Origin of the sequence: Bacillus sp. FSL R5-0603, from assembly GCF_038050295.1 — a bacterium.
GTDB lineage: Bacteria > Bacillota > Bacilli > Bacillales > Bacillaceae > Bacillus > Bacillus subtilis.
Genome location: NZ_JBBOYP010000002.1, coordinates 1 through 55,136 on the forward strand (window position 1 = coordinate 1; position 55,136 = coordinate 55,136).

The following is a 55,136-nucleotide window of genomic DNA, read 5'->3' on the forward strand; positions in this document are numbered from 1 at the left end:
TGAATTAACAGGTACGTTTTGTCTTGTTTAGTTTTCAAAGATCATTACCGCCGCTTAACGAAGCAGCTTTATTACTATAACATTTAGCTTCTTTTAAGTCAATAATTTTTTTCAAAGTACTTAATGAAGCTTTTAGTTGATGTCAGCTGTTTATCAGCGACGAATAATAATATATCACGGATATTATCAAAAGGTCAACACCTAATTTAGGCTATGTGAAGAGACATTTTATCGGTTATATTCAATTGTCCATGCTCATAAGATGTAAAACAAGAATGATGGACAAGATAAGGAGGCATCATCAGTGAATCACTTCTATGTGTGGCACATTAAACGGGTAAAACAATTAATTATTATACTTATCGCCGCATTTGCAGCTGCCAGCTTTTTTTATATCCAAAGAGCTGTCCCGCTTCCCGTGTTTTCAACTGACACCGGACCTAAAGCCATTTATAAAGGAGAAACAGACTCTAAAGATATTTCACTTACTTTCGATATCAGCTGGGGTGATGAGAGAGCAGAACCGATACTTAATACTCTGAAAGCAAACGGGATTAAAAACGCAACGTTTTTCCTGTCCGCTTCTTGGGCAGAACGCCATCCCGACACAGTGGCCCGTATCGTAAAGGATGGACATCAAATTGGGAGCATGGGCTACGCTTATAAAAACTATGCCAATTTAGAGAGCAGCGAAATAAAAAAGGACATAAACCGTGCGCAAACAGCCTTTGAAAAGTTAGGGGTCAAAGACATACAGCTATTAAGACCCCCTACCGGCCAATTCAATAAGAATGTTCTAAAGGTCGCAAAGCAATACAATTATACAGTCGTTCATTACAGTGTGAACTCTCAAGACTGGACAAATCCCGGAGTTGAAAAAATCATCGACAATGTGACCAAGCAAGTTTCCGGTGGAGACATTATTCTTTTACATGCCTCCGATTCGGCAAAACAAACAGAAGAAGCATTGCCTGATATCATCCATCAGCTGAAAGAAAAAGGATTAAAAAATGTAACCGTGGGTGATCTCATCGCAAATTCTGATGCCAAATCCGCAGAGGTAAAGTAATTACTTTGCTGCAAACTTCGGCAACATCAGCAATTGGAAGGCATTACATGCCATTAACGGAAAAAGCATTAAATAAAGCCAGTCCTCATCATTTACTCTTAATGCAGGGAACCATTCTAATGCGGTAATCACAACCATCAAAAACAACGATGACACAAATGTTTTCTTAGAGGACTGCTTTTGCTTTATATAAGCTGTAATCACTCCAAAGATCAATAAAAACACCGGTAACCACGCATAGCCAGCCAGCGATTCTCCGCTCTCTCCAAAAAATAAAAAACGCACGTACATTAAATCAAAAGCAACAAACAGGATGAAAAACAACTGCAGCAAATTCCACAAAGAGGAGGACCTTAATATCTCAAGCGCAAACCGATGAACTGTTAAAAACACGAAAAAACCCATTTGGCTGATCACACTGAAAATCATGCCTACACCGATAAACCAAAATAAAACAGAGAAAATCTGCCCCGCTTCAAATGTAAGAAACAGCCCTCTATATTCTCCCCATTTTAAAGCAAAACCCACAATACTCGTGATAAGCGCTCCGACAGCTAAAATAGAAAAGAAAAAACGAACTAAACCACGGCTTTTCATTTCTTTATTCATCCCCTCAAAAATCGCGAACAGCGATATTTTGTTATGTATAATTCCAAACAGATGAATCATATTAAAAGTAAGACAAGTATGTGAAAGGAGCTTAAGCATGTCAAAAGCCAAAACGCTATTGATGAGCTGTTTTTTGTTATTATCTGTAACAGCTTGCGCTCCAAAAGACCAAGCAGCGGATATGGACTATGATCAGACCAAAAAAATGGTTGTTGATATATTAAAAACTGATGATGGAAAGAAAGCTATTAAGGAATTATTAAATGATGATGCCATGAATGAAGCGCTGGTGATTGACCAAGATGCAATTAAAGGAACAATAGAAAAAACACTCACTTCTAAAAAAGGTGAAGAATTTTGGAAAAACATCTTTGAAGACACTGATTTTGCTGAGGGCTTTGCCAAAACTCTTCAGACAGAGCATGAAAAAGTGATTAAAAAGCTGATGAAGGATCCAGATTACCAGAAGATGCTGATGAGCGTGATGCAGGATCCCGGCATGGATAAAAAGTACAGCCAGCTGGCAAAAAGCCAAGAATTCCGCAGTTATTTAGAAGAGGTTATTAACGAAACACTTTCTAGTCCGCTTTACAAAAAGCAGTTCGAAGATGAGCTGAAAAAAGCAGCAAAAGACACAGCAAAAGAAAGTGAATAAAGGGAAAGCCGGGATCTGGAATCCCGGTTCACCTTTTATACCTGCACTGACATTTTTGCATCTATTTTTTTTGCGATGTCCTGATATATTTCTCCGATTGGATGATTTTCGTCATAAACAGACGGAGCAAATTGGTCCTTATCCCAATCGGGCTGTTTCAATGGGATTCTGCCGAGTAAAGGCACGTTTAGTTCCTCAGCCAGTTTATCTCCTCCGCCTTTTCCAAAGACATATTCTCTTTCCCCTGTCTTTGCACTTTCATAATAAGCCATGTTCTCTATGACACCCACGACCTCATGATCGGTTTTAATCGCCATAGAGCCCGCTCTGGCCGCGACAAAAGCAGCTGTCGGATGCGGCGTAGATACGATAATTTCTTTGCAGCTCGGAAGCATTGTATGTACATCGAGAGCAACGTCCCCTGTACCAGGCGGAAGATCAAGAACGATATAGTCTACTTCTCCCCACTCTACTTCATGGAAAAAGTTATTCAGCATTTTGCCGAGCATCGGTCCTCTCCATACGACCGGGGCATTTTCTTCTACGAAAAAGCCCATTGACATGACCTTTACTCCAAAGCGTTCAACAGGAAGAAGTTTCTCTCCTTCAATTGTTGGACGCACAGTAATACCAATCATGTCCGGCACACTGAACCCATAAATATCCGCATCAATTAAACCAACCTTTTTCCCTAGACGAGCCAGAGAAATAGCTAGGTTAACCGACACAGTTGACTTGCCTACGCCGCCTTTTCCACTTGCTACAGCAAGAAAGACTGGCGGGTTATCCATATTTAATAATGTTTTTTTCTCAGCTGACGGCGCCCGGAATTTAGCAACCGTTTCTTCAGGCAGCTCTTCAAATCGAAGGCCGACTGTCTCAGCTCCTGCCCCTTTTAATACGTTTACGATCTCTTGCTGAATCTGCATTTGTTCTGCAGTTCCTGTTTTTGCAAGAGCGACTTTTACACTGATATGCCGTTTTTCAGGCTTTATTTTAATTTCCTTAACGGCATCCAATTCTCCCAGAGGTCTTTGAAGAAAAGGTTCGCGCATTTCTCCGACTAGTTTTCTTACTTCATCTTCTCTTATCATCGAACCTCACCCTTTTGTGTATTCGTTTACAATTATTATTATATCATACATAAATGGCGGGTGTCTTATGCTTAGAACCACAAGAAAACCCTCCATTACTCCGGAGGGTCTCCTTTTTCTGTAAAATATCGCAAAATGCCTTTATATATGGAAGATGCCACCTTGTCTTGATATTTCGGTTTACCGAGCAACGTTGCTTCACTTGGATTGGATAAAAATCCGACTTCTATAAGCGCCCCCGGTTTGGTGACGTTTTGCATTAAGTAGATACCATGAATCCGCTTTGCTTTCCGGGTTGTGTTTTCCAGATTTCTTCTCAGTTCATCCTGGATGTATTTTGCGACTTTCTCATTTTCCGCATATTTCCCGTAATAAAAGCTTTGGGCTCCGCTCCATTTTTGTGACGGAATCGCATTAAGATGAATGCTGATATAGAGCTCCGCCTCTGAATGGTTTATTAATTTGACTCGTTGTCTTAGATCCTCAGCTTTTCGTCGACTATAGCCTTTTGTTCCTTCTGGAGCGAGATCAGTATCACTTTCTCTGGTCATGATAACAAGCGCTCCTTGTTCTTGAAGATAATCCCTGACTCTAAAAGCCACTTCCAGGGTAACATCCTTCTCTAACAGCTTTCCGCCGACTGCTCCGCCGTCAGGCCCGCCATGACCTGGATCTAGATAAATGATTTTACCGCTCAAGGGCAGGCTCCACGGCTTCCAAGAGTCGTTATTGCTGAACTGATATTTGAACAGAAATAGTAATACGATGAAGCCTAGCAAAAAACCGAGCCATTTAAGCTTTTTCCTCATCCCTTCCCCTCCCGCTTGTCCGTTATTACATAACTATGGGACAGGGCCGGGAAATATGATTATCGCATGCGAAGCTTACACTGTTTTTCTCTTTGAACAAACCCCGCTGTCCACCAATCTTTAATGAACTTGCGTGCCGCTTCATAAACCGTGTTTTTATCAAATGTTGCGTATTGCTCGTGTATCCAATTATAGAGATAATCAAAAAACTCCATACGTAGCTCTTCTTCTTCTCTTGCAGAGCGGGCACTGATACTTTGCATGGATTCTCCGTAATAGCCGAATATCCCAAAACGCCCGCCTAACAAATAAGCTTCAATCGCAAAATCAATACAGCCTTCAGTAATAATATCTCGTTCATCATGTAAAAATGGAAATAATGGTTCCAAACAATCCTTAACAGACTGGATAATTTGTCTCAGAGAGAGTTCTTTGAGCAAGTTCTTTTCTAATTCAAAATCCTTTTGGCGTTTCACATCCATAAAAGACAGTACTTCTGCCATATAAATTCACTCTCCTTTTACGGATTATTTTGAGGTTTGGATGATGAAACAATGCCCGAATTCGGTTGGAAATTCGCCCAAATGAAGGTGTAAAATCGATAAAAAATCAGCTTTCCGCAGGGTGCGGAACGAACGTTCTGTAATTGGTTATGAAAAAAGCAGCCCCTCTAACAGGTCGCTGCTTTTCATACTTTCACGCTTCTTGTTGCAGAATATGTATGGATATATTGGTCTAATACAAACCCGCCTTTATCTTCATAAAAACCAGTAACGATAAAACCGGCATCAATTTGGCCTTTGATTTGGTCTTCTAAGGAATGGCCGAATTCCAGAGCCTCATTATTTTCGATCAGTTTTTTCACTTTATGTTTTGGAAGATCTTCTGGGTCAGCGTATGGAATGGAGTGTTTTACTTTTAAAACACCTTGCTGTTCTAATTCTGTATCAAACAGAAATACAACAGGATTGACAAAACCCGAGATTAGAATGCCGTTCCTTTTCAACACACGGTGCGCTTCCTTCCATACCGGGAGGACATTCTCAACAAAAACATTGGCAACAGGATGTACAATGACATCAAATGATTCATCATTAAATACACTTAAATCGTCCATGCTTCCTTTGACAGTGTGTATCGTGAGACCATCTCGCTCAGCAATCATTCTATCCTGATTCAGCTGTTTTTCTGAGTTATCTAATACGGTGACATCCGCGCCTGCGGCTGCCAAAACTGGACCCTGCTGGCCGCCGCCTGATGCTAAACAGAGTACTTTCAGACCTTTGACAGGCGGAAACCATTCCTTCGGTACATCTTTCATTGGTGTTACCCTTATATCCCAATTGCCTTTTTTTGCTTGTTCGATAACCTGCTGCTCAACAGCAACAGTCCATTCATTGCCTGTTTCTACTTTTTTATCCCAGGCTTTGCTATTATGAGCTACTAACGCATTCATGAATCTTCTCCTTACTTTAATGTATAGAGTATAACAAATATTTCTAGATTGATATCGCTTTCCCTTTGCATATTTAGAAAAAAGTTCATAAAAACGCAAAAAAATCACAAAGGAGATATGTGATTTATATCATCAGATTTACTTTTACTTCGTTACATAAACCCATTAGCAATGAGAGCTATTGTTTCTCCGGGTTAATCAGCAGTGAACTTTAACGGATGAGATACAGTGGTTAGATGAAGCTGGGCTGATCACATAACGATAATAAACATTGACCAAAGTTCCAATTGAATAAGAATGAAAGCTATCATGATTATTACAAAGAGACCGTTTACAAACAAAGAATTTGCTTAACCCCGTCAAGCGTCCATTCAGTTGTTATTTTTATGCGAGGCTGCCACGTTTTATTGAAAGAAAAAAGCTCCCAACCCAAGGTCGAGAGCTTTTTGAAAACGTAAAATTAACGTTTTGAGAACTGAGGTGCACGACGAGCGCCTTTAAGACCGTATTTTTTACGTTCTTTCATACGAGCGTCACGAGTCAGAAGACCTGCACGTTTAAGAGTTGTACGGTATTCTGGATCTGCTTCAAGCAAAGCACGAGCGATACCGTGACGGATTGCTCCAGCTTGACCAGATAAGCCGCCTCCATGTACGTTTACTAAAACATCATAAGTGCCAGCTGTTTCAGTCAAAGTTAATGGTTGTTTGATATCTTCGATTAAAGCTGCAGATGGGATATGTTCGCTGATTTCACGATTATTAACGACGATACGGCCTTCTCCTGGAACTAAACGCACACGCGCTACAGAGCTTTTACGACGGCCAGTACCGTAATATTGAACCTGTGCCAAATTGGTAACCTCCTTTTTAATTAACCGCGAAGTTCGTAAACTTCAGGTTTTTGTGCTTCGTGTGGATGCTCAGAACCACGGTATACGTTCAATTTTTTGAACATTTGACGACCTAGAGAACCTTTTGGAAGCATGCCTTTGATAGCAAGCTCAAGCATTTTCTCAGGGTAGTTTGTACGCATTTCAAGAGCAGTTCTTGATTTTAATCCGCCTGGATGTTGAGTGTGACGGTAGTAGATTTTGTCAGTTAACTTTTTACCAGTTAACTCGATTTTTTCAGCGTTGATGATGATCACATGATCTCCAGTATCAACGTGTGGTGTGTAAGTTGGTTTGTGTTTTCCGCGAAGGATAGCTGCAACTTCTGAAGAAAGACGACCTAAAGTCTTGCCAGCAGCATCAACAACTAACCACTTGCGTTCAATAGTACTTGCGTTAGCCATAGGTGTTGTACGCATTGAATTTCCCTCCTAAATGATCTGTCATTTTCAATAAACTTCGATTACGTTCTATTTCACAACACAATAAGTTCCGGGGCTTATCGTGGGGTTGAAATACATACCATATGATATCTTATAACTTTATGCAGACTCTGTCAAGAAAATATTATACACCTGGTTTAGTTGTCATAGTAAACGTTCCATAAATATAGCCCGTGCCCCGGCGCTGTGCGCCCTGCCGCTTCGCGATCCTTCGCTTCCAGCATGGATTTCACCTCATCGGGAGAAATTTTTCCAATACCTGCATCAAGCAAAGTACCCGCAATAATTCTGACCATATTATATAAGAAACCGCTGCCTGTGATCCGCATTTGCAGGCCGTCAGCCGTCTCAGTCCAATCAAGTTCGTATATCGTTCTTACCTTGTCCTGCACTTCTGTTTTAGCCGCGCAAAAGCTCGTAAAATCATGTGTCCCTATAAGATGCTTTGCCGCTTCTCTCATGTCCTGCACATTAAGGCGATATGAAAAATGGTAAGCGTAATGCCGTTTAAATACGTCCGGGTGTTTCTCCGTGTATACAAAGTAGCGATATTCTTTTTTGACTGCGCTAAATCGTGCATGGAACCCATCATCCGCAATTTCTGCCTGTTTGACTGCGATATCGTCCGGAAGCAGTGCATTTAAGGCATATGGCCATCTCTCAGCCGGGATAGCCAGCGGAGTGTCAAAATGAATCACCTGTCCGGCTGCGTGAACCCCGCTGTCTGTTCTTCCAGACGAAACGACCGGAATTCTGTTTTTTGACTTATGCAGGACAGCCAAAGCCTTCTCCAGTTCATCCTGAACCGTTCTTTTGCCCGGCTGAACCTGATAACCATTAAACAAATGTCCGTCATAAGAAATCGTGCATTTCAGTCTCATACAGCACCTCTAAGCCCTTAAGAAAAATAACAAAGCAGCTAATATAATTAAGCTGACAATGACAGAAGTGTCTTTTCCTGTCCATACAAGCTTTCTATATTTCGTACGTCCTTCTCCGCCTTGATAGCCTCTTGCTTCCATTGCCACCGCAAGCTCTTCGGCGCGTTTAAATGCGCTGACGAAGAGCGGGACAAGAAGCGGGACAATAGCCTTCACTCTATCTTTGACAGGCCCGCTTGTAAAATCAACGCCTCGCGCCATCTGAGCCTTCATGATCTTATCTGTCTCCTCCATCAGTGTCGGAATAAACCGTAAAGAAATTGACATCATAAGAGCCAGCTCATGAACAGGAAGCTTTAATTTTTTCAATGGGTTCAGCAGCTGCTCCATTCCATCGGTAATCTCAATCGGTGTGGTCGTAAGCGTTAATAAGGTTGTGATTAAAATCAAATAGACGAATCTAAGAGAAATGAATATCCCCTGAACCAGACCGCCCTCATAGACTTTGAAAAAACCTATTTGAAAGATAACCGGTCCTTCATGTGTCATAAGGATGTGAAGAAGGAACGTAAAAAGGACAATCCAGATGATTGGCTTCAGTCCTTTCATTAAAAAAGAGAAAGGAACTCTTGTTAAAGAAACGACGCCAACTGTAAATAAACCAAGCAACGCATATGTCTGAACATTATTGGCTAAGAATACAATGCAGACAAATAAAAAGATCGTGATCAGTTTTGTTCTGGGGTCAAGCCGGTGCACAAGTGAAGTCCCCGGTACATACTTGCCGATAATCATGCTGTCCATCATAAAGTCTTCTCCCCCTGAAAAAGAGCACGGATTTCAGCAGCGGCATCTTCGATTGTGAGCATAGGCTCATTAAATCTCACACCCAGTACAGCTTCAAGGTGTCTTTGGAATTTTATTGTTTCAGGAAGATCCAGCCCCCAGCCGGCCATCTCTTCACCCTTTAAAAACAGATCACGCGGACTGCCTGATGCTTGTATCGTTCCTTTATGCATAACAATCATTTCATCAGCGTATGCAGCTGCATCCTCCATGCTGTGTGTCACAAGGATCGTCGTCAGGTTCCCACGTTGATGAAGCTCATAAAACATATCCATAATCTCTTTTCGCCCTCTTGGGTCCAATCCTGCAGTCGGTTCATCCAGAACAAGCACTTCAGGGTCCATTGCAAGTACGCCGGCAATTGCAACTCTGCGCATTTGCCCCCCGCTTAATTCAAAGGGTGACCTGTCCAAAAGCTCTTCTGATAAACCTACAAGCTGCAGCATCTCTCTCGCTTTTTGTTCAGCATCTTCTTTTTTAACACCAAAGTTCATCGGTCCGAATGAAATATCTTTAAGAACTGTTTCTTCGAATAATTGATGCTCAGGAAATTGGAAAACGATTCCGACTTTTTTACGAAGTTTTTTCAGATCTTTATTCTTTTTCCCTGCCTGAATGACAGTGCTGCCTAGTGATATCTGTCCCTTCGTCGGCTTCAGGAGACCATTTAGGTGCTGAAGAAGAGTGGACTTGCCAGAGCCTGTATGCCCGATAACGGCTACGTAGCTTCCTTCTTTAATCGATGCATTGATATCATACAGTGCTAGGCGCTCAAACGGCGTCTTCATCTGATAACGATGCTCTACATCTTTGATTGTAATGTCCACAGCTCTTTCACCAGCCCTTCCTGAGTCAAATGGTTTTCTTCCAAAGCCAGTCCATTTTCTCTTAAAAGCTGGCTAAGCTGGAATGAGAAGGGTAAATCAAGCCCAATTCGAACAAGTTCTTTATTCAATTTAAAAATCTCTTCAGGCGGCCCTTCAGCATATTTTTTACCGCCATTCATGACAATGATCCTGTCTGCTTTTGCTGCCTCATTCAGATCATGTGTAATGGATATGACAGTCGCCATGCCCTGCTCTTTTAAATGTCTTACCGTTTCAAGCACTTCTTCTCGCCCGATCGGATCAAGCATGGATGTTGCTTCATCTAAGATAATAATATCAGGACGTGCGGCAATAACCCCCGCAATCGCAACTCTCTGCTTTTGGCCTCCGGAGAGATGGTGCGGCTCTTGATCGAGAAAATCTTGCATATTCACCTGTTTTACTGCCCAGTCTACTCTCTCAATCATTTCTTCCCGCGGTACACCATTGTTTTCTAAACCAAAAGCCACATCATCGCGAACAGTCGTTCCGACAAATTGGTTATCCGGATTTTGAAAGACCATACCTATCTTCTTACGCACTTCCCAAACAGATTCCTCTGTCAATTGAATCCCGGCAACCTCAATGTCGCCTGATTCAGGAAGAATTAAACCATTCAATGCCCGGGCCAGTGTTGATTTCCCTGAACCGTTATGACCTACGATTGCAAGCCATTCACCCTCATACACCTGCAGGGAGACGCCGTCTAGTGCTCGTCTTTCTGCGTCCTTCCGATATCGAAATACGATATCCTCTACCGATATCAACTGATTTTGATTCATGGAAAACCGGCCTCCTCTCAGCTAATGCTCTGCTTTTCTCTCTATTAAAAGTTGCAGTATCTAAAAAAAGGGCATAGATCCAGTTAGAAACTGTCCCGCCCTTCTTTAGATACACAAAAATATGTGATTAAACCAATTCGATAATTGCCATTGGTGCTCCGTCACCACGGCGAGGACCAAGCTTCATAATACGTGTGTATCCGCCTTGGCGCTCCTCGTAACGAGTTGCAATGTCAGAGAATAATTTTTGAAGTGCATCTTGGTTATTTTCTTCGTTTGCAACCTCGTTGCGGATGTATGCAGCAGCTTGACGGCGAGCGTGAAGATCACCGCGTTTGCCAAGCGTGATCATTTTTTCAACTACAGAGCGAAGTTCTTTCGCACGTGTTTCAGTTGTTTCGATTCTTTCGTTGATGATCAAATCAGTTGTAAGATCACGAAGCATAGCTTTACGCTGTGCACTCGTACGTCCTAGTTTTCTGTATGACATGTGATGTCCCCTCCTTTATTGGAATGCTGTTTCTGAATAATAAACACACGAAAATCCTAGTTCACATGGGAAACTAGTCAATCGTCTTTGCGAAGTCCGAGTCCAAGTTCTTCTAGTTTCGCTTTCACTTCTTCAAGTGATTTGCGTCCTAGATTTCGAACTTTCATCATATCTTCTTCCGTCTTGTTCGCAAGCTCTTGAACCGTGTTAATACCCGCACGCTTTAAGCAGTTGTAAGAACGAACAGAAAGATCCAATTCTTCAATTGTCATTTCAAGAACTTTCTCTTTTTGATCTTCTTCTTTTTCAACCATGATTTCAGCATGTTGAGCTTCGTCAGTTAAACCAACGAATATATTAAGGTGTTCAGTTAAAATCTTTGAACCAAGCGCAATTGCTTCTTTCGGTCCAGTGCTTCCATCAGTCCAAACATCAAGTGTAAGTTTATCATAGTTTGCAACTTGGCCTACACGAGTGTTCTCTACCTGATAAGATACACGAGAAACTGGCGTATAGATAGAATCGATCGGAATCACGCCGATTGGCTGATCGTCTCTCTTGTTTGCGTCAGCAGGCGTATACCCACGTCCTCTTTGAGCAGTAAGGCGAACTCGGAAACTCGCATTCTCACCAAGAGTCGCGATATGAAGATCAGGATTTAAGATCTCTACATCACTATCGTGTGTAATATCAGCTGCCGTTACAGTTCCTTCACCCTGTACATCAATTTCTAGCGTCTTCTCTTCATCAGAGTAGATTTTCAATGCAAGCTTTTTAATGTGTAAGATAATCGTTGTAACATCTTCCACAACGCCTTCAATTGTCGAGAATTCGTGCAGTACACCATCTATCTGGATTGATGTTACAGCGGCACCAGGGAGTGAGGATAAGAGGATACGACGTAAGGAGTTACCCAGAGTTGTACCATATCCACGCTCAAGTGGCTCTACGACAAACTTACCAAATTTGGCATCGTCGCTGATTTCAACCGTTTCGATTTTTGGTTTTTCAATCTCGATCATTACTTAAAACCCTCCTTCAAAACGTCGAAACCTCGAATAGAATCATATGAGATTCCATCCGAAATTCCCCATTGTTTAGTCCCGTATGTGCTCAGGCAACGAGTCGGTGCATTCGTTTCATAAATAACTGTATCATAACCCATTATTGACAGGGACACAAAATCTATACAAACAAATTACACGCGGCGACGTTTTGGTGGACGGCATCCGTTATGAGGAACAGGAGTTACGTCTCTGATAGCAGTGACTTCTAGTCCAGCAGCTTGAAGTGCACGGATTGCAGCTTCACGGCCTGAACCAGGTCCTTTAACAGTAACCTCTAGAGTTTTAAGACCATGTTCGATTGAACCTTTAGCAGCTGTTTCTGCAGCCATTTGCGCAGCAAAAGGAGTAGATTTACGAGAACCTCTGAATCCTAAAGCTCCGGCACTAGACCAAGAAATAGCATTACCATGAGTGTCAGTGATCGTAACGATCGTGTTATTGAAAGTTGAACGAATATGAGCAATTCCAGACTCAATATTCTTTTTCACGCGACGTTTACGCGTGTTAGATTTACGAGCAGCAGCCATTGTTTAAGAACCTCCCTTACTTATTTTTTCTTGTTAGCTACAGTACGACGCGGACCTTTACGAGTACGCGCGTTGTTTTTAGAGTTTTGTCCGCGAACAGGTAATCCTCTGCGATGACGGATTCCGCGGTAGCTTCCGATTTCGATCAGACGTTTGATATTAAGAGAAACTTCACGGCGAAGGTCACCTTCTACTTTTAGTTTGTCAATAATATCACGGATTTTACCAAGTTCTTCTTCAGTAAGATCGCGCACACGAGTATCTTCTGAAACTCCAGCTTCTTTTAAAACTTGCTGAGCCGTTGTGCGGCCAATTCCGAAGATGTATGTTAAAGAAATAACAACACGTTTGTCACGTGGGATATCTACACCAGCAATACGAGCCATTCTCTGGGCACCTCCTTATAAATTATCCTTGTTTTTGTTTATGCTTTGGATTTTCACAGATCACCATTACTTTTCCTTTTCTGCGAATAACTTTACATTTTTCGCAGATTGGTTTAACTGATGGTCTCACTTTCATGTGTTTCCAACCTCCTTCAGTTTCCGGAGTGCTTTATTTGTAACGGTACGTAATCCTGCCACGAGTTAAGTCATATGGAGATAATTCTACCGTAACTTTGTCTCCAGGTAAAATGCGAATGAAGTGCATGCGGATTTTACCAGATACATGAGCCAAAACAGTGTGGCCATTTTCAAGTTCAACTTTGAACATCGCGTTTGGCAGTGTTTCGACTATAGTACCTTCCACTTCAATTACATCGTCTTTCGCCATTCAAGTGTTCTCCCTTCTTCAAATCAGTAACTTGCTTTCTGACAAATTTCAAAAGAAGTTTGTCACACGCCCTGTTTCGTTTATACTGTTCTGAACTTCCGGAGATACGCAATCATAAAGGGTTAAATGATTGATATTCTTTTTCTTAGGAGAATGAAATGTACGCTTTTCTCCGTCTGCTGTTAGTACATTGATGATGGTTAAAATTCCAACGACAAGCAGCAAGATGAATTCGGTCTTGCCAATGTTCACCCAAGCTTTCTGCCCTATCAAGCTTGAAAAACATCTGTCTTCGGAATTATTTTCATCATCTAGACTCTCGTCAGTATATCAAAACCCGTTTCCGTAATCGCAATCGTATGTTCAAAATGAGCACACTTTTTCCCATCTACCGTTACAACCGTCCAGTTATCAGCCAATGTTTTCACGTAGCGGCTGCCAGCGTTCACCATAGGTTCAATAGCGAGAACCATGCCAGGTTTAAGCCGTGGTCCTTTGTTGGGCGGACCGTAATGAGGAATTTGCGGGTCCTCATGCAAGTCTTGACCAACACCATGTCCGACATACTCCCTAACAACTGAAAACTGCTCATTTTCGACATACGTTTGTATTGCGTGGGAAATATTCGACAAACGTTCACCTGGTTTTGCTTCCTGCAAGCCTTTATATAAAGACTCCTCTGTCACTTCCAGAAGTTTTTTGTCATCATCGCTGATGTTTCCTACCGGATATGTCCATGCAGAGTCACCATGATAACCATTTAATTTAGCACCGATATCAATACTGATGATGTCACCGTCCTTCAGCACCCTGCTGCCAGGTATGCCGTGAACGAGTTCTTCATTAACTGATACGCAAATGCTCCCGCGAAACCCATTATACCCCTTAAAAGATGGGATTGCACCCTGCTTCTTAATAAAACGTTCGGCAATTTGATCCAATTCTTTTGTCGAGATTCCTGGTTTAATGTGCTTTTTTAACTCTTCATGAGTTAAAGCCACGATTCGCCCTGCTTCCCGCATGATACCAAGTTCACGTGGGGTTTTACAGATAATCATTTTTTTAATCCTCCAAGAAGATCCTTCACATCTGCATAAACGTCTTGAATGTCCTGCTGGCCATTCACGTTTGCAAGATAACCTTTCTCTGAATAGAAATCGAGTAAAGGCTGAGTTTGCTTCATGTTTACCTCAAGCCGTTTAGAGACTGTTTCCTCATTATCATCTGCCCGTTGATAGAGTTCGCCTCCGTCTTTATCACAAATACCCGGCGTTTTCGGCGGATTAAAGACTAAATGATAGGTTGTGCCGCAAACACTGCAAATTCTGCGTCCAGTCAGACGTTCCATCAGAGCGTCTTTGTCGACTTCAATGTTAATGACATAATCAATCGGCTTGCCGTATTCCTCAAGAATTTCTTCAAGAGCTTCGGCTTGAGCGACTGTTCGCGGAAATCCGTCCAGAAGAAAACCTCTTTCACAATCATCTTTGCCAAGTCTCTCTTTTACAATTCCGATTGTGACTTCGTCAGGTACGAGCTCTCCCTTATCAATATAAGATTTTGCTTCGAGTCCGAGTGGTGTTTCTTCTTTCATAGCAGCACGGAACATATCTCCTGTTGAGATATGAGGAATCCCATAATCCTCAACAATTCGTTCGCCCTGTGTGCCTTTACCGGCACCAGGAAGCCCCATTAAGACTAAGTTCATTCGGATTTCCCCCGTCCTCTCTTTATTAAGAGGGAATGGATAAATCCATTTCCTCTAGTTTTTCATAAATCCACGGTAGTTTCGTTTCACCAACTGGCTTTCTAGTTGTTTCATTGTCTCCAAGGCTACCCCGACAACAATTAACAAAGATGTTCCGCCAATTTGTGCACTTTGAGGCAATCCAGCGAATTGAATGAAAAAGATAGGAAGAATGGAAATCACGGCTAAGAATATAGAACCCACAAACGTAAGTCGATACAAAATGCTCGTAATTCTATCTTGAGTCATTTTCCCTGGACGAACCCCCGGGATATAGCCACCCTGTTTTTTAAGGTTATCAGCCATTTGTTCAGGGTTTACCTGTACAAAAGCATAAAAGTACGTAAAGGCAATAATCAACGCAACATATATCGCCATACCCACCGGATGCGTATTATCAAAGTTGTTTTGAATCCACTTTGTCACATCGTTTGTTCCAAAGAATGACGCGATTGTCCGCGGCGTTATCAAAAACGCAACCGCAAAGATTACCGGAATAACCCCTGCAGGATTCACTTTCAATGGAAGGTGTGTAGACTGACCTCCGCCAGCAGGTGAACGACCTGTGCCTTTAGCATATTGAATCGCAATTTTCCGTACGGCTTGCTGAATGAAAATAACTCCAACAATAACTGCTAAAATCGCAATCACAAGAAGTGCGACTTTCACAATATGAATAAACAACTGATCGTTGCTGCCGACAAATTGAGTCTCATATATTTGCCCAATTGTTTTTGGAATACTTGACACAATCCCCGCGAAGATAATGATCGATATTCCGTTGCCTACTCCATGAGAAGTAATTTGTTCCCCAAGCCACATTAAAAAGGCAGTTCCGCCAGTGAGCACTAAAGCAATGATAAGATATGTCGATACACCGGATTTTTCGATCAGCATACCGTTTGCCAGATTATTGAATCCATATGACATACCTAACGCTTGGATGAAACCAAGCACAATCGTAAAGTACCTTGTGAACTGAGCTAATTTACGGCGGCCAACTTCACCTTGCTTAGACCACTCGGTAAACTTCGGTACAACATCCATCTGAAGCAGCTGAATGATGATCGAAGCCGTGATATAAGGAGTAATTCCCATTGCGAAAATGGAAAATTGGTAAAGCGCACCGCCGCCAAATGTATTAAGGAGATCAAAAACACCCATTTGAGACTGCGCCTGTAACGCTTCAGCGTTAACGTAAGGCACAGGAATAAACGCACCTATGCGAAAGACGATAAGCATGAGTAAAGTGAATATGATTTTATTCCTGATATCACTCACACGCATAAAGTTGGAGATTGTTTTAAACAAGTTAGATCACCTCAGCTGTACCGCCAGCAGCTTCAACAGCTTCTTTCGCAGAAGCAGAGAATTTATTGGCTTTTACAGTTAATTTTTTCTCTAATTTACCGTTGCCAAGAATCTTTACTCCTGCATTAAGTTTGCTAATAACACCAGTCTCTAGAAGAAGTTCAGGAGTGACTTCCGTTCCTTCTGCAAAACCGTTCAATTTGTCTAGGTTGACTACAGCGTATTCCTTGCGGTTGATGTTAGTGAAACCGCGTTTAGGAAGACGTTGGAATAAAGGCATTTGTCCCCCCTCGAATCCAGGGCGTACACCGCCGCCAGAACGAGCGTTTTGACCTTTGTGACCTTTACCAGCTGTTTTACCGTTGCCAGAACCAATACCACGACCTACGCGATTACGCGTTTTGCGTGAACCTTCTGAAGGTTTTAATTCATGAAGTTTCATTAGGACACCTCCTTATCCGATCAAATATTTTTATTGTTCTTTAACAGAAACTAAATGAGATACTTTATTAATCATACCACGGATCGCAGCGTTGTCTTCATGAACAACAGTTTGGTTTGTTTTCTTTAAACCAAGTGTTCTTACAGTAACGCGTTGGTCTTCCGGGCGACCGATTACACTTCGTTTGAGGGTAATTTCTAATTTAGCCATTAATGTTCCCTCCTTATCCTAACAGTTCTTCTACAGATTTTCCACGAAGCTTCGCAACGTCTTCAGCACGTTTAAGTTCACTTAAACCTTGAAGTGTTGCACGAATCATGTTGATCGGTGTGTTAGAACCTAAAGACTTAGAAAGGATATCAGCTACACCAGCTAGCTCAAGTACCGCACGTACAGGGCCTCCAGCGATAACTCCAGTACCTTCAGAAGCAGGTTTTAACAAGATGTTACCTGCACCGAAACGTCCGATGATTTCGTGTGGAATTGTAGTTCCAACCATTGGTACTTCAATCAAATTCTTTTTCGCATCTTCAACAGCTTTGCGGATCGCTTCTGGTACTTCTTGTGCTTTACCAGTACCGAATCCTACGTGTCCGTTTTTGTCACCGACAACGACTAGAGCTGCGAAGCGGAAACGACGACCACCTTTAACAACTTTCGCTACGCGGTTAACCGTAACTAAGCGTTCTTCTAACTCTAATTTGCTTGGGTCAATACGACGCATAATCATGTGTCCCTCCTTCTTTTATTAAAATTTAAGTCCAGCTTCACGAGCGGCATCAGCCAAAGCTTTTACACGTCCATGGTATAAGTATCCGCCACGGTCAAATACTACGTCAGAAATGCCTTTTTCAGCAGCGCGTTTTGCAACTAATTCTCCAACTTTAGTAGCAGCAGAAGTATCTCCAGTGCTTTCAACGTTCAAGTCTTTATCGAGAGTAGATGCACTAGCAAGTGTTACACCATTTACATCATCGATGATTTGAGCGTAAATGTGCTTGTTAGAACGGAAAACGTTCAGGCGCGGTCTTTCAGCAGTACCGGAAAGTTTAGCGCGAACACGAGCGTGTCTTTTAAGACGAGCAGCATTTTTGCTAGTTTTCGTAATCATCTAGGTCACTCCTTTCTTCACTTTAAGCGATCTTACTTAGCAGATTTACCTTCTTTACGGCGAACAACTTCACCTTCGTAGCGGATTCCTTTACCTTTGTAAGGCTCTGGAGAACGTACAGCGCGGATGTTAGCAGCAATGGCTCCTACGCGTTCTTTGTCTGTACCTTTTACAACTACTTTTGTTTGAGAAGGAACTTCGATTTCGATGCCTTCTTCAGGAACGATCTCAACAGGATGAGAGTATCCAACGTTTAAAACAAGTTTATTTCCGGATTTAGAAGCACGGTAACCGACACCGACTAATTCCAAACCTCTTTCAAATCCTTTAGATACACCTTCAACCATGTTGCCAAGCAGACTGCGAGTCGTACCATGCAGGGCACGGTGCTCTTTTTGATCAGAAGGACGAGCGACTGTAAGCACATTGTCCTCTACTTTAATCTCCATATCAGGGTGAAACGTACGAGTTAATTCTCCTTTTGGTCCTTTCACAGCTACAGTGTTGTTATCATTTAACGTTACTGTAACATCAGAAGGAATCTCAAGTAGCTTCTTACCTACACGAGACATACCAAACACCTCCATTCATGTTAAACTTCTTACCAAACGTATGCTAGAACTTCTCCACCAGCTTGTTTTGCACGGGCTTCTTTGTCCGTTAAAACACCTTGTGATGTAGAAATAATCGCGATTCCAAGACCGTTAAGTACGCGAGGTACTTCATTAGATTTAGCATAAACACGCAAACCAGGCTTGCTGATTCTTTTAAGACCAGTGATAACGCGCTCGTTGTTTTGTCCGTATTTCAAGAAAACGCGGATGATACCTTGTTTGCTGTCTTCTACGAACTCAACGTCACGAATGAAACCTTCACGCTTTAAAATTTCAGCAATTTCTCTTTTCAATTTAGAAGCAGGAATTTCAAGCTTCTCATGACGTACCATGTTTGCATTGCGAATACGAGTTAGCATATCTGCAATTGGATCTGTCATAACCATTATATAATTACCTCCTTCCCTTTCTTGGGGATTACCAGCTGGCTTTTTTCACGCCAGGAATTTGTCCTTTATATGCAAGCTCACGGAAACAAATACGGCAAAGTTTAAATTTACGAATGACTGAATGCGGACGTCCGCAGCGTTCACAGCGTGTGTACTCTTGTACTTTAAACTTTGGTGTACGTTGTTGTTTCGCAATCATAGACTTTTTAGCCACGATTTCGCCTCCCTTTCATTGATTATTTCTGGAACGGCATACCTACTTGAGTTAATAGCTCACGAGCTTCTTCGTCAGTATTAGCAGTTGTTACGATAACGATGTCCATTCCGCGAACCTTTGTTACTTTATCGTAGTCAATTTCAGGGAAGATTAACTGTTCTTTGATACCAAGTGTGTAGTTACCGCGACCATCGAAAGATTTTTTAGAAACCCCGCGGAAGTCACGTACACGCGGTAAAGATACAGAAATAAGTTTATCAAGGAAATCATACATGCGCTCTCCGCGAAGAGTTACTTTCGCACCGATAGGCATTCCCTCACGAAGACGGAATCCAGCAATTGATTTCTTCGCACGAGTAACGACAGGTTTTTGACCTGCGATAAACGTTAATTCTTCAACAGCACTGTCGATTGCTTTGGCGTTTTGAACAGCGTCACCAACACCCATGTTGATTACGATTTTTTCGATTTTAGGCACTTGCATGACTGAATCATAGTTGAACTTAGTCATTAAAGCAGGTGCAATTTCTTTATTGTACTTTTCTTTAAGGCGGTTCATGAGATAGACCTCCCTTCCTTTTAATACTATTTATCTAGAACTTGCCCAGATTTTTTTGCTACACGAACTTTTTTGCCATCTTCCACTTTGTATCCTACGCGAGTCACTTCACCTGTTTTAGGATCGAGCGGCATAACGTTTGATACATGAATTGGCGCCTCTTGATTAGAAATACCGCCTTGAGGGTTAGCTTGAGTTGGTTTAGAGTGTTTCTTTACCATGTTAACACCTTCAACTAAAACGCGGTCCTTTTTAGGGAAAGCAGCAAGGATTGTTCCTTGTTTGCCTTTATCTTTACCAGAGATAACCATAACTTTATCGCCTTTTTTTACATGCATCCTGATCGCACCTCCTTGAGTAAGGCATTTATTTCATTAGATAACTTCTGGAGCTAGAGAAACAATTTTCATAAAGTTGTTTTCACGCAATTCACGAGCAACTGGTCCGAAGATACGAGTTCCGCGTGGGCTCTTGTCGTCACGGATGATAACACATGCATTCTCATCGAAGCTGATGTATGAACCGTCACTTCTGCGCGCTCCGCTTTTAGTGCGAACGATAACAGCTTTTACGACTTCACCTTTTTTGACAACGCCTCCTGGTGTTGCTTGTTTAACCGTGCAAACAATTACATCACCAATGTTAGCTGTTTTACGTCCAGAACCACCAAGAACTTTAATAGTAAGTACTTCACGTGCGCCAGAGTTGTCAGCTACTTTTAAACGAGTCTCTTGTTGAATCATTATTTGTTACCTCCCTTCGGAAAAAGAATTCCGAACTTTATTAGATAATAACAGCTTCTTCGACAACTTCAACTAGACGGAAACGCTTAGTTGCAGACAATGGACGAGTTTCCATGATCTTAACGATGTCACCGATTTTAGCTTGATTATTTTCATCATGTGCTTTGAATTTTTTTGAGTATTTTACGCGTTTACCGTAAAGTGTATGTTTTTTGTATGTCTCAACAACAACAGTAATGGTTTTATCCATTTTGTCAGAAACAACACGGCCTTGGTAAACTTTGCGTTGGTTACGTTCGCTCATGCTCACGACCTCCCCTCAGTGATTATTTATTAGCAGCAATTTCTCTTTCACGAATCACAGTTTTCATGCGCGCGATAGCTTTGCGCACTTCACGAATGCGAGCAGTATTTTCAAGTTGTCCTGTCGCTAATTGAAAGCGAAGATTGAAAAGTTCTTCTTTAAGAGACTTTACTTTTTGTTCAATTTCAGCAGTGGTAAGGTCACGAATTTCATTAGCTTTCATTTGATTCACCACCAATTTCTTCACGTTTTACGAACTTCGTTTTAATTGGCAATTTGTGAGATGCAAGGCGAAGCGCTTCACGAGCAACCTCTTCAGACACACCAGAAATTTCAAATAAAACTTTGCCCGGTTTTACAACAGCTACCCAACCTTCTGGAGCCCCTTTACCGGATCCCATACGTACCTCAAGTGGTTTAGCAGTGTAAGGTTTAGAAGGGAAAATTTTGATCCAAACTTTACCGCCACGTTTCATGTAACGAGTCATCGCAATACGTGCAGCTTCGATTTGACGGTTAGTAATCCAAGAAGCTTCAAGAGCTTGGATACCGAATTCTCCGAAATGTACTTCAGTACCGCCTTTCGCACGGCCACGCATTTTTCCGCGATGCTCTCTGCGATATTTAACGCGTTTTGGTAATAACATATTATTTTCCTCCTTCCTCATTTTTCTTCTTAGTAGGAAGAACCTCTCCACGATAGATCCAGACTTTTACACCAAGCTTACCGTAAGTAGTATCAGCTTCAGATGTTGCATAGTCAATGTCCGCACGTAATGTGTGCAATGGAACAGTTCCTTCACTGTAGTATTCAGAACGAGCGATATCTGCACCGCCAAGACGACCAGAAACCATTGTTTTCACACCTTGTGCTCCAGCACGCATAGTACGTTGGATTTGTTGTTTCTGCGCACGGCGGAAAGAAACACGGTTTTCTAATTGACGAGCGATGTTGTCAGCAACTAGCTGTGCATCAAGATCTGCTCTTTTGATTTCAAGAATGTTAATGTGTACACGCTTGCCAGTAAGGCTATTAAGGGCTTTGCGAAGTGCTTCGACTTCAGAACCGCCTTTACCGATAACCATACCAGGCTTAGCTGTGTGGATCGTAATGTTAACGCGGTTTGCTGCACGCTCGATTTCTACTTTAGAAACAGAAGCGTCAGAAAGGCGTTTGCTAATGTATTCACGAATTTTTAAATCTTCGTGCAGGAAGTCAGCGTAATCTTTACCAGCGTACCACTTAGATTCCCAATCACGAATGACTCCGATACGAAGACCGACTGGATTTACCTTTTGACCCACTACTTATCCCTCCTTCTTTTCTGATACAACGATTGTAATGTGGCTCGTACGTTTGTTGATTTGGCTCGCACGTCCCATAGCACGTGGGCGGAATCTTTTTAACGTAGGGCCTTCGTCAACGAATGCTTGAGAAATAACCAGGTTGTTAGCGTCCATTTCATAGTTATGCTCAGCATTTGCAATAGCGGATTTTAATACTTTCTCGATAATTGGAGAAGCAGCTCTTGGTGTAAGGTTCAAGATTGATACTGCCTCACCTACTTGCTTGCCTCGAATCAGGTCCATTACTAGACGTGCTTTACGAGGAGCAATACGGACTGTTCTTGCAACAGCTTTAGCTTGCATTTAAAAGCCTCCTCTCTTAGCGTCTTGTTTTTTTGTCATCACTAGCATGACCTTTGTACGTACGAGTTGGAGCGAATTCACCCAACTTGTGCCCTACCATATCTTCAGAGATGAATACAGGCACGTGTTTACGTCCGTCATAGACTGCGATTGTGTGACCAATAAACTGTGGGAAAATAGTAGAACGACGAGACCAAGTTTTTACGACTTGTTTCTTGTCTGTTTCATTTAATTTCTCGATTTTAGTCATCAAGTGTCCATCGACAAATGGTCCTTTTTTTAAGCTGCGAGCCATTTTGGAACCTCCCTTCGTGATTGCACTACGGTCCGAAAAGAACCGTAGACAACCCCGTTATTTATTTTTACGACGACGTACGATAAATTTATCGGATTTGTTCTTTTTCTTACGAGTCTTGAATCCAAGAGTTGGTTTGCCCCATGGAGACATTGGTGATTTACGTCCGATTGGCGCACGTCCTTCACCACCACCGTGTGGGTGATCGTTAGGGTTCATTACAGAACCACGAACAGTAGGACGGATGCCTTTCCAGCGAGAACGTCCAGCTTTACCAATGTTGATAAGTTCGTGCTGTTCGTTACCTACTTGACCGATAGAAGCACGGCAAGCAGAAAGGATCATGCGAACTTCACCAGAGTTAAGACGTACAAGAACGTATTTACCTTCTTTACCAAGAACCTGAGCAGATGTACCAGCTGAACGTACAAGCTGTCCGCCTTTACCAGGTTTTAATTCAATGTTATGCACAACTGTACCAACAGGGATGTTGATAAGTGGAAGTGCATTACCTACTTTAATGTCAGCTTCAGGACCTGACATGATTTCAGTACCTACTTGAATTCCTTTTGGAGCAAGAATGTAACGTTTTTCCCCGTCTGCATAGTTGATTAGAGCAATGTTAGCTGAACGGTTTGGATCGTATTCAACTGTAGCAACGCGTCCAGGTATACCATCTTTATCGCGTTTGAAGTCGATAACACGGTATTGGCGTTTATGTCCGCCACCTTGGTGACGTACAGTCAATTTACCTTGGTTGTTACGTCCGCCTTTTTTGTGAAGGGGAGCAAGCAAGGATTTTTCCGGCTTGTCAGTCGTGATTTCAGCAAAATCTGAAGTTGTCATGCCACGACGTCCATTAGAGGTCGGTTTATACTTTTTAATCGCCATTTTGAATTTCCCTCCTTCTTTTTACAGATAATTAAGCTTCAAAAATTTCGATTTCTTTGCTGTCTTCAGTAAGTTTTACGATCGCTTTTCTGCGACGGCTAGTCATACCAGTGTAGCGTCCAACACGTTTTGATTTGCCTTTGTAGTTCATGATGTTGACTTTGTCAACTTTCACTCCAAAGATGCTTTCAACCGCGTCTTTCACTTCTGTTTTGTTAGCTCTTACATCAACTTCAAAAGTATATTTTTTTTCAGTCATTAAATCAGCAGAACGTTCAGTAATGACGGGGCGCTTTAGAACATCACGAGGATCTTTCATTATGCAAGCACCTCCTCTACTTTTTCAACCGCTGCTTTTGTAATCAGAAGCTTCTCGTGGTTGACAACGTCTAAAACGTTGATTCCGTTAGCTTCAACAACAGTAACTCCAGGAATGTTACGAGCAGATAATGCTACTGCTTCGTTTGCATCCGCAGTTACGATCAAAGCTTTTTTCTCAACAGATAATCCTTTAAGGATAGCTGCCATTTCTTTTGTTTTAGCCGTATCAAGAGTAAGATCTTCAAGAACGATGATGTTGTTGTCGATCACTTTAGAAGACAATACTGATTTGATTGCCAAGCGGCGAACTTTTTTAGGTAATTTATAAGAATAGCTGCGTGGTGTTGGGCCGAATACGACACCACCTCCGCGCCATTGCGGTGAACGGATTGAACCTTGACGGGCACGTCCAGTACCTTTTTGACGCCATGGTTTACGACCTCCGCCGCGTACTTCAGAACGATTTTTTACTTTGTGAGTTCCTTGACGTAAGGAAGCTCTTTGCATAAGAATAGCGTCGAATACAACACTCTCATTTGGTTCGATACCAAATACAGAAGCGTTTAATTCGATGTCACCAGCAGTAGAACCGTTTTGGTTGTATAATGCTACTTTTGGCATAATCAATTTCCTCCTTTCCTAAGAGAATTATTTAGATTTAACAGCACTTTTAACAGTGATTAAAGATTTCTTCGCACCAGGTACGTTACCTTTGATCAAAAGAAGATTGCGTTCTGCATCAACTTTTACGATTTCAAGGTTTTGAACAGTGATTTGCTCTCCGCCCATACGTCCAGGTAATAATTTACCTTTGAATACACGGTTAGGATCTACAGGTCCCATTGAACCAGGACGACGGTGGTAGCGTGAACCGTGAGACATAGGACCGCGAGATTGTCCGTGGCGCTTGATCGCACCTTGGAAACCTTTACCTTTAGATACTCCTGTTACATCTACGATTTCTCCAGCAGAGAAAATTTCAACCTTGACTTCCTGACCAACTTCATACGCATCCATTTCCACTCCGCGTAATTCTTTAACGAAGCGCTTAGGAGCAGTTTCCGCTTTTGCAACGTGCCCTTTTTCAGGTTTGTTAGAAAGCTTTTCACGCTTGTCGTCAAAACCAAGCTGGATTGCTTCGTAACCGTCGTTTTCAGCTGTTTTCTTTTGAAGAACAACGTTTGGAGCAGCCTCGATAACAGTTACCGGAATAAGATCACCATTCTCAGCGAATACTTGCGTCATACCAATTTTTCTTCCTAAGATTCCTTTGGTCATTCGTCACACCTCCTATTAAGATCATTCTATATTTTAGAATTAAAGTTTAATTTCGATATCGACACCAGATGGTAAGTCTAATCGCATAAGAGCATCAACAGTTTGTGGTGTTGGGTTCACAATGTCGATTAAACGTTTATGTGTACGCATTTCAAATTGCTCACGAGAATCTTTGTATTTGTGCACCGCACGAAGGATTGTGTAAACTGATTTTTCAGTTGGCAACGGAATCGGACCAGATACGCTGGCACCAGAACGTTTTGCCGTTTCAACAATCTTCTCTGCAGATTGATCAAGGATTCTATGATCATATGCTTTCAAACGAATACGAATTTTTTGTTTTGCCATTATTTTCCCTCCTTTTCGCCTACATCACGTTAGACAGTTCTCCGTGAGAAAAACCTGAACACCTTGCCATGGCAAAGCGGCCGGGTGTGTCAGCAACCTCTCACTTCATCGCAGTCAAAGACCAACATACACCATTATACAGAAAATAGGCGCATGTTGCAAGACTTATTTAAAATATGCATGGTTTGCACACTTTTTTTATTATACAGGGGTTTTTCTTAATTATCAAGGATCTATCATAAATGGCGTCGTGCATGTCGGCTTAATGTGTTCGCGAATAATGACGGCTCCTCAATATGCGGGGTGTGGGCTGAGTTCTCAAATTGAAACCAGCACTTTTCGGGTGCCTCAAGTTCTTGATAATACTGTTTCGATATTTCAGCAGGAACAATTAAGTCATGTTTCCCTGAAATGAAAACACACGGTACTTTAATAGAAGGAACTGATGTAAAAGCATTAAACCGGTACAACTCATCAGTTAAATGTTTTTTACTGAAGCGCAATCCATTGAGGAAGCTGTGCATGTTCCGCACTCCATACTCATTGCCAGTAAGCATTTGAAATAATACAGCTAGAGATTGACGATGACGGCGAGTGAATCCTCCCCTGCTTAGCTCGACACAAAACCGATAGATAAGGTGCTGGATATCCTGCTTCCAAGGCGGAGCACCAATGAAACGTGTGAGGAAAGATAATATGCTTGCTTTTTTTGATTCAGAAATATCACGAATATGTTGATAAGCAGTTGATTCTTCATCGTGAGGGTTAACAACCTGGCTGATTCCATAATACGCGTAAAATAAATCAGGACACTGCTGCAGCACATGAAGCGCCAGTATTGACCCCCAAGAGTGACCGGCTAAGTAAAGTTTTGATTTTGAAAAATGAGCTAAAAGCCATTGAGTGACTTGGATTGTATCTTTAATGAAGTGATTTATTGTCATAGAGTGATGCGAAATTCGCTTAGAATAAGAAAGCCCCGATCCTCTCTGATCCCAATGAACTACTGTAAAATACTGTTCCAGCTCTTTTTGATAATGTCTAACATATCCGATTTGCGGCGTTCCCGGCCCGCCATGTAAAAAAAGCAGCAATGGATTTTTCACGTCAACTCCATTAATCATCAGCATTTGCTTTGTATTTCCAATGCTTAGTTCTTTCATGATTGCGATTGATTTCTTTTCAGGAATCATAAATATTAACCCCTCGAATATGATAGATCCTATTATACAAGAAAAAGATAAGCAAACAAAAAACGAGACCCGCAGGGGTCTCGTTTAAAATCATACTATTACTCAGTGATTGTAGAAACAACGCCTGAACCAACAGTACGTCCGCCTTCACGAATAGAGAAACGAGTTCCTTCTTCGATAGCGATTGTAGAAATAAGTTCAACGTTCATTTCAGTGTTATCTCCAGGCATAACCATTTCTACGCCTTCTGGAAGATGGATGATACCAGTTACGTCAGTTGTACGGAAGTAGAACTGAGGACGGTAGTTAGAGAAGAATGGAGTATGACGTCCACCCTCTTCTTTAGAAAGAACGTAAACTTCAGCTTTGAATTTGCTGTGTGGAGTGATTGTACCTGGTTTAGCAAGTACTTGACCACGTTGGATTTCTTCACGAGATACACCGCGAAGAAGGGCACCAATGTTGTCACCAGCTTCAGCGTAATCAAGAAGCTTACGGAACATTTCAACACCTGTAACAGTTGTTTTCTTGTTCTCTTCTTGAAGACCGATGATTTCAACTTCGTCACCGACTTTAACTTGTCCGCGTTCTACACGGCCAGTAGCAACTGTACCACGACCAGTGATTGAGAATACGTCCTCAACTGGCATCATGAATGGTTTTTCAGTGTCGCGTTCTGGAGTTGGGATGTACTCATCAACCGCATCCATAAGTTCGAAGATTTTAGCTTCCCACTCAGCGTCTCCTTCAAGAGCTTTAAGAGCAGAACCTTTAACAACTGGTACATCATCACCAGGGAAGTCGTATTCGCTAAGAAGATCGCGAACTTCCATTTCAACTAGTTCAAGAAGCTCTTCGTCGTCTACCATGTCGCATTTGTTTAAGAATACAACGATGTATGGTACACCAACGTTTTTAGAAAGAAGGATGTGCTCACGAGTTTGTGGCATTGGGCCATCAGCAGCAGATACTACAAGGATAGCTCCGTCCATTTGCGCAGCACCAGTGATCATGTTTTTAACATAGTCAGCGTGTCCTGGGCAGTCAACGTGTGCATAGTGACGAGTTTCAGTTTCGTACTCAACGTGTGCAGTAGAGATTGTGATACCGCGCTCGCGTTCTTCTGGAGCACCATCAATTTGATCGTACGCCATAGCTGTACCTTTACCAGATTTCTTATGAAGTACTGTTGTGATAGCAGCAGTTAAAGTTGTTTTACCATGGTCAACGTGTCCAATTGTACCAATATTGGCATGTGATTTGGAACGGTCGAATTTTTCTTTAGCCATTCTAAAATCCTCCTTAAGAGCTTTTAATTAGTAATGTATAGAGTGATAGGAAGTGAAAGAAAGCTTTCACTTCCTCATCTTACAATAGTAGTTATACTTGAGTTAAGCGGCAAAATCAATTATTCGCCTTTATTTTTTTTGATAATTTCTTCTGCGACGCTCTTCGGCACTTCTTCGTAGTGATCCATGTGCATAGTGAACGTACCGCGACCTTGCGTATTAGAACGAAGTGCAGTAGCGTAACCGAACATTTCAGCAAGAGGAACCATAGCGCGAACAACTTGAGCGTTACCGCGTGCTTCCATACCTTCTACGCGTCCGCGACGTGAAGTGATATCACCCATGATATCTCCCATGTATTCTTCTGGAATAACCACTTCCACTTTCATGATTGGTTCAAGAAGAACTGGGTTACATTTGCTGACTGCATTTTTCAATGCCATAGAAGCAGCAACTTTAAATGCCATTTCGTTTGAGTCAACATCATGGTAAGAACCGTCGAAAAGTTTAGCTTTAATGTCGATAAGCGGGAAGCCTGCTAGTACACCATTTTCAAGTGCATCTTCCAGACCTGCTTGAACAGCTGGGATGTATTCACGAGGAACAACCCCACCGACAATCGCATTTTCAAATTCAAAGCCAGCGCCTTCTTCGTTTGGTTCGAATTCGATCCAAACGTGTCCGAACTGACCGCGTCCACCAGACTGACGTACGAATTTACCTTCAACTTTTGCACCTGTACGGAATGTTTCACGGTACGCAACTTGAGGAGCACCAACATTGGCTTCTACTTTAAATTCGCGTTTCATACGGTCAACAATGATATCAAGGTGAAGTTCACCCATACCAGAGATGATCGTTTGGCCAGTTTCTGGGTTTGTTTGAGTACGGAATGTAGGATCTTCTTCAGCAAGTTTCGCTAAAGCGATACCCATTTTATCTTGGTCAGCTTTTGATTTAGGCTCAATAGCAACGTCGATAACTGGTTCTGGGAATTCCATTGACTCAAGAATAACAAGATCCTTCTCATCACATAGAGTATCTCCAGTAGTTGTATCTTTTAGACCTACAGCAGCTGCGATATCCCCTGCGTATACAGTAGAGATTTCTTCACGGCTGTTAGCGTGCATTTGAAGAATACGTCCAACACGCTCACGTTTGCCTTTAGTAGAGTTTTTCACGTATGAACCAGAATCAAGTGTTCCAGAGTACACACGGAAGAACGTCAACTTACCAACGTAAGGGTCAGTCATAACTTTAAATGCTAATGCAGAGAATGGCTCTTCGTCAGAAGAATGACGCTCAATCTCTTCATTTGTATCAGGACGTGTACCTTTGATTGCAGCAACGTCAGTTGGTGCAGGAAGGTAGTCAAGAACAGCATCAAGTACTAGTTGAACACCTTTGTTTTTGAAGGCAGAACCAACAAGAACAGGGTAGAATTCAACATTTAATGTACCTTTACGAATTCCTGCTTTTAACTCGTCAATTGTGATTTCTTCACCCTCAAGGTACTTATCCATAAGCTCTTCATCAAGCTCACATACAGCTTCAATAAGGCTGTTGCGAAGCTCTTCAGCTTGCTCTTTGTACTCTTCAGGGATTTCTTTTGCATCAGAACGAGTTCCGAGGTCATCTTCGTAGAAATACGCAACGTTTTCTACAAGGTCAATGATACCTTCGAAGTTATCTTCAGCACCGATCGGCAATTGAATTGCATGAGCGTTTGCTTGAAGACGGTCTCTTAAAGTTCCTACAGAGTAAAGGAAGTCTGCACCGATTTTGTCCATTTTGTTAACAAAAACGATACGCGGTACTCCATAAGTTGTTGCCTGACGCCAAACAGTTTCTGTTTGAGGCTCAACGCCTGATTGCGCGTCAAGTACAGCAACAGCACCATCAAGTACACGAAGAGAACGTTCAACTTCAACTGTGAAGTCTACGTGTCCTGGAGTATCGATGATGTTTACGCGGTATCCTTTCCACTGTGCAGTTGTCGCAGCGGAAGTGATTGTGATACCACGTTCTTGTTCCTGCTCCATCCAGTCCATTTGTGAAGCTCCTTCATGAGTTTCACCAATTTTGTGGATACGACCAGTATAGAACAAGATACGTTCTGTAGTTGTCGTTTTACCGGCATCGATGTGAGCCATGATACCGATATTACGAGTTTTTTCTAAGGAGAACTCTCTTGCCATTGGGTAATTTCTCCTTCCTTATTAGGAAATTGTGTTTTGTTAATCTATAAATCCTACCAGCGATAGTGAGCAAATGCTTTGTTTGCTTCAGCCATCTTATGAGTGTCTTCACGTTTCTTAACAGCAGCACCAGTGTTGTTAGCTGCGTCAAGGATTTCGTTAGCTAAACGCTCTTCCATCGTTTTTTCTCCGCGAAGACGAGCGTAGTTAACTAACCAGCGAAGTCCAAGAGTCGTACGACGTTCAGGACGAACTTCTACAGGAACTTGGTAGTTCGCACCACCTACACGGCGTGCTTTTACTTCAAGTACAGGCATGATGTTTTTCAATGCTTGTTCGAAAACCTCCATTGCATCATTGCCAGTACGTTCTTTAATGATATCGAATGACTTGTATAGGATTGTTTGAGACTTACCTTTTTTACCATCGATCATCATTTTGTTGATTAGACGAGATACAAGCTTAGAGTTGTAAATCGGATCAGGTAAAACATCTCTTTTTGCTACAGGACCTTTACGTGGCATCTGAATATCCTCCCTTCATCAATTATGCGTATTTTCGTATATTATTTTGCTTTAGGTTTTTTCGTACCGTATTTAGAACGGCCTTGTGCACGGTTTTCAACTCCAGCAGTATCAAGCGCACCACGAACGATGTGGTAACGTACCCCTGGTAAGTCTTTTACACGTCCGCCGCGGATAAGTACAACACTGTGCTCTTGTAGGTTGTGGCCGATACCAGGAATGTAAGCAGTAACCTCGATTCCGTTAGTCAAACGAACACGAGCATATTTACGAAGTGCTGAGTTCGGTTTTTTCGGTGTCATTGTACCAACACGAGTACATACCCCGCGTTTTTGTGGAGAAGATACGTTAGTGTGCTCTTTTTTAAAGCTGTTGTATCCTTTGTTAAGTGCAGGAGACTTTGAGTTTTCTACTTTACTCACGCGTCCTTTGCGAATTAGCTGATTAATTGTAGGCATGAATTTTTCCTCCCTTCATTACGTTTTATAACCCACATACCCAGGTGGTTCATCAAAAGGCAAAAAACAATGTCTTTACACAAGATGGAATCTTACGCAAAAACAAAAGTACGTTATAAAATAATGGCAACAGCGGCTGCTCCTACCTCAATTCCGCAGGCTTTGCCGAGCTTTTTCATGGATTCAACCATTGAGACAGAGATACCTTGATCTTCAGCAAGTGAAACAACACTTGACGTGAGTATCGGATCTGCGTCTTTTGCAACGACTACTTCCTTTACTGAACCTCGCTTTAGAGCTTTCACTGTTTGCTTCGTACCAATAATAATTGATTTGGCCTGTGATACTTTATCATAAGACATAAACATATCCTCCAAAGTAACAGGTTTATTTCGAGCACCTTGGTTATATTATCATTCTAGGAGACGAATGTCAACAAGGTATGACATTTTTTAGATTCGTTCTTCTCATAGAGTGACTTTTTCATAAATATATCTGCTGAAAGACTGTTTTTGCAGTCTTTCAGCAGAATTAAATCAGTTATTCAACCGGGACCATATCGTCAGTCGGCTGAACATTTGATACTGGTTTTACTTTACGGTATTTCATCATTCCTGTACCAGCTGGAACAAGTTTACCGATGATAACATTCTCTTTCAAGCCGAGAAGCTCGTCACGCTTACCTTTGATCGCTGCATCTGTAAGGACACGTGTTGTTTCCTGGAAGGAAGCAGCAGATAAGAATGAATCAGTTTCAAGAGATGCTTTTGTAATACCGAGTAAGACAGGACGGCCTGTAGCAGGTCGATTGCCTTCAAGCAATACCTTTTTGTTCGCTTCAGTAAATTGGTGAATATCAAGCAATGTACCTGGAAGCACATCAGTGTCACCGGCATCAATTACGCGTACTTTGCGAAGCATCTGGCGAACCATTACTTCTACGTGTTTATCACCGATTTCAACACCCTGCATACGGTAAACCTTTTGAACCTCATGGAGAAGATACTCTTGAACAGTTGTCAGGTCAGTCACTTTAAGAAGTTCTTTCGGATCGATTGAACCTTCTGTCAGTACTTGGCCTCGAGTAATTTTATCTCCTTCCGCTACTTTCAGGCGGGAGTTGTAAGGTGCCGTATAAGAACGTGTTTCCACTGCGCCTTGAACCACAATTTCCTGTTGCTTGTCACGAACTTCATTGATCTCAACGACTGTACCGTCGATTTCTGTAATTGTTGCCTGACCTTTCGGATTACGCGCTTCGAAAAGCTCTTGGATACGCGGAAGACCCTGTGTGATATCGTCTCCGGCAACCCCGCCTGTATGGAATGTACGCATTGTTAACTGTGTACCAGGCTCACCGATTGATTGGGCAGCAATGATTCCGACAGCTTCACCGACTTCAACATCGGAGCCAGTTGCAAGATTTCGGCCATAGCATCGTTTACATACACCATGAGGCGTATTACATGTGAAGGCAGAACGGATCCACACTTCTTCAATGCCGGCTTCGACAATCTCCAGTGCTTTATCTTCATCGATCAGTTCGTTTTCATTCACAAGCACTTCACCTGTTTCAGGGTGCTTCACTTGTTTTCTTGCAAAACGTCCGATTAAGCGTTCTTCTAAGCGCTCAATTGTTTCGGTTCCTTCTTTAAGAGGCTTAGCAAGAATGCCTCGGTCAGTTCCGCAATCAGTTTCACGAATGATAACATCCTGCGCAACGTCAACGAGACGGCGTGTAAGGTAACCTGAGTCAGCAGTTTTAAGAGCGGTATCGGCAAGACCTTTACGCGCACCGTGTGTGGAGATAAAGTACTCCAATACTGTCAGACCTTCACGGAAACTAGATTTGATCGGCAACTCAATGATACGTCCAGCCGGGTTGGCCATCAGGCCGCGCATTCCGGCAAGCTGTGTAAAGTTAGATGCGTTACCACGGGCACCAGAGTCACTCATCATGTAGATCGGGTTGAGTTCATCAAGTGATTTCATCAGTTTGCCTTGGATAACGTCTTTTGCAGCACTCCAGATAGAGATGACTCTCTCATAGCGTTCTTCTTCAGTGATAAGACCGCGGCGGAACTGCTTCATAACGTTGTCAACTTTGCTTTGCGCTTCTTCAAGAATTTCTTGTTTATCATCGAGTACGACGATGTCAGAAACCCCAACTGTAATACCAGCTTTTGTTGAATATTTGAAACCTAGGTTTTTCATGCGGTCAAGCATTTTAGACGTTTCCGTAATATGGAATCGTTTAAAGATTTCCGCGATGATTTTACCCAGAATGCCTTTTTTAAACGGCGCATTGATTGGCTGCTGTGCGATAACAGCTTTAACGTCAGCACCTTTTTCTAAGAAGAAACGGTCAGGTGTTTTCTCTTCAATGTTGCTCTTCGTTGGTTCATTCATGTAAGGGAATGATTCCGGAAGAATTTCATTGAAGACAAGCTTACCGACAGTTGTAATTAACAATTTTGAGCGCTGTTCTTCGGTAAATGTCACATTCTTAAGTGAGTTAGCTGCAACAGCTACTCTCGTATGAAGGTGAACATATCCGTTTTGATAAGCAAGAAGCGCTTCGTCTGTATTCTTGAAGACCATACCTTCACCGACAGCACCGGCACGCTCAAGTGTCAGGTAATAGTTACCTAGTACCATATCCTGAGACGGTGTTACAACCGGTTTACCATCTTTAGGGTTCAAGATGTTTTGAGCAGCAAGCATCAAGATACGTGCTTCAGCTTGTGCTTCAGCAGATAATGGTACGTGAACCGCCATTTGGTCACCGTCAAAGTCAGCGTTGTAAGCTGTACATACGAGCGGGTGAAGACGGATTGCGCGTCCTTCAACAAGCGTTGGTTCAAACGCCTGGATACCTAATCTGTGAAGTGTAGGGGCACGGTTCAGCAGTACCGGATGCTCCTTAATAACTGATTCTAGTACATCCCAAACTTCAGGCTGTACGCGCTCAATTTTGCGTTTCGCACTCTTAATGTTGTGAGCAAGACCTTTTTCAACAAGTTCTTTCATAACGAAAGGTTTGAAAAGTTCAAGCGCCATTTCCTTCGGTAATCCGCATTGGTACATTTTCAAATGAGGACCAACAACGATTACAGAACGTCCGGAGTAATCGACACGTTTACCAAGAAGGTTTTGACGGAAACGGCCTTGCTTCCCTTTCAGCATGTGAGAAAGAGATTTTAACGGTCTGTTACCAGGGCCTGTTACAGGGCGTCCGCGGCGGCCGTTGTCAATTAAGGCATCGACAGCCTCTTGAAGCATACGCTTTTCGTTTTGAACGATGATGCTAGGCGCACCAAGGTCCAAAAGGCGTTTCAAACGATTGTTACGGTTGATGACACGACGATAAAGGTCATTCAAATCAGAAGTCGCAAAACGTCCGCCATCTAGCTGAACCATCGGTCTAAGCTCCGGAGGAATAACAGGAAGCACATCAAGGATCATCCAAGAAGGCTTGTTTCCTGAGTTACGAAAGGCTTCTAAAACTTCAAGACGTTTGATCGCACGAGTACGTCGTTGTCCTTGTGAAGTTTTCAGCTCTTCTTTTAACATATCAACTTCTTTGACAAGATCGATATCTTGAAGAAGTTTATGAATTGCTTCAGCACCCATAGATGCTTGGAATTTATTACCGTATTTATCAAGATAAGCACGGTATTCTTTCTCAGACAGAAGCTGTTTCTTTTCAAGCGGTGTATTCGCCGGATCAGTTACAACGTAAGAAGCAAAGTAAATGACTTCTTCTAAAGCACGAGGTGACATATCCAGCACAAGACCCATACGGCTTGGAATACCTTTGAAATACCAAATGTGGGAAACTGGGGCAGCCAGTTCAATGTGCCCCATTCTCTCACGACGGACTTTAGCCCGTGTTACTTCGACTCCGCAGCGGTCACAAACTACGCCTTTATAACGAACTCGCTTGTACTTCCCGCAATGACATTCCCAGTCCTTAGTAGGTCCGAAAATGCGTTCGCAGAATAGTCCGTCCTTTTCAGGTTTTAACGTACGATAGTTTATCGTTTCAGGCTTTTTCACTTCACCAAAAGACCATGAACGGATTTTATCTGGTGAAGCAAGACCGATGTTCATATACTCAAAATTGTTCACATCTAGCAAGGGGCCTACCTCCCTTTTTATCTTCGGATTAACCGATGTCACTTGCCTTTATAACTAGAGATTATTCTTTTGTTACTACATCGCGTTCAACGTCTGCAGATGCTGTTTCTTCCGGCTCTTCATCACCTGATAATGCCAGGCCGTCAGCTTGTTTCGCATCTTCTTCGTCTTCTAAATCTCTCATTTCTATTTCTTCTTCATCACCAGAAAGGATTTTGACATCCATACCTAAGCTTTGAAGTTCTTTGATTAATACTTTGAATGATTCCGGAACACCTGGTTCAGGAACATTGTCGCCTTTAACGATGGCTTCGTATGTTTTCACACGTCCAACCACGTCATCAGACTTAACAGTCAGAATTTCTTGAAGAGTATAAGCCGCACCGTAAGCTTCAAGTGCCCAAACCTCCATCTCACCAAAACGCTGTCCGCCAAATTGCGCTTTACCGCCAAGAGGCTGCTGCGTAACAAGTGAGTAAGGACCTGTAGAGCGTGCATGAAGTTTATCGTCAACCATGTGAGCTAGTTTGATCATGTACATGATACCGACAGATACACGGTTATCAAACGGCTCTCCAGTACGTCCGTCGTAAAGTACTGTTTTGGCGTCACGAGACATGCCGGCTTCTTCAAGTGTTTCCCAGACATCCTCTTCTCGCGCTCCGTCAAATACAGGAGATGCAATGTGAATGCCAAGGTAACGAGCGGCCATACCCATGTGAAGTTCCAATACCTGCCCGATGTTCATACGTGATGGTACGCCCAGCGGGTTAAGCATGATATCAATTGGTGTGCCGTCAGGAAGGTAAGGCATATCCTCTTCAGGAAGAATCTTAGAGATAACACCTTTGTTACCGTGACGACCGGCCATTTTATCCCCTTCAGAAATCTTACGTTTCTGAACGATATATACGCGTACTAACTGGTTAACACCTGGAGGAAGTTCGTCTCCGTCTTCACGGTTGAAGACTTTAACATCATGGATAATTCCGCCGCCGCCATGAGGCACACGAAGAGAAGTATCACGAACCTCGCGGGCTTTCTCGCCAAAGATGGCGTGAAGAAGGCGTTCTTCTGCAGTCAGTTCCGTTACGCCTTTAGGCGTTACTTTACCAACAAGAAGATCTCCGTCTTTTACTTCTGCCCCAATACGGATGATCCCGCGGTCATCAAGATTGCGAAGTGCATCTTCACCGACGTTTGGAATATCGCGAGTGATTTCTTCAGGTCCAAGTTTCGTATCACGTGCTTCTGATTCGTATTCTTCAATGTGGATAGATGTATAAACATCATCCTTCACTAGGCGTTCACTCATGATGATGGCATCCTCATAGTTGTAGCCATCCCATGTCATGAAGCCGACCATTACGTTACGGCCAAGTGCAAGTTCACCAAGCTCCATAGAAGGACCGTCTGCAAGGATTTCTCCTTTTACCACTTCATCGCCGACACTTACGATCGGACGCTGGTTGTAGCACGTACCTTGGTTAGAGCGGACAAATTTCAGCAGGCTGTATTTATCCAGGTTTCCTTTTACTTTTTGACCGTCTACTTCTTCATAACGGCGAACCCAAACGTTTTTCGCTTCTACGCGTTCAACGATACCAGGGTGTTTACAAATAACAGCGGCACCAGAGTCTTTTCCTGATACGTATTCCATACCAGTTCCAACAAATGGCGCTTCCGGCTGCATCAAAGGCACAGCCTGACGCTGCATGTTCGCTCCCATGAGGGCACGGTTGGAGTCATCGTTTTCTAAGAACGGGATACATGCTGTCGCAGCAGATACAACCTGCTTAGGCGATACATCCATGTAGTCTACACGATTTCTGGAAACAACGGTGTTCTCCCCGCGGAAACGAGCTACGATGCTGTCATCAATAAAGGCGCCTTCGTCATCAAGACGAGCATTCGCTTGAGCGACAACATAATTATCCTCTTCATCAGCAGTTAAGTAATCGATTCTGCCCGTTACCTTCCCTGTTTCAGGGTCAACGCGGCGATATGGCGTTTCAATAAAGCCAAAACGGTTTACTTTTGCATAAGATGATAGTGAGTTGATCAAACCGATGTTCGGGCCCTCAGGCGTTTCAATCGGACACATACGGCCATAGTGGGAGTAGTGAACGTCACGCACTTCCATTCCGGCACGCTCACGTGTCAATCCGCCCGGTCCTAATGCAGACAGACGACGCTTGTGCGTTAATTCAGCAAGCGGGTTCGTCTGATCCATGAATTGAGAAAGCTGTGAGCTTCCAAAGAACTCTTTAATGGACGCAATAACAGGACGAATATTGATCAGCTGCTGAGGCGTAATTGTATTCGTATCTTGAATTGACATTCTCTCACGAACCACACGCTCCATACGGCTTAAACCGATACGGAATTGGTTCTGGAGAAGCTCGCCTACAGAACGTAAACGGCGGTTTCCAAGATGATCGATATCATCTGTGTCGCCTACTCCGTGCAGCAGGTTGAAGAAGTAGCTGATTGAAGAAATAATATCAGCAGGCGTGATGTTTTTAATCTCTTCTTCGATGTAAGCATTGCCGATTACATTAATAACCTGTTCTCCTTCTTGATCAGTCGGAGCAAAGATTTTAATTGATTGAAGAGTCACTTCATCTTCAACAACGCCGCCATTCGGATACAGCTTTCTGAAACCGATTCCGTTTTCTAAGTATGGCAGTACTTTATCAAGTGTTCTTCTATCAAGAATCTGGCCTTTTTCAGCAAGGATTTCTCCTGTTTCAGGATCAACAAGCGTTTCAGCAAGTCTCTGATTGAAGAGGCGATTCTTAATATGAAGTTTTTTATTAATTTTATAGCGTCCTACATTGGCAAGATCGTATCGTTTCGGATCAAAGAAACGAGAATCAAGCAAGCTTTTCGCATTTTCTACTGTAGGCGGCTCTCCAGGACGGAGACGCTCGTAAATTTCCAGCAACGCTTTGTCGCTGTTTTCTGTGTTATCTTTATCAAGCGTATTTCGCAGGTATTCGTTTTCTCCTATGAGATCAAGAATCTCTTGATCGGAGCCGAAGCCGAGAGCACGCAAAAGAACCGTAACCGGCAACTTACGTGTGCGATCAATGCGGACATAAACAACATCTTTCGCATCAGTTTCGTATTCTAACCATGCGCCACGGTTTGGAATGACAGTTGCGGTAAAACCTTTTTTACCGTTTTTGTCTACTTTACCACTGAAATATACACTTGGAGACCGAACAAGCTGGGAAACGATAACACGTTCCGCACCGTTAATGATAAAAGTACCTGTATCTGTCATAATAGGGAAATCACCCATGAAGACATCTTGGTCTTTTACCTCTCCAGTTTCTTTGTTAATTAAACGAACCTTCACTCTTAGCGGAGCTGAGTAAGTCACATCACGTTCTTTTGATTCCTCTACAGGATATTTAGGCTCACCTAAACTATAATCAATGAACTCAAGAGAGAGGTTACCAGTGAAATCCTCAATTGGTGATATGTCTTGAAACATCTCTCTAAGACCCTCATCAAGAAACCACTGATAAGAAGAGGTTTGAATTTCAATGAGATTTGGTAATTCTAACACTTCGCTAATGCGAGCATAGCTTCTGCGCTGGCGGTGTCGTCCATACTGAACTAGTTGACCTGTCAACTGATTCACCCCTCAAATCATGCGTATTATATGTGTAATAAGCATTTCTTCCAAAGAAAGAAAATACTTTTACAAGACAAAAGAAAAAAGGGTTTCTAATTAAGAAAACCACATCCAAAAACAAATACCGATTTTATTAGCATTTCCATACTTGTATAATTTATACATAGATATTGACAATTCATCATATCAAGCAAAATATATACATTGGCATTTTACAATATTAACATAGTTAAAATACCGAGTCAAACTTTTTTTGCTTTTATGATATAATAGCCTTTCTTTTTTTGAACGACGGAAACTTCATCGAACAGTTCCTCGAGCTTTTCAATGGCAGAAGGCGCGCCTTGCTTTTTCTGTATGACGATCCACAACTCACCTGAAGCTTTTAAGTGTTCAGCGCTTTTCTCAAAGATAGCATGGACAACTTTTTTTCCGGCTCGGATTGGGGGATTTGTAAGAATAGAAGCAAATGTTTGAGCAGAATCAACGTTTGAAAACAAATCACTTTGATAAATCTTAACGTTTGTTATTCCGTTATGTTCCGCATTTTCATTTGATAGTTCTACGGCTCTCTCATTAACGTCAATCATGTGGATAGTCCGGTCTTTAAAGTCGCTGGCGAGCGATAAACCAATCGGGCCGTACCCGCAGCCTACATCCAAAATGCCGCCCTCAACCTCAGGCTCTTCAAAAGAATCAATCAGCAGACGGGAGCCGAAATCAACTTCTTTTTTAGAAAAAACCCCGCTGTCGCTGGTAAACGTGAAATCTTTATTCCGAAGCCTAAAAGACCAGGTTTGCTTGTTGCTTTTCACTGAAGGTTTTTCTGAATAATAGTGCTCACTCATTATTAGAACCTCCTTTTTTCATGGCTTAAAGAATGGCAAAGAAAAAGCTCGCCTCATAAAAGCGAGCTTCCCCTACAGGTAAGTGAAGATTACTTAACTTCTACAGAAGCGCCAACTTCTTCAAGTTTAGCTTTAAGCTCTTCAGCTTCTTCTTTAGCAATACCTTCTTTAAGTGGTTTTGGAGTGTTGTCAACAAGTTCTTTAGCTTCTTTCAAGCCAAGACCAGTGATTTCACGTACAACTTTGATAACTTTGATTTTTTGAGATCCTGCACCAGCAAGGATAAGATCGAATTCGCTTTGCTCTTCAGCAGCTCCGCCTGCAGCAGCTCCGCCAGCTACAGCTACAGGAGCAGCAGCAGTTACGCCAAATTCTTCTTCGATTGCTTTTACTAGGTCGTTCAATTCAAGTACAGTTGCTTCTTTAACGGAAGCAATGATTTCTTCGATATTTAAAGCCATTTGTAATTCCTCCATTTTGTTTTAATTTATGAAAAACTGATTAGATTAAGCGCCTTGTTCTTCCTTTTGTTCTGCCACAGCTTTTGCAGCAAGAGCAAGGTTGCGAACTGGAGCTTGAAGTACGCTAAGCAACATAGAAAGCAAGCCTTCGCGTGATGGAAGTTCAGCAAGAGCTTTCACTTCTTCAACAGTAGAAACTTTACCTTCGATAACGCCAGCTTTGATTTCAAGAGCTTCGTGATTTTTAGCGAAGTCATTAAGAACTTTAGCCGGAGCGACAACATCTTCAGTGCTGAATGCGATCGCGTTCGGTCCAGTTAAGAAATCATTCAAACCATTAAGCTCAGCTTGTTCAACCGCACGGCGAGTCATCGTATTTTTGTAAACTTTGAACTCAACGTTAGCTTCGCGAAGCTGTTTACGAAGTTCAGTTACTTCAGAAACGTTAAGTCCGCGATAGTCAACGATGATCGTTGATTTACTTTCTTTCAGTTTAGAAGCAATTTCTTCAACAACAACTTTTTTTGTTTCAATTGCGCTGCTCATGGTTACACCTCCTGTAGATTCTTGTGTAACACTTATACCGTTAGGTGATCACGACTGAGACGACGGATTCCATATAAAAAGCCTCCATGAGACATGGAGGCTGTATATACAAGCATACGTAACGTAATAGCTGTGATAATATACACCTCGGTAGGATAATTAAGCGGTTAGGCCCCTACTGTCTACGGTATAAATGATATTCTATTTTACAACATTTTGAATAATATCAGAATGTTGATGTCATGTCAATATTATTTTACGTTAAAAGTTGAAGAGTCTACTTTGACACCAGGTCCCATAGTAGAAGTTACAGCAACGTTTTTCACGTAAACGCCTTTAGCTGCAGCAGGTTTTGCTTTAAGGATTGTATCGTACATTGTTGTGAAGTTCTCAACAAGTTTTTCATCCTCGAAAGAAACTTTACCGATAGGAACATGAATGTTTCCAGCTTTATCAACGCGGTATTCAACTTTACCAGCTTTGATTTCGCCGATCGCTTTTTCAACTTCGAAAGTAACTGTACCAGTTTTAGGGTTTGGCATTAAACCTTTTGGTCCAAGTACACGACCGATTTTACCAACTTCACCCATCATGTCAGGTGTAGCTACGATAACATCGAAATCGAACCAGCCTTGTTGAATTTTGTTGATGTAGTCAGTGTCGCCTACGAAATCTGCACCAGCAGCTTCAGCTTCTTTCGCTTTTTCGCCTTTTGCGAAAACGAGAACGCGCTGAGTTTTACCAGTTCCGTTTGGAAGCACTACTGCTCCACGGATTTGCTGGTCGTTTTTACGAGGGTCAACCCCTAAACGGAAAGCCACTTCAACTGTAGCGTCGAATTTAGCTGTGTTTGTTTTTTTAACGAGAGCTACTGCTTCAGAGACGTCGTAAGCTTTAGAACGGTCTACAAGCTTAGCAGCTTCAACGTACTTTTTACCTTTTTTAGCCATTTTAAAATTTCCTCCTTATGTGGTTATAGCGGAATAACCTCCCACGAATAAGGGTTGCGAACTTGTTAAAACTCGCAACCCGACAAGAAACAAATTAATCCTCGATTACAATACCCATACTGCGGGCAGTACCTTCAACCATGCGCATTGCCGCTTCAACGTCTGCTGCGTTTAAGTCAGGCATTTTCGTTTCAGCGATTTCGCGTACTTTATCGCGCTTAACGGTTGCCACTTTATTACGGTTTGGTTCACCAGAACCAGACTCAATTCCAGCTGCTTTTTTAAGCAATACTGCAGCAGGTGGAGTTTTTGTAATAAATGTAAATGAACGGTCTTCGTAAACCGAAATTTCAACAGGAATGATTAAACCAGCTTGGTCAGCTGTACGAGCGTTAAACTCCTTACAGAATCCCATGATGTTAACACCGGCTTGACCAAGTGCAGGTCCAACTGGTGGTGCTGGGTTAGCTTTTCCAGCAGGAATTTGCAATTTTACAACTTTAACTACTTTTTTAGCCACGAGACACACCTCCTTAAGTCCGTGATGTGGTAATAGGGTAAACCCTCCCACTCAAGGTTTCATTCTTTATATGAATGACGAAATATCATGCTAGTTGCCTTGGATAAGTCCAAGACGTACCTTTGCTATATTATCATTTATATATAGCAATTTCAAGTTTTTTCACATTACAATTTATCGATTTGGGTAAATTCCAGCTCAACCGGCGTTTCACGGCCAAACATATTAACGAAAACTTTGACCTTGCTTTTATCATAATCAATCTCTTCAATTGATCCTGTAAAGTTAGCAAAAGGTCCGTCTATTACTTTCACTGTCTCTTTCAGTTCAAAGTCAATATCAGTTTTTCGTTCATCCATGCCCATTCTCTTCAGAATGGTTTCTGCTTCCCCCGGAAGAAGCGGCGTCGGTTTTGAACCTGACCCGGCAGATCCTACGAATCCAGTAACGCCCGGCGTGTTGCGGACGACATACCAAGAGTCGTCTGTCATTACAATTTCAACAAGCACATAACCAGGGAATACTTTCTTTTTCACGACTTTTTTCTTGCCGTTTTTGATATCTGTTTCTTCTTCTTCGGGTACGACTACACGGAAAATTTTATCCTGCATCCCCATTGATTCAACACGTTTTTCCAAGTTGGCTTTTACTTTATTCTCATAACCAGAGTACGTGTGAACAACATACCAATTCTTTTCCATTCTATTCAGGACTGTCCAGTCCTTCCCTCCCCGCATTTGGTTTTAGTGAATTACCATAACGCTTCAAAAAATAGGCGGCAAGCCTATGATAACTTTCATTTTAAGCCACAATAAAAAACCCGCTGAACGGGTTTTGGCAAGTAATATTATGATCTATTATAGCACGTATTGCTGATCATTATTCAACTATTAAACGAATTAATTGAGAAATTCCTGTGTCAAGGAGGGCAAAAAAGATAACAAAAAAGATAACTGTTGAAATTACCGTAATGGTATAACGCGTTAACTCTTTTCCTTTAGGCCAGCTTACCTTTTTCATTTCTTTCCCAACATCTTTAAAGAATTTCATAATACGCATGTAAAAGACCTCCACAATTTAAAAGCGCAAAAACTATTTTGTTTCAAGATGAGCTGTATGTGAATTGCAAGTACTGCAGTATTTCTTTACTTCTAATCGCTCAGCCGCTGATGCAGAGCTCTTCATTGTCGTATAATTACGGTTTCCGCATGTCTTGCATGCTAACGTAATCTTTTTTCTCATGTCATTACACCTTTTTCTAAATAGACATTAGTTCTTATCTTTAGTAACATATCATAGTCAGAAAAATACTGTCAATATAGCATAAATTCCTATTACAAACTGATTTCGCGAATTTCCAAGTACTTCTCCAGCTTGCGTTTCACACGCTGAAGGGCATTGTCGATCGATTTCACATGTCGGTTCAGTTCATCAGAAATCTCTTGGTAACTTCTCCCATCGAGATATAAGACGAGTACTTTTCTCTCTAAATCACTTAATAGTTCTCCCATTTTCATTTCAATATCATCAAATTCTTCCTGATTAATGATCATTTCCTCAGGATTTAAGGTTTTCGCTCCTGAAATGACATCCAGCAGCGTTCGGTCTGATTCTTCATCAAAAATCGGTTTATCTAATGAGACGTAGGAATTCAAAGGAATGTGTTTCTGGCGAGTAGCTGTCTTTATTGCGGTAATAATTTGGCGGGTAATACATAACTCTGCGAAAGCTTTGAATGAGGTAAGCTTGTCCTCTTTGAAGTCACGAATAGACTTATAGAGGCCTATCATGCCTTCCTGAACAATATCCTCTCTGTCCGCCCCTATTAAGAAATAGGATCTTGCTTTTGCCCGAACAAAGTTTCGGTACTTCGTAATCAAGTAATCTAACGCATCACTGTCCCCAACATGAACCTTTTCAATGACCTGCTCGTCCTCCAACTGGCAAAACTGCTCTTTGTTGAATTTTCCCTTGTTGTTCTGTAGATTCACTCCGATCCCCCCGGCGCACGTAGATAGAAATATTATACAGTATTGGGCAAAAAAGCGTCAACTTAATCTAAGTCTCCCCGCCTCCACTTTTCAAACGTTTTCAAAACCTCTTCCGATAAAGCAATTTTACCCGCCGGCTTTTCGGAAGTGATTTTTCTTACCCGTCTCTCTATTCGCCTTTCAATCGTTTCTACCTCTCTCAAAAGCTCCCGGGCCGATTTCCGCAATGCCCCCTGTCCGAAAATCGCCCACTGCTCAGTATAGTCAGAGGTCGCAACGTGAATTTGAGTCGCAATATTATTCAAAGCCTGAGCGAGCTTTTCTATCCGCTCATCAGCCGTCTCATTTTCTTTTGTAAAAATCACTTCAACTCTATGGTTGGTCTGTTTTTTCTCAAGCCCTTTTACGAGATGCGCGTCAAAAACAACAATAACCCTGTTTCCTGTATACGATTGATATTCCGCCATTTTCTGAATCAGTACGTCTCTCGCCTCTTCAAAACTGTTCGCTTTTAAATCCTTCAGCTGCGGCCAGGCTCCAATCATGTTGTACCCGTCTACTAACAGGATATCCATGGGTCTTTATTCTCCCAGAGGGTTTCGTTTCCGGTAGACTTCATACATCAAAAGACCAGCCGCGACAGATGCATTTAGTGAAGTTACCTTTCCGGCCATCGGGAGTTTAATGAGAAAATCGCACTTTTCCTTCACAAGGCGGCCCATCCCTTTTCCTTCACTTCCGATGACTAGAGCCAAAGGCATATTGCCGTCCATATTGCGGTAATCCTCACGCGCGGACGCATCCGTTCCGACAACCCAGATTCCCCGCTCTTTCATCTCTTCTAACGTCCGTGCCAAATTGGTGACTCTTGCTACAGGAATGTGCTCAATTGCTCCTGTTGAAGCTTTTGCCACTGTTGTTGTCAGCCCGACAGCTCTCCGTTTTGGAATGACGATGCCATGAGCGCCGACCGCATCTGCTGTCCTCATAATGGAACCAAGATTATGAGGGTCTTCAAGCTCGTCCAGAATGAGGAAGAAAGGCTGTTCATTTTTTTCTTCGGCTGCTTTATATAAATCGTCCAGTTCTGCATATTCATACGCTGCAACCTGTGCCACTACGCCCTGATGCTGTCCTGTCACCATTTGATCGAGTTTTTTTCTCGGGACGTATTGAATCGTGATTCCCTGCTTTTTGGCAAGCTCAATCACTTGCTGTGCTTGTCCCTTTACGGTGTTTTCCGCCATCCACAGCTTATACAGCTTCCGATCAGATTTTAACGTCTCGATCACTGCATTTTTCCCTATGACGTAATCATGTTGCTGACTCATTTGTTTTCCTCCCTGACGTCCCGAATTGTATAGCTTCGGCTACGAGCTGACTAAGTCGTTCCTCTTTTTTCTCTAGAAAAAGGTAGCCCAGAAGCGCTTCAAATGCTGTACTGTAGCGGTACGTCTGAACATCTGTATTTTTAGGTGTTGTCCCTGACTTGGCATTTCTGCCTCTTTTTAGCACCGCTTCCTCTTCTTCCGTAAAAAATGATTGATTCTGCAGAAAAAATAGGATCTCAGCCTGTGACTTTGCTGAAACAATCCGGCTTGATTTCTTATGAAGATCATTTGGTTTGGTAAAGCCCTGCTTAAGCAGGTGATGCCTGACATACACTTCAAAAACGGCATCACCTATATAAGCAAGCGCAAGACCGTTAAGCTGCTTAGAATCTTTTATCGTATCAAATTCAAGCATCTGTTATTCTCCCCGTTTCCAGCGAGTGCCTTGAGCCGTATCTTCAAGAATGATATTCATGCTTTTCAGCTGGTCGCGGATCTGGTCTGACAATGCAAAATCGCGATTCCGGCGCGCTTCATTTCGCTTTTCGATTAAGTCTTCAATCTCTTGATCGAGAAGTTCCTGCTCACCCAACGAAAAACCGAGGACAGAAACAATACGGTCAAACATCTCGATAAACGCCGTAATTACATGATCAGCTGTATGGTCTTTCTGAAGATAGTAATTGGCGTGTTTCGCTAAGTCGAACAAGACTGAAATGGCATTCGCCGTATTAAAATCATCGTCCATCGCTTCTTCGAATGCTTTGCGGTGTTCTTCAACTTTTTCAAGCCATTGATCGTCATCTTCGGTTAAATTCGTACTGCTGTTCAGACGGTGCTGAAGATTGCTGTACGCTGTTTTTAAACGGTTGAACGCGCTTTTCGTATTCTCCAGAAGCTCTTCTGAATAGTTAATCGGATGGCGATAATGAACAGATAGCATAAAGAATCTCAAAAGCTGCGGATCATGTTGTTTAATGATGTCATGGACAAGCACAAAGTTGCCTAGTGATTTTGACATTTTTTCATTATCAATATTGATATAACCATTATGAAGCCAGTACTTCGCAAACGTTTTGCCTGTTAGCGCCTCAGATTGCGCAATTTCGTTTTCATGGTGAGGGAATGTTAAATCCTGTCCGCCCGCATGGATATCAATCTGGTCACCGAGATACTTTTTCACCATTGCTGAGCATTCAATGTGCCAGCCCGGGCGTCCTTTCCCCCAAGGGCTATCCCAAGAGATTTCTCCTTCTTTTGCCGCTTTCCACAGTGCGAAATCAAGAGCATCTTCTTTTTTCTCGCCGACTCGGATGCGTGCACCTGATCTAAGTTCATCGATTGATTGCTGAGAAAGCTTTCCGTACCCTTCAAACGCTCTGGTTTTGAAATATACGTCACCTTCTGATTCATATGCGTAGCCCTTTTTCACGAGCTGATCTACGAATTCGATAATGGCATCCATGTTCTCCATTACTCGCGGATGAAGGTCGGCTTTTCGGCAGCCGAGCGCACCTACGTCTTCAAAGTATGCTTTAATAAAACGCTCTGAAATGGTGGGTACATCCTCACCGAGTTCATTTGCCGCTTTAATTAATTTATCGTCTACGTCTGTGAAGTTAGAGACATACTGCACATCATAGCCTTTATACTCTAAATAGTTTCGAACCGTATCGTAAACGATTGCCGGACGCGCGTTCCCGATATGAATGTAATTGTAAACCGTGGGTCCGCATACATACATTTTCACTTTTCCCTCTTCAAGAGGAACGAATGTTTCCTTCTGTCTAGTCAATGTATTATAAAGTGTGATTGTCATTTTTGATTGATCCTTTCTTTTCTGTCTTCAAGTTCTGCCTTCAGCTCTAAAATCTGCTGTTCCAAAGACTTAAAGCGGTCAGCAACTGGATCGGGCAAATCCTGATGGTTTAAATCGCGTCTTACTTTCTTGCCATTTTGTACAACGACCCGTCCAGGGATACCGACAACTGTTGAAAAATCAGGAACATCATGCAGCACTACTGAACCAGCCCCAATCTTTGAGCCTTCACCGACCGTAATAGAACCGAGCACTTTAGCACCTGTGGCTATCAATGCGTCATCTTTAATCGTTGGGTGCCTTTTTCCCTTTTCTTTCCCCGTTCCCCCGAGGGTAACCCCCTGAAAAACGGTTACGTTATTGCCGATTTCACATGTCTCCCCAATGACAACCCCCATGCCGTGATCTATGAAAAATCTTCTCCCGATTGTAGCGCCGGGGTGGATTTCTATCCCGGTAAAAAATCGGCTTACTTGAGATATAAGGCGTGCAAGGAAATAAAATTTTCGTTTATATAAAGCATGTGCAATCCGATGCGCCCATATAGCATGTAAACCGGAATAAGTTAAAATCACTTCAAAATAGCTTCTTGCTGCGGGATCTTGATCGAACACAGTATCAATGTCTTCTTTGAGCATTCTAAAAAACACATGCTTCCCCCCGTTTCTCTATCTGATTTCCTCTACCCAATAAAAAAAGCGTCTCTGCATGTAAACATGACAGAGACGCTTTAACCGCGCGGTTCCACTCTGTTTGAAAAGCAGACTTCTGCTCTCCCAACTTCAGCCTGTAACGGCGGCGGCCGCCTTTGAATACTGGTTTCAAAAAACGTTCTTCAAAGGTCTTAAGGGCGCACTTCTAAAACCCGGCTCATGGATCTCTCTCAGCCAATGGAGATCCTTTCTGTAATGGCCTAAAGCTTTATACTCTTCCCTGTCAACAATCATTTATTTAGATATTTTTTAAACGCTGTATTGCAGTCTCTTTACCGATCAATTCAATTGATTGCGGCAGTTCCGGACCGTGAGTTTGCCCTGTTACAGCAACACGAATCGGCATAAACAGTTTTTTCCCTTTATGGCCAGTTTCTTTCTGCACTGCTTTGATCGATGCTTTGATGTTATCCGGAGTGAACTCCTCAAGCTCTTCAAGCTTCGCTGCGAATGTGCTGAGCACTTCAGGAACCTGTTCTTCTTCCAGAACAGCTTTCGCTTCTTGATTATACTCGATCTCATACGTAAAGAACAAATCAGTCAGCTCAACAATTTCCGCACCGTAGCTTAATTGCTCATGATACAGGGAAATCAGTTTACGAACCCATTCTTGTTCTTCAGCAGAAAGCTCAGTGCCAACTTTGCCGGCTTTTTGCAAATGCGGAAGCGTCAGTTCAACAACCTGATCAAGATCCAGCTTCTTCACATATTGGTTGTTAACCCATTTTAGCTTATGCATATCAAACAAAGCTGGTGATTTAGATAAACGATTTACATCAAAAATTTCAATAAACTGCTCTTTTGTGAAAAGCTCTTCTTCTCCAACCGGTGACCAGCCTAACAGGCCGATAAAGTTGAACAGTGCTTCTGGCAGGTAGCCAAGCTCTTTGTACTGCTCGATGAATTGAATAATGGATTCATCACGTTTACTGAGCTTTTTACGGCTTTCGTTTACGATCAGCGTCATGTGTCCGAACTGAGGAATATCCCATCCGAATGCTTGATAAATCATAATCTGTTTCGGTGTGTTAGAAATATGATCCTCACCGCGCAGCACGTGTGTCATTTTCATTAAGTAGTCATCAATCGCTACCGCGAAGTTGTAAGTCGGCGTTCCGTCCTTTTTCACAATAACAAAGTCGCCGATGCCATCTGATTCAAAAGAAATTTCGCCTTTTACGATATCATTGAAGGCGATGATTTTTCCTTCCGGCACGCGGAAACGAATACTTGGTTTTCTGCCTTCAGCGATAAATTTCTCCTGTTCTTCCTGAGTCAGGTCTCTGTGTTTTCCGGAATAACGAGGCATTTCTCCGCGGGCAATCTGTTCTTCACGCTCTTTTTCAAGCTCTTCTTCCGTACAGTAACATTTATAAGCAAGCCCTTTTTCAAGAAGCTCTTCATAGTACACTTTATAGATATCGTTACGCTCGGACTGACGGTATGGGCCGTACTCTCCTCCGACATCCACACTCTCATCCCAGTCAATACCTAGCCACTTCAGATAATTCAGCTGGCTTTGTTCTCCGCCCTCAATATTGCGCTTTTTATCTGTATCCTCAACTCGAATGATAAACTTACCGCCTTGATTGCGGGCAAATAAATAATTAAAAAGCGCCGTTCTGGCATTTCCAATATGCAAATGTCCGGTTGGACTCGGTGCATAACGGACGCGTACTTCGTTTCCCATTTTCAAATACTTCCTTTCATGTCATGTATGGCCTCAGGCAAAAATGTATGAATCTATTCTACCACCAAATAGACCCGGCATCAAAACAAGTTAGCCTTTTTGTATCAGTACTGTCGCCTGAGCCGCTATTCCTTCCGCCCGGCCTGTAAATCCAAGCTTTTCTGTCGTTGTTGCTTTTACATTTACTTGAGAAACATCTGCCTCAAGGCCTTCAGCAATTCTTTTTCTCATATCTTCTATGTACGGCAGCATCTTCGGCTTTTGCGCTATGATGGTGCAATCAATGTTCCCAAGGACATACCCCTTCTGTTTCACGATTCCCCAGACATGCTGAAGTAATTTGAAAGAATCTGCGTCCTTGAACTCGGGATCTGTGTCAGGAAAATGCTTGCCGATGTCTCCTTCACCCACAGCGCCCAGGCAGGCGTCAGCGACAGTATGCAGCAATACGTCTGCATCAGAATGGCCAAGCAGCCCTTTTTCGTACGGGATTTCAATTCCGCCAATAATGAGAGGACGGCCCTCCACTAATTGATGCACATCAAATCCTTGTCCAATTCTAAACATGTTTATTCCCACTTTCTGATTCCATGATAGCTTCAGCTGACGTCAAATCGTCTGGCGTCGTCAGCTTAATATTTGTATAGCTGCCTTCTACAACACGGACCGAACCGCCCTCCATCTGTTCAACGAGGCTGGCGTCATCCGTCCCTAAAAATCCCTTGCGCTCGGCCTCAGCGTGAGCCTTCATCAATAAAGAAAGACGAAAAGCTTGTGGCGTTTGGACAGCCCACAAGCTTGAACGTTCAATCGTCTCACTGACTTGTAAATCTTGAACGCGTTTAATCGTATCTTTTACCGGAACAGCAAGGATGGCCGCTCCTGTCTGTTCCGCCTCTGCGATCAGTTCGTCAATTTGTTCATGTTTTATAAATGGGCGGGCACCGTCATGTACAAGGACAATCTTTTCCTGCTTTACGGCTTTCAGCCCCTTATACACACTGTGCTGACGCTCATCTCCGCCTGCAACAAGCTCAATCGAAGTTTGAAACGGGTAATCGGACAGCAATTGCTGAAAGTGCTCCCGCTCCTGCTCGTTAATCACCAAAATGATTTTATCGCACTGCCGGTGGCTGTCAAACACTCTTAACGTGTGTATGATCACCGGGTCTCCCTTCAGCTCAATGAACAGTTTATTTCTCCCTGCCTTCATCCGCTTTCCCTGTCCGGCTGCAGGAATCACCACATCATAACTCATTGTTTCTTCTCCCTTTACAGCGCCTTCTCCAACAGCTTAGGCTTCGCAAAAATCATTCGTCCCGCTGCTGTCTGGAGCACACTTGTGACGAGTACATCAATATGCTTGCCGATATAATTGCGTCCTTCTTCAACGACAATCATCGTACCGTCATCCAAGTAGGCAACTCCCTGATTATGCTCTTTCCCGTCCTTAATGACCTGAACATTCATTTCCTCGCCAGGAAGCACAACAGGCTTGACCGCATTGGCAAGGTCATTAATGTTTAATACTGCTACCTTCTGAAGCTCGCACACTTTATTTAAATTAAAATCATTCGTCACGACGACCCCGGATGTCAGCTTAGCAAGTTTGACGAGCTTGCTGTCAACCTCCTGAATATCTTCAAAGTCGCCTTCGTAAATTTCAACTTCAATGTCTAATTCTTTCTGAATGCGGTTCAGGATATCAAGACCGCGGCGTCCTCTGTTTCGTTTTAAAACATCTGAAGAGTCTGCAATATGCTGCAATTCCTCAAGGACAAACTGCGGAATCACGATAACTCCCTCTAAAAAACCAGTCTGACAAATATCTGCTATTCTCCCATCAATAATAACACTAGTGTCCAAAATTTTCAGCTTCTTGTCTTGAACCTCATGTTCTTCATCAGCTGTTCCTTTTTTCTTTTGCATTCTGGCGGAAATGGAAAACAGGCTGATCAATTCATCCTTTTTCTTAAAGCCCACCTGGAAGCCCAGATAACCGAGGAAGAAAGCCAAAAATACAGGAATTATTGTGCTGAATATGCGGTAAGGTATATTGTCTAAAGGAATAACATTTACGATAAGATAAGCAATTATAAGTCCAAAAACTAAGCCAAGACTTCCAAATAACAAATCTGGAACCGGCGCTTTTAACAATGAATCCTCTATCCACTTCACCCAGTTCACAACGTATTCTGTACCCCATATACTGATGAGAAAAAAGATAATTGCTCCTATTGCCGCAGACGTATATGCGTTTGTTATTAAAGGTATGTCCTGTATATTTAACAGTACAAACAATTCAGGTATCAAAAATATACCAACAACGCCGCCAAAAATAATGAAGAACGCCTGAACTATTCGTTTTAACATACCCCCACCTCCTTTTTTAACATTTTAATTTCACAAAGTCTTATGCATCCTACGAATATCAGAATAAACAAAAACCAACATTAATATACCCGTATTCATAAGGTTTTAACCGAAATCACAGTTGTCTGTCTAAATAATGCTTCTCTTGCAGGCGTTTTAATCCTTTTTTGATTTTTTGGGCTCGTACTTCACCGATTCCCTCTACTTCATCTAATTCTTCTGCACTCGCCTCAATAATCCTTGGTAGGACTCCAAATGCTTCTACAACATTTTCAACAATCGGCATCGGAAGACGCGGTATCTTATTTAACAGCCTGTATCCTCTCGGCAATACATAATCATCAAGATTAGTAGAAGCAGGGTAACCGAGAAGCTTATACACAATGGAATCATCCAGCAGATCATAACTGGACATATCCTGCAGCTCCTTCAAGAGAACAAACGGATCTTTTATCTTTTCTTTTACATAGTCCTTAATAAATAAAGCGGCCTCTTCTTCCATATCTGTAATCAATTCAATGACTTGCAGTTTGATCAGATGCCCTTCTGTCCCCAGCTCTTTGATATACATATTAATTTCGTTTTTGATTCTCAGTACCATTTCATAACGATGCATGACAGACAAGACATCACTGAAGGTAACAAGTTCCTCAAACTCTAACGCGTTCAGTGCATTAATCGTTTTATCGAGGATTGTCTTATACTTTTCAAGTGTTTGAATGGCTTGGTTCGCCTTGGTTAAAATAAATCCTATGTCTTTTAGTGTATACTTCATGTTTTCCTGATATAACGTTATGACATTTCTTCTTTCAGAAATGGCGATTACAAGACAGCCAGTTTGCTTAGCTACTCTTTCGGCAGTTCTGTGCCGCATTCCTGTTTCTGATGAAGAAATTGTGGCATCCGGCATCAGCTGAGTATTCGCGTATAGGATCTTTTGACCAGAATCACTTAAAATGATCGCTCCATCCATTTTAGCCAGCTCATATAAATGCGCCGGAGAAAAAGCCGTGTTTATGTGAAAGCCGCCGTCCACCACTTCTTTTACTTTATCATTATATCCAACAACAATCAGACCGCCTGTATTTGCTCTCAAGACGTTTTCCATCCCCGCTCTGAGCGGTGTACCCGGAGCAACAAACTGCAATATAGATGACAGGTCTAACTCGTGTTTCGCCCCTTTTTTCTCTTTTTCCATCTATTATCCTCCTAATGAAGTACGAAGCGCTTCTGCAACATTTGCTACTCCGATAACCTCAATCCCTTTTGGTTTTGTCCATCCATCCAGATTTGCCGCGGGTATGATCATGCGTTTAAAACCAAGCTTTGCCGCTTCTTTCACACGCTGTTCAATTCTTGAAACCCGCCGGACTTCTCCGGTTAATCCCACTTCTCCAATAAAACAATCTGCAGGATTTGGAGGTGTGTCTCTAAAGCTTGATGCGATACTAATCACAATCGCAAGATCAATTGCCGGTTCATCAAGCTTAACGCCGCCAGCCACTTTCAAATAAGCATCCTGATTTTGCAGCAGCAGCCCTACTCTTTTTTCTAACACAGCCATTAACAGAGAAACCCTGTTATGGTCTATTCCCGTTGCCATACGCCTTGGGTTGCCAAAGCTTGTTGGCGAGATAAGCGCCTGAATTTCAACAAGAATCGGTCTAGTGCCCTCCATAGAGGCAGTGATACTCGAGCCTGCGGAACCAGCAGAGCGTTCTTCCAAGAAAATTTCTGAAGGATTCAAAACCTCAGTGAGCCCCTCTTCCCGCATTTCGAAAATGCCCATTTCGTTTGTAGATCCGAAACGGTTTTTTACAGCCCGCAAAATACGGAAAGTATGGTGGCGTTCTCCCTCAAAATATAAAACAGTGTCAACCATATGCTCCAACAGTCTCGGACCTGCAATAGACCCTTCTTTCGTCACGTGCCCTACGATAAAAATCGGAATACCTTTTGTTTTTGCAATTTTCATCAGCTCAGCGGTACATTCTCTGACTTGTGACACACTGCCTGGAGCCGATGTAATATCGCTTTGGTAAACCGTCTGAATAGAGTCAACAACGACAAACGCTGGATTCATCTCTTGTATAGCAGACGAAATATACTCCATATCGGTTTCAGATAAAACATGTAGTGACGGATTATTAATGCCGAGACGGTCTGCTCGCAGCTTCGTTTGCTTTACAGATTCTTCTCCCGAAATATACAGGACACTGTTTGATGAGCCAGATAATTGAGCGGAAACCTGCAGTAATAGCGTTGACTTTCCGATACCAGGATCACCGCCAATTAAAACGAGGGAGCCTTTAACGACACCTCCGCCGAGTACTCTGTTAAACTCACCAAGCTGGGTTTTGACGCGGGGTTCTTCTGATGTTTCGATTGATGTAATAGGTGAAGGTTTCTGTACAGTTTGAACAGAATGAGAAAAAGCCGCTCTCCGATTGGCCGGTGCTTTTTTAATCATTTCTTCCACCATTGTATTCCAAGCACCGCAGCCCGGACATTTCCCCATCCATTTTGGAGACTCGTAGCCGCAGGATTGGCAGATGAATTTCGATTTTGTTTTAGCCATATATAGTGTAAGACCTCTCCCTTGTTCTATTTCTTGATATGAAAGTGAGGCATACACTTACATGCTGTATGCCTCATTTCCGTCTTCTATATTAATTCGTTTTAGCAGTCGTTTTTACGACAAATTCGCCATCTTCTACATCAAGAACAATATGCTGTCCTTTATGAATATTTCCTCTGAGGAGTTCTTCAGATAAACGATCCTCGACATGTTTTTGGATCGCTCTTCTTAACGGACGGGCACCGTATTCCAGGTCAACGCCCTCTTCCGCGACTTTCGCTTTTGCAGCATCTGTCAATTCGATAGAAAGATCTTGTTCTTTCAGGCGTTTCGTTAATTGATCAGACATTAATGACACAATTTCAGTAAGATGTTTTTTCTCAAGTGA

Annotated in this window: 72 protein-coding genes, 1 pseudogene and 2 other annotated features (1 of these 75 running past the window's edge); of the genes and pseudogenes, 2 read left to right on the plus strand and 71 right to left on the minus strand. The window is 42.4% G+C overall.

Annotated features, from left to right (window positions below; translation table 11 throughout):
• Positions 1–304 precede the first annotated feature (304 nt).
• Positions 305–1,069 carry a polysaccharide deacetylase family sporulation protein PdaB gene (gene pdaB / locus NYE56_RS20890; protein ID WP_015252978.1) on the plus strand — a complete coding sequence of 255 codons (765 nt, stop codon included), beginning with the start codon at positions 305–307 and terminating at the stop codon, positions 1,067–1,069.
• On the opposite strand, the gene kbaA is transcribed toward pdaB, so the two are convergent.
• The gene (gene kbaA, locus NYE56_RS20895) at positions 1,070–1,666 is read right to left on the minus strand and encodes a KinB-signaling pathway activation protein (RefSeq protein ID WP_004399693.1); all 597 of its coding nucleotides are present in this window, start codon (positions 1,664–1,666) and stop codon (positions 1,070–1,072) included.
• 109 nt (positions 1,667–1,775) lie between these two features.
• On the opposite strand from kbaA, the gene gerD reads away from it, so the two are divergent.
• Positions 1,776–2,333: a spore germination lipoprotein GerD gene (gerD, locus tag NYE56_RS20900; protein WP_003235126.1), complete on the plus strand. Its 558-nt coding sequence runs from the start codon at positions 1,776–1,778 to the stop codon at positions 2,331–2,333.
• A 35-nt stretch (positions 2,334–2,368) separates the two neighbouring features.
• On the opposite strand, the gene salA is transcribed toward gerD, so the two are convergent.
• The 70 genes and pseudogenes from salA to clpC form a co-directional block, all read right to left on the minus strand.
• A complete protein-coding gene (salA, locus tag NYE56_RS20905) occupies positions 2,369–3,427 on the minus strand; it encodes an iron-sulfur carrier protein/transcriptional regulator SalA (RefSeq protein WP_041337887.1) in 1,059 nt (352 codons plus the stop codon).
• Between the two features lie 95 nt (positions 3,428–3,522).
• The gene (gene cwlD, locus NYE56_RS20910) at positions 3,523–4,236 is read right to left on the minus strand and encodes an N-acetylmuramoyl-L-alanine amidase CwlD (RefSeq protein ID WP_015382599.1); all 714 of its coding nucleotides are present in this window, start codon (positions 4,234–4,236) and stop codon (positions 3,523–3,525) included.
• A gap of 59 nt (positions 4,237–4,295) precedes the next feature.
• Positions 4,296–4,739, minus strand: coding sequence for a YbaK family protein (locus NYE56_RS20915; protein ID WP_003235118.1), 444 nt, complete (start codon positions 4,737–4,739; stop codon positions 4,296–4,298).
• 185 nt (positions 4,740–4,924) lie between these two features.
• Positions 4,925–5,692, minus strand: coding sequence for a class I SAM-dependent methyltransferase (locus NYE56_RS20920; protein ID WP_341284410.1), 768 nt, complete (start codon positions 5,690–5,692; stop codon positions 4,925–4,927).
• A gap of 460 nt (positions 5,693–6,152) precedes the next feature.
• Positions 6,153–6,545, minus strand: a complete 393-nt coding sequence (rpsI, locus tag NYE56_RS20925; protein ID WP_004399691.1) for a 30S ribosomal protein S9 — start codon at positions 6,543–6,545, stop codon at positions 6,153–6,155.
• Positions 6,546–6,565: 20 nt separating this feature from the next.
• Complete coding sequence (rplM, locus tag NYE56_RS20930; RefSeq protein WP_003241966.1) at positions 6,566–7,003, minus strand: 50S ribosomal protein L13; 438 nt, start codon at positions 7,001–7,003, stop codon at positions 6,566–6,568.
• A gap of 161 nt (positions 7,004–7,164) precedes the next feature.
• Positions 7,165–7,908: a tRNA pseudouridine(38-40) synthase TruA gene (gene truA / locus NYE56_RS20935; RefSeq protein WP_268556304.1), complete on the minus strand. Its 744-nt coding sequence runs from the start codon at positions 7,906–7,908 to the stop codon at positions 7,165–7,167.
• A 9-nt stretch (positions 7,909–7,917) separates the two neighbouring features.
• On the minus strand, positions 7,918–8,715 hold the full coding sequence (locus NYE56_RS20940) for an energy-coupling factor transporter transmembrane component T family protein (protein ID WP_341284411.1): 798 nt from the start codon (positions 8,713–8,715) through the stop codon (positions 7,918–7,920).
• Positions 8,712–9,581, minus strand: coding sequence for an energy-coupling factor ABC transporter ATP-binding protein (locus NYE56_RS20945; protein WP_031600082.1), 870 nt, complete (start codon positions 9,579–9,581; stop codon positions 8,712–8,714). The genes NYE56_RS20940 and NYE56_RS20945 overlap by 4 nt, the downstream gene beginning before the upstream one ends.
• On the minus strand, positions 9,557–10,402 hold the full coding sequence (locus NYE56_RS20950) for an energy-coupling factor ABC transporter ATP-binding protein (protein WP_004399689.1): 846 nt from the start codon (positions 10,400–10,402) through the stop codon (positions 9,557–9,559). The genes NYE56_RS20945 and NYE56_RS20950 overlap by 25 nt, the downstream gene beginning before the upstream one ends.
• Before the next feature lie 127 nt (positions 10,403–10,529).
• Positions 10,530–10,892, minus strand: coding sequence for a 50S ribosomal protein L17 (gene rplQ, locus NYE56_RS20955; protein WP_003225836.1), 363 nt, complete (start codon positions 10,890–10,892; stop codon positions 10,530–10,532).
• A 77-nt stretch (positions 10,893–10,969) separates the two neighbouring features.
• A complete protein-coding gene (locus NYE56_RS20960) occupies positions 10,970–11,914 on the minus strand; it encodes a DNA-directed RNA polymerase subunit alpha (RefSeq protein ID WP_003225835.1) in 945 nt (314 codons plus the stop codon).
• 176 nt (positions 11,915–12,090) lie between these two features.
• Complete coding sequence (gene rpsK, locus NYE56_RS20965; protein WP_009966385.1) at positions 12,091–12,486, minus strand: 30S ribosomal protein S11; 396 nt, start codon at positions 12,484–12,486, stop codon at positions 12,091–12,093.
• 20 nt (positions 12,487–12,506) lie between these two features.
• Entirely contained in the window at positions 12,507–12,872 is a 366-nt protein-coding gene (gene rpsM, locus NYE56_RS20970) for a 30S ribosomal protein S13 (RefSeq protein WP_003235095.1), read from the minus strand.
• Between the two features lie 22 nt (positions 12,873–12,894).
• Positions 12,895–13,008, minus strand: coding sequence for a 50S ribosomal protein L36 (rpmJ, locus tag NYE56_RS20975; RefSeq protein ID WP_003156543.1), 114 nt, complete (start codon positions 13,006–13,008; stop codon positions 12,895–12,897).
• 33 nt (positions 13,009–13,041) lie between these two features.
• Positions 13,042–13,260, minus strand: coding sequence for a translation initiation factor IF-1 (infA, locus tag NYE56_RS20980; protein WP_003156508.1), 219 nt, complete (start codon positions 13,258–13,260; stop codon positions 13,042–13,044).
• Positions 13,238–13,506 (minus strand): annotated as a pseudogene (locus tag NYE56_RS20985) (ribosome-binding protein ybzG). The gene infA and the pseudogene NYE56_RS20985 overlap by 23 nt, the downstream one beginning before the upstream one ends.
• A gap of 65 nt (positions 13,507–13,571) precedes the next feature.
• A complete protein-coding gene (gene map / locus NYE56_RS20990; RefSeq protein ID WP_003225828.1) occupies positions 13,572–14,318 on the minus strand; it encodes a type I methionyl aminopeptidase in 747 nt (248 codons plus the stop codon).
• Positions 14,315–14,968 (minus strand): adenylate kinase, encoded by a 654-nt coding sequence (locus NYE56_RS20995; RefSeq protein WP_003241987.1) that lies wholly within the window; start codon positions 14,966–14,968, stop codon positions 14,315–14,317. The genes map and NYE56_RS20995 overlap by 4 nt, the downstream gene beginning before the upstream one ends.
• A 54-nt stretch (positions 14,969–15,022) precedes the next feature.
• Positions 15,023–16,318, minus strand: coding sequence for a preprotein translocase subunit SecY (gene secY, locus NYE56_RS21000; RefSeq protein ID WP_004399662.1), 1,296 nt, complete (start codon positions 16,316–16,318; stop codon positions 15,023–15,025).
• Between the two features lies 1 nt (position 16,319).
• On the minus strand, positions 16,320–16,760 hold the full coding sequence (rplO, locus tag NYE56_RS21005) for a 50S ribosomal protein L15 (protein ID WP_003225819.1): 441 nt from the start codon (positions 16,758–16,760) through the stop codon (positions 16,320–16,322).
• A gap of 30 nt (positions 16,761–16,790) precedes the next feature.
• A complete protein-coding gene (gene rpmD, locus NYE56_RS21010) occupies positions 16,791–16,970 on the minus strand; it encodes a 50S ribosomal protein L30 (RefSeq protein WP_003156497.1) in 180 nt (59 codons plus the stop codon).
• A gap of 13 nt (positions 16,971–16,983) precedes the next feature.
• Positions 16,984–17,484: a 30S ribosomal protein S5 gene (gene rpsE / locus NYE56_RS21015; RefSeq protein WP_003328273.1), complete on the minus strand. Its 501-nt coding sequence runs from the start codon at positions 17,482–17,484 to the stop codon at positions 16,984–16,986.
• Positions 17,485–17,508: 24 nt separating this feature from the next.
• Complete coding sequence (gene rplR, locus NYE56_RS21020) at positions 17,509–17,871, minus strand: 50S ribosomal protein L18 (RefSeq protein WP_003225816.1); 363 nt, start codon at positions 17,869–17,871, stop codon at positions 17,509–17,511.
• A gap of 32 nt (positions 17,872–17,903) precedes the next feature.
• Positions 17,904–18,443, minus strand: a complete 540-nt coding sequence (rplF, locus tag NYE56_RS21025) for a 50S ribosomal protein L6 (RefSeq protein WP_004399690.1) — start codon at positions 18,441–18,443, stop codon at positions 17,904–17,906.
• A gap of 29 nt (positions 18,444–18,472) precedes the next feature.
• Entirely contained in the window at positions 18,473–18,871 is a 399-nt protein-coding gene (gene rpsH / locus NYE56_RS21030; RefSeq protein WP_003241998.1) for a 30S ribosomal protein S8, read from the minus strand.
• Between the two features lie 31 nt (positions 18,872–18,902).
• Entirely contained in the window at positions 18,903–19,088 is a 186-nt protein-coding gene (rpsN, locus tag NYE56_RS21035) for a 30S ribosomal protein S14 (protein ID WP_003156488.1), read from the minus strand.
• A 22-nt stretch (positions 19,089–19,110) separates the two neighbouring features.
• Positions 19,111–19,650, minus strand: a complete 540-nt coding sequence (gene rplE, locus NYE56_RS21040; RefSeq protein ID WP_003225809.1) for a 50S ribosomal protein L5 — start codon at positions 19,648–19,650, stop codon at positions 19,111–19,113.
• A gap of 26 nt (positions 19,651–19,676) precedes the next feature.
• The gene (rplX, locus tag NYE56_RS21045) at positions 19,677–19,988 is read right to left on the minus strand and encodes a 50S ribosomal protein L24 (RefSeq protein WP_003156486.1); all 312 of its coding nucleotides are present in this window, start codon (positions 19,986–19,988) and stop codon (positions 19,677–19,679) included.
• Between the two features lie 36 nt (positions 19,989–20,024).
• Complete coding sequence (gene rplN, locus NYE56_RS21050; protein ID WP_003225805.1) at positions 20,025–20,393, minus strand: 50S ribosomal protein L14; 369 nt, start codon at positions 20,391–20,393, stop codon at positions 20,025–20,027.
• A 40-nt stretch (positions 20,394–20,433) separates the two neighbouring features.
• On the minus strand, positions 20,434–20,697 hold the full coding sequence (gene rpsQ / locus NYE56_RS21055; protein ID WP_003225804.1) for a 30S ribosomal protein S17: 264 nt from the start codon (positions 20,695–20,697) through the stop codon (positions 20,434–20,436).
• Between the two features lie 22 nt (positions 20,698–20,719).
• A complete protein-coding gene (gene rpmC / locus NYE56_RS21060; RefSeq protein WP_003156482.1) occupies positions 20,720–20,920 on the minus strand; it encodes a 50S ribosomal protein L29 in 201 nt (66 codons plus the stop codon).
• Positions 20,910–21,344, minus strand: coding sequence for a 50S ribosomal protein L16 (rplP, locus tag NYE56_RS21065; protein ID WP_003225801.1), 435 nt, complete (start codon positions 21,342–21,344; stop codon positions 20,910–20,912). The genes rpmC and rplP overlap by 11 nt, the downstream gene beginning before the upstream one ends.
• Before the next feature lies 1 nt (position 21,345).
• The gene (rpsC, locus tag NYE56_RS21070) at positions 21,346–22,002 is read right to left on the minus strand and encodes a 30S ribosomal protein S3 (RefSeq protein ID WP_003235068.1); all 657 of its coding nucleotides are present in this window, start codon (positions 22,000–22,002) and stop codon (positions 21,346–21,348) included.
• 3 nt (positions 22,003–22,005) lie between these two features.
• Entirely contained in the window at positions 22,006–22,347 is a 342-nt protein-coding gene (gene rplV, locus NYE56_RS21075; RefSeq protein WP_003156475.1) for a 50S ribosomal protein L22, read from the minus strand.
• 16 nt (positions 22,348–22,363) lie between these two features.
• Positions 22,364–22,642: a 30S ribosomal protein S19 gene (gene rpsS, locus NYE56_RS21080; protein ID WP_003156472.1), complete on the minus strand. Its 279-nt coding sequence runs from the start codon at positions 22,640–22,642 to the stop codon at positions 22,364–22,366.
• A 57-nt stretch (positions 22,643–22,699) separates the two neighbouring features.
• Complete coding sequence (rplB, locus tag NYE56_RS21085) at positions 22,700–23,533, minus strand: 50S ribosomal protein L2 (RefSeq protein WP_003225795.1); 834 nt, start codon at positions 23,531–23,533, stop codon at positions 22,700–22,702.
• A gap of 31 nt (positions 23,534–23,564) precedes the next feature.
• Entirely contained in the window at positions 23,565–23,852 is a 288-nt protein-coding gene (gene rplW, locus NYE56_RS21090) for a 50S ribosomal protein L23 (RefSeq protein ID WP_217002132.1), read from the minus strand.
• Positions 23,852–24,475 (minus strand): 50S ribosomal protein L4, encoded by a 624-nt coding sequence (gene rplD, locus NYE56_RS21095; protein ID WP_004399658.1) that lies wholly within the window; start codon positions 24,473–24,475, stop codon positions 23,852–23,854. Before rplD ends, rplW begins: the two co-directional genes overlap by 1 nt.
• Before the next feature lie 27 nt (positions 24,476–24,502).
• Complete coding sequence (gene rplC, locus NYE56_RS21100) at positions 24,503–25,132, minus strand: 50S ribosomal protein L3 (RefSeq protein ID WP_004399671.1); 630 nt, start codon at positions 25,130–25,132, stop codon at positions 24,503–24,505.
• 39 nt (positions 25,133–25,171) lie between these two features.
• Positions 25,172–25,480 carry a 30S ribosomal protein S10 gene (rpsJ, locus tag NYE56_RS21105; protein WP_003156464.1) on the minus strand — a complete coding sequence of 103 codons (309 nt, stop codon included), beginning with the start codon at positions 25,478–25,480 and terminating at the stop codon, positions 25,172–25,174.
• Positions 25,481–25,716: 236 nt separating this feature from the next.
• Positions 25,717–26,673 (minus strand): alpha/beta fold hydrolase, encoded by a 957-nt coding sequence (locus tag NYE56_RS21110; RefSeq protein WP_341284412.1) that lies wholly within the window; start codon positions 26,671–26,673, stop codon positions 25,717–25,719.
• 98 nt (positions 26,674–26,771) lie between these two features.
• Positions 26,772–27,962: an elongation factor Tu gene (gene tuf, locus NYE56_RS21115; protein ID WP_003235058.1), complete on the minus strand. Its 1,191-nt coding sequence runs from the start codon at positions 27,960–27,962 to the stop codon at positions 26,772–26,774.
• A gap of 119 nt (positions 27,963–28,081) precedes the next feature.
• Complete coding sequence (fusA, locus tag NYE56_RS21120) at positions 28,082–30,160, minus strand: elongation factor G (RefSeq protein WP_003235056.1); 2,079 nt, start codon at positions 30,158–30,160, stop codon at positions 28,082–28,084.
• Between the two features lie 53 nt (positions 30,161–30,213).
• A complete protein-coding gene (gene rpsG / locus NYE56_RS21125) occupies positions 30,214–30,684 on the minus strand; it encodes a 30S ribosomal protein S7 (RefSeq protein WP_003225784.1) in 471 nt (156 codons plus the stop codon).
• A 41-nt stretch (positions 30,685–30,725) separates the two neighbouring features.
• Positions 30,726–31,142, minus strand: a complete 417-nt coding sequence (gene rpsL, locus NYE56_RS21130; RefSeq protein ID WP_003225781.1) for a 30S ribosomal protein S12 — start codon at positions 31,140–31,142, stop codon at positions 30,726–30,728.
• 113 nt (positions 31,143–31,255) lie between these two features.
• On the minus strand, positions 31,256–31,504 hold the full coding sequence (locus NYE56_RS21135; RefSeq protein ID WP_003225778.1) for a 50S ribosomal protein L7ae-like protein: 249 nt from the start codon (positions 31,502–31,504) through the stop codon (positions 31,256–31,258).
• A gap of 178 nt (positions 31,505–31,682) precedes the next feature.
• Positions 31,683–35,282: a DNA-directed RNA polymerase subunit beta' gene (gene rpoC, locus NYE56_RS21140; protein WP_004399688.1), complete on the minus strand. Its 3,600-nt coding sequence runs from the start codon at positions 35,280–35,282 to the stop codon at positions 31,683–31,685.
• Between the two features lie 61 nt (positions 35,283–35,343).
• Positions 35,344–38,925 (minus strand): DNA-directed RNA polymerase subunit beta, encoded by a 3,582-nt coding sequence (rpoB, locus tag NYE56_RS21145; protein ID WP_009966326.1) that lies wholly within the window; start codon positions 38,923–38,925, stop codon positions 35,344–35,346.
• 245 nt (positions 38,926–39,170) lie between these two features.
• Positions 39,171–39,776, minus strand: a complete 606-nt coding sequence (locus tag NYE56_RS21150) for a class I SAM-dependent methyltransferase (protein WP_015252989.1) — start codon at positions 39,774–39,776, stop codon at positions 39,171–39,173.
• Between the two features lie 89 nt (positions 39,777–39,865).
• A complete protein-coding gene (gene rplL, locus NYE56_RS21155) occupies positions 39,866–40,237 on the minus strand; it encodes a 50S ribosomal protein L7/L12 (protein WP_003156436.1) in 372 nt (123 codons plus the stop codon).
• Positions 40,238–40,282: 45 nt separating this feature from the next.
• Positions 40,283–40,783, minus strand: coding sequence for a 50S ribosomal protein L10 (gene rplJ, locus NYE56_RS21160; protein WP_003235042.1), 501 nt, complete (start codon positions 40,781–40,783; stop codon positions 40,283–40,285).
• 65 nt (positions 40,784–40,848) lie between these two features.
• Positions 40,849–40,989 (minus strand) — a sequence feature (ribosomal protein L10 leader region).
• Positions 40,990–41,034: 45 nt separating this feature from the next.
• Positions 41,035–41,733: a 50S ribosomal protein L1 gene (rplA, locus tag NYE56_RS21165; protein ID WP_003235040.1), complete on the minus strand. Its 699-nt coding sequence runs from the start codon at positions 41,731–41,733 to the stop codon at positions 41,035–41,037.
• 94 nt (positions 41,734–41,827) lie between these two features.
• Positions 41,828–42,253: a 50S ribosomal protein L11 gene (gene rplK, locus NYE56_RS21170; RefSeq protein ID WP_003156430.1), complete on the minus strand. Its 426-nt coding sequence runs from the start codon at positions 42,251–42,253 to the stop codon at positions 41,828–41,830.
• 167 nt (positions 42,254–42,420) lie between these two features.
• On the minus strand, positions 42,421–42,954 hold the full coding sequence (gene nusG, locus NYE56_RS21175) for a transcription termination/antitermination protein NusG (protein WP_003225764.1): 534 nt from the start codon (positions 42,952–42,954) through the stop codon (positions 42,421–42,423).
• Positions 42,955–43,132: 178 nt separating this feature from the next.
• A complete protein-coding gene (gene secE, locus NYE56_RS21180; RefSeq protein WP_004399676.1) occupies positions 43,133–43,312 on the minus strand; it encodes a preprotein translocase subunit SecE in 180 nt (59 codons plus the stop codon).
• Positions 43,313–43,345: 33 nt separating this feature from the next.
• Entirely contained in the window at positions 43,346–43,495 is a 150-nt protein-coding gene (rpmG, locus tag NYE56_RS21185; protein WP_003156421.1) for a 50S ribosomal protein L33, read from the minus strand.
• A 92-nt stretch (positions 43,496–43,587) separates the two neighbouring features.
• Positions 43,588–44,244, minus strand: coding sequence for an RNA polymerase sporulation sigma factor SigH (gene sigH, locus NYE56_RS21190; RefSeq protein ID WP_003225758.1), 657 nt, complete (start codon positions 44,242–44,244; stop codon positions 43,588–43,590).
• Positions 44,245–44,306: 62 nt separating this feature from the next.
• Entirely contained in the window at positions 44,307–44,819 is a 513-nt protein-coding gene (rae1, locus tag NYE56_RS21195; RefSeq protein WP_003235032.1) for a ribosome-dependent mRNA decay endonuclease Rae1/YacP, read from the minus strand.
• A 6-nt stretch (positions 44,820–44,825) separates the two neighbouring features.
• Complete coding sequence (gene rlmB, locus NYE56_RS21200) at positions 44,826–45,575, minus strand: 23S rRNA (guanosine(2251)-2'-O)-methyltransferase RlmB (protein WP_014475598.1); 750 nt, start codon at positions 45,573–45,575, stop codon at positions 44,826–44,828.
• Positions 45,559–45,990, minus strand: coding sequence for a mini-ribonuclease 3 (locus tag NYE56_RS21205; protein ID WP_341284413.1), 432 nt, complete (start codon positions 45,988–45,990; stop codon positions 45,559–45,561). The genes rlmB and NYE56_RS21205 overlap by 17 nt, the downstream gene beginning before the upstream one ends.
• A 3-nt stretch (positions 45,991–45,993) precedes the next feature.
• On the minus strand, positions 45,994–47,394 hold the full coding sequence (gene cysS / locus NYE56_RS21210) for a cysteine--tRNA ligase (protein WP_014478619.1): 1,401 nt from the start codon (positions 47,392–47,394) through the stop codon (positions 45,994–45,996).
• Positions 47,391–48,044 (minus strand): serine O-acetyltransferase, encoded by a 654-nt coding sequence (gene cysE / locus NYE56_RS21215; protein ID WP_003225749.1) that lies wholly within the window; start codon positions 48,042–48,044, stop codon positions 47,391–47,393. Before cysE ends, cysS begins: the two co-directional genes overlap by 4 nt.
• Positions 48,045–48,112: 68 nt before the next feature.
• Positions 48,113–48,343 (minus strand) — a binding site (T-box leader).
• Between the two features lie 2 nt (positions 48,344–48,345).
• Positions 48,346–49,797 carry a glutamate--tRNA ligase gene (gene gltX, locus NYE56_RS21220; RefSeq protein ID WP_341284414.1) on the minus strand — a complete coding sequence of 484 codons (1,452 nt, stop codon included), beginning with the start codon at positions 49,795–49,797 and terminating at the stop codon, positions 48,346–48,348.
• Between the two features lie 90 nt (positions 49,798–49,887).
• A complete protein-coding gene (ispF, locus tag NYE56_RS21225; protein ID WP_003225745.1) occupies positions 49,888–50,364 on the minus strand; it encodes a 2-C-methyl-D-erythritol 2,4-cyclodiphosphate synthase in 477 nt (158 codons plus the stop codon).
• Positions 50,357–51,055 carry a 2-C-methyl-D-erythritol 4-phosphate cytidylyltransferase gene (gene ispD, locus NYE56_RS21230; protein ID WP_003235019.1) on the minus strand — a complete coding sequence of 233 codons (699 nt, stop codon included), beginning with the start codon at positions 51,053–51,055 and terminating at the stop codon, positions 50,357–50,359. Before ispD ends, ispF begins: the two co-directional genes overlap by 8 nt.
• Before the next feature lie 14 nt (positions 51,056–51,069).
• Positions 51,070–52,170 carry a PIN/TRAM domain-containing protein gene (locus tag NYE56_RS21235; RefSeq protein WP_003235014.1) on the minus strand — a complete coding sequence of 367 codons (1,101 nt, stop codon included), beginning with the start codon at positions 52,168–52,170 and terminating at the stop codon, positions 51,070–51,072.
• 115 nt (positions 52,171–52,285) lie between these two features.
• Entirely contained in the window at positions 52,286–53,368 is a 1,083-nt protein-coding gene (disA, locus tag NYE56_RS21240) for a DNA integrity scanning diadenylate cyclase DisA (RefSeq protein ID WP_003225736.1), read from the minus strand.
• Between the two features lie 3 nt (positions 53,369–53,371).
• Positions 53,372–54,748 (minus strand): DNA repair protein RadA, encoded by a 1,377-nt coding sequence (gene radA / locus NYE56_RS21245; RefSeq protein ID WP_014475593.1) that lies wholly within the window; start codon positions 54,746–54,748, stop codon positions 53,372–53,374.
• A gap of 91 nt (positions 54,749–54,839) precedes the next feature.
• On the minus strand, positions 54,840–55,136 hold the 3' end of the coding sequence (gene clpC / locus NYE56_RS21250; protein ID WP_014475592.1) for an ATP-dependent protease ATP-binding subunit ClpC. Its footprint extends 2,136 nt past the window's final position; the window shows 297 of its 2,433 coding nt (coding positions 2,137–2,433); its start codon lies beyond the right edge, outside the window; the stop codon is at positions 54,840–54,842.

What these genes read in the sequence shown, in the direction of transcription:
- rpsG (WP_003225784.1), bottom strand. Translation starts at nt 30,684, where the DNA reads ATGCCACGTAAAGGTCCTGTAGCAAAAAGAGATGTTTTACCTGATCCG.
- NYE56_RS20920 (WP_341284410.1), bottom strand. Translation starts at nt 5,692, where the DNA reads ATGAATGCGTTAGTAGCTCATAATAGCAAAGCCTGGGATAAAAAAGTA.
- cwlD (WP_015382599.1), bottom strand. Translation starts at nt 4,236, where the DNA reads ATGAGGAAAAAGCTTAAATGGCTCGGTTTTTTGCTAGGCTTCATCGTA.
- NYE56_RS20995 (WP_003241987.1), bottom strand. Translation starts at nt 14,968, where the DNA reads ATGAACTTAGTCTTAATGGGGCTTCCTGGTGCCGGTAAAGGCACACAG.
- rplD (WP_004399658.1), bottom strand. Translation starts at nt 24,475, where the DNA reads ATGCCAAAAGTAGCATTATACAACCAAAACGGTTCTACTGCTGGTGAC.
- rplX (WP_003156486.1), bottom strand. Translation starts at nt 19,988, where the DNA reads ATGCATGTAAAAAAAGGCGATAAAGTTATGGTTATCTCTGGTAAAGAT.
- rlmB (WP_014475598.1), bottom strand. Translation starts at nt 45,575, where the DNA reads ATGAGTCAGCAACATGATTACGTCATAGGGAAAAATGCAGTGATCGAG.
- secE (WP_004399676.1), bottom strand. Translation starts at nt 43,312, where the DNA reads ATGCGTATTATGAAATTCTTTAAAGATGTTGGGAAAGAAATGAAAAAG.
- rplV (WP_003156475.1), bottom strand. Translation starts at nt 22,347, where the DNA reads ATGCAAGCTAAAGCTGTTGCAAGAACAGTCCGTATTGCTCCTCGTAAA.
- NYE56_RS21110 (WP_341284412.1), bottom strand. Translation starts at nt 26,673, where the DNA reads ATGATTCCTGAAAAGAAATCAATCGCAATCATGAAAGAACTAAGCATT.
- rplQ (WP_003225836.1), bottom strand. Translation starts at nt 10,892, where the DNA reads ATGTCATACAGAAAACTAGGACGTACGAGTGCACAGCGTAAAGCTATG.
- gltX (WP_341284414.1), bottom strand. Translation starts at nt 49,797, where the DNA reads ATGGGAAACGAAGTACGCGTCCGTTATGCACCGAGTCCAACCGGACAT.
- rplW (WP_217002132.1), bottom strand. Translation starts at nt 23,852, where the DNA reads ATGAAAGATCCTCGTGATGTTCTAAAGCGCCCCGTCATTACTGAACGT.
- rpsM (WP_003235095.1), bottom strand. Translation starts at nt 12,872, where the DNA reads ATGGCTCGTATTGCTGGTGTAGATATCCCACGTGACAAACGTGTTGTT.
- NYE56_RS21205 (WP_341284413.1), bottom strand. Translation starts at nt 45,990, where the DNA reads ATGCTTGAATTTGATACGATAAAAGATTCTAAGCAGCTTAACGGTCTT.
- rpsL (WP_003225781.1), bottom strand. Translation starts at nt 31,142, where the DNA reads ATGCCTACAATTAATCAGCTAATTCGCAAAGGACGCGTGAGTAAAGTA.
- NYE56_RS21150 (WP_015252989.1), bottom strand. Translation starts at nt 39,776, where the DNA reads ATGAGTGAGCACTATTATTCAGAAAAACCTTCAGTGAAAAGCAACAAG.
- NYE56_RS21235 (WP_003235014.1), bottom strand. Translation starts at nt 52,170, where the DNA reads ATGTTAAAACGAATAGTTCAGGCGTTCTTCATTATTTTTGGCGGCGTT.
- infA (WP_003156508.1), bottom strand. Translation starts at nt 13,260, where the DNA reads ATGGCGAAAGACGATGTAATTGAAGTGGAAGGTACTATAGTCGAAACA.
- cysS (WP_014478619.1), bottom strand. Translation starts at nt 47,394, where the DNA reads ATGACAATCACACTTTATAATACATTGACTAGACAGAAGGAAACATTC.
- rplE (WP_003225809.1), bottom strand. Translation starts at nt 19,650, where the DNA reads ATGAACCGCCTTAAAGAAAAGTACAATAAAGAAATTGCACCTGCTTTA.
- kbaA (WP_004399693.1), bottom strand. Translation starts at nt 1,666, where the DNA reads ATGAAAAGCCGTGGTTTAGTTCGTTTTTTCTTTTCTATTTTAGCTGTC.
- NYE56_RS20960 (WP_003225835.1), bottom strand. Translation starts at nt 11,914, where the DNA reads ATGATCGAGATTGAAAAACCAAAAATCGAAACGGTTGAAATCAGCGAC.
- rplM (WP_003241966.1), bottom strand. Translation starts at nt 7,003, where the DNA reads ATGCGTACAACACCTATGGCTAACGCAAGTACTATTGAACGCAAGTGG.
- ispD (WP_003235019.1), bottom strand. Translation starts at nt 51,055, where the DNA reads ATGAGTTATGATGTGGTGATTCCTGCAGCCGGACAGGGAAAGCGGATG.
- rplC (WP_004399671.1), bottom strand. Translation starts at nt 25,132, where the DNA reads ATGACCAAAGGAATCTTAGGAAGAAAAATTGGTATGACGCAAGTATTC.
- truA (WP_268556304.1), bottom strand. Translation starts at nt 7,908, where the DNA reads ATGAGACTGAAATGCACGATTTCTTATGACGGACATTTGTTTAATGGT.
- rpsJ (WP_003156464.1), bottom strand. Translation starts at nt 25,480, where the DNA reads ATGGCAAAACAAAAAATTCGTATTCGTTTGAAAGCATATGATCATAGA.
- disA (WP_003225736.1), bottom strand. Translation starts at nt 53,368, where the DNA reads ATGGAAAAAGAGAAAAAAGGGGCGAAACACGAGTTAGACCTGTCATCT.
- rplP (WP_003225801.1), bottom strand. Translation starts at nt 21,344, where the DNA reads ATGTTATTACCAAAACGCGTTAAATATCGCAGAGAGCATCGCGGAAAA.
- rpsH (WP_003241998.1), bottom strand. Translation starts at nt 18,871, where the DNA reads ATGGTTATGACAGATCCAATTGCAGATATGCTAACTCGTATTCGCAAT.
- rplJ (WP_003235042.1), bottom strand. Translation starts at nt 40,783, where the DNA reads ATGAGCAGCGCAATTGAAACAAAAAAAGTTGTTGTTGAAGAAATTGCT.
- salA (WP_041337887.1), bottom strand. Translation starts at nt 3,427, where the DNA reads ATGATAAGAGAAGATGAAGTAAGAAAACTAGTCGGAGAAATGCGCGAA.
- rplL (WP_003156436.1), bottom strand. Translation starts at nt 40,237, where the DNA reads ATGGCTTTAAATATCGAAGAAATCATTGCTTCCGTTAAAGAAGCAACT.
- rplB (WP_003225795.1), bottom strand. Translation starts at nt 23,533, where the DNA reads ATGGCGATTAAAAAGTATAAACCGACCTCTAATGGACGTCGTGGCATG.
- fusA (WP_003235056.1), bottom strand. Translation starts at nt 30,160, where the DNA reads ATGGCAAGAGAGTTCTCCTTAGAAAAAACTCGTAATATCGGTATCATG.
- radA (WP_014475593.1), bottom strand. Translation starts at nt 54,748, where the DNA reads ATGGCTAAAACAAAATCGAAATTCATCTGCCAATCCTGCGGCTACGAG.
- rae1 (WP_003235032.1), bottom strand. Translation starts at nt 44,819, where the DNA reads ATGGATATCCTGTTAGTAGACGGGTACAACATGATTGGAGCCTGGCCG.
- rplO (WP_003225819.1), bottom strand. Translation starts at nt 16,760, where the DNA reads ATGAAACTTCATGAATTAAAACCTTCAGAAGGTTCACGCAAAACGCGT.
- nusG (WP_003225764.1), bottom strand. Translation starts at nt 42,954, where the DNA reads ATGGAAAAGAATTGGTATGTTGTTCACACGTACTCTGGTTATGAGAAT.
- NYE56_RS20950 (WP_004399689.1), bottom strand. Translation starts at nt 10,402, where the DNA reads ATGAATCAAAATCAGTTGATATCGGTAGAGGATATCGTATTTCGATAT.
- gerD (WP_003235126.1), top strand. Translation starts at nt 1,776, where the DNA reads ATGTCAAAAGCCAAAACGCTATTGATGAGCTGTTTTTTGTTATTATCT.
- tuf (WP_003235058.1), bottom strand. Translation starts at nt 27,962, where the DNA reads ATGGCTAAAGAAAAATTCGACCGTTCCAAATCACATGCCAATATTGGT.
- rpsE (WP_003328273.1), bottom strand. Translation starts at nt 17,484, where the DNA reads ATGCGTCGTATTGACCCAAGCAAATTAGAGTTAGAAGAACGCTTAGTT.
- rplF (WP_004399690.1), bottom strand. Translation starts at nt 18,443, where the DNA reads ATGTCTCGTGTAGGTAAGAAGCTACTTGAGATTCCTTCTGATGTTACA.
- NYE56_RS20940 (WP_341284411.1), bottom strand. Translation starts at nt 8,715, where the DNA reads ATGATGGACAGCATGATTATCGGCAAGTATGTACCGGGGACTTCACTT.
- rplR (WP_003225816.1), bottom strand. Translation starts at nt 17,871, where the DNA reads ATGATTACGAAAACTAGCAAAAATGCTGCTCGTCTTAAAAGACACGCT.
- rpsS (WP_003156472.1), bottom strand. Translation starts at nt 22,642, where the DNA reads ATGGCTCGCAGCTTAAAAAAAGGACCATTTGTCGATGGACACTTGATG.
- rplN (WP_003225805.1), bottom strand. Translation starts at nt 20,393, where the DNA reads ATGATTCAACAAGAGACTCGTTTAAAAGTAGCTGACAACTCTGGCGCA.
- rpsQ (WP_003225804.1), bottom strand. Translation starts at nt 20,697, where the DNA reads ATGAGCGAACGTAACCAACGCAAAGTTTACCAAGGCCGTGTTGTTTCT.
- rpsK (WP_009966385.1), bottom strand. Translation starts at nt 12,486, where the DNA reads ATGGCTGCTGCTCGTAAATCTAACACGCGTAAACGTCGCGTGAAAAAG.
- rpmJ (WP_003156543.1), bottom strand. Translation starts at nt 13,008, where the DNA reads ATGAAAGTGAGACCATCAGTTAAACCAATCTGCGAAAAATGTAAAGTT.
- ispF (WP_003225745.1), bottom strand. Translation starts at nt 50,364, where the DNA reads ATGTTTAGAATTGGACAAGGATTTGATGTGCATCAATTAGTGGAGGGC.
- map (WP_003225828.1), bottom strand. Translation starts at nt 14,318, where the DNA reads ATGATTATCTGTAAAACCCCACGTGAACTTGGTATCATGCGGGAAGCA.
- rpmG (WP_003156421.1), bottom strand. Translation starts at nt 43,495, where the DNA reads ATGAGAAAAAAGATTACGTTAGCATGCAAGACATGCGGAAACCGTAAT.
- rpmC (WP_003156482.1), bottom strand. Translation starts at nt 20,920, where the DNA reads ATGAAAGCTAATGAAATTCGTGACCTTACCACTGCTGAAATTGAACAA.
- NYE56_RS20915 (WP_003235118.1), bottom strand. Translation starts at nt 4,739, where the DNA reads ATGGCAGAAGTACTGTCTTTTATGGATGTGAAACGCCAAAAGGATTTT.
- rplA (WP_003235040.1), bottom strand. Translation starts at nt 41,733, where the DNA reads ATGGCTAAAAAAGGTAAAAAGTACGTTGAAGCTGCTAAGCTTGTAGAC.
- NYE56_RS21135 (WP_003225778.1), bottom strand. Translation starts at nt 31,504, where the DNA reads ATGTCTTATGATAAAGTATCACAGGCCAAATCAATTATTATTGGTACG.
- rpmD (WP_003156497.1), bottom strand. Translation starts at nt 16,970, where the DNA reads ATGGCTAAATTAGAAATTACCCTCAAACGAAGTGTAATCGGTCGCCCG.